At 62.2% G+C, this 55,301-nt stretch carries 58 protein-coding genes (2 of these 58 cut by a window edge); 24 read left to right on the top strand and 34 right to left on the bottom strand.

All coding sequences use genetic code 11. From position 1 onward, the window contains the following. The 6 genes from C8C92_RS15930 to C8C92_RS15905 all read right to left on the bottom strand — a co-directional run. A protein-coding gene (locus C8C92_RS15930) for a M20/M25/M40 family metallo-hydrolase (RefSeq protein ID WP_165829458.1) crosses the window boundary here: on the bottom strand, positions 1-1,034 show its 5' portion. The gene continues 1,309 nt to the left of window position 1, outside the view; 1,034 of the gene's 2,343 nt are visible here — the first part of the coding sequence; the start codon lies at positions 1,032-1,034; its stop codon lies beyond the left edge, outside the window. A gap of 185 nt (positions 1,035-1,219) precedes the next feature. Next, positions 1,220-4,081: a pitrilysin family protein gene (locus C8C92_RS15925; RefSeq protein WP_116744542.1), complete on the bottom strand. Its 2,862-nt coding sequence runs from the start codon at positions 4,079-4,081 to the stop codon at positions 1,220-1,222. Positions 4,082-4,174: 93 nt separating this feature from the next. After that, positions 4,175-4,507 (bottom strand): type II toxin-antitoxin system RelE/ParE family toxin, encoded by a 333-nt coding sequence (locus tag C8C92_RS15920; protein ID WP_116744541.1) that lies wholly within the window; start codon positions 4,505-4,507, stop codon positions 4,175-4,177. Position 4,508: 1 nt separating this feature from the next. Next, on the bottom strand, positions 4,509-4,796 hold the full coding sequence (locus C8C92_RS15915; RefSeq protein WP_096235600.1) for a type II toxin-antitoxin system Phd/YefM family antitoxin: 288 nt from the start codon (positions 4,794-4,796) through the stop codon (positions 4,509-4,511). A gap of 70 nt (positions 4,797-4,866) precedes the next feature. After that, positions 4,867-5,853 carry a diguanylate cyclase gene (locus C8C92_RS15910; protein ID WP_243420239.1) on the bottom strand — a complete coding sequence of 329 codons (987 nt, stop codon included), beginning with the start codon at positions 5,851-5,853 and terminating at the stop codon, positions 4,867-4,869. 93 nt (positions 5,854-5,946) lie between these two features. Next, positions 5,947-6,849: a sensor histidine kinase gene (locus tag C8C92_RS15905; protein WP_116744540.1), complete on the bottom strand. Its 903-nt coding sequence runs from the start codon at positions 6,847-6,849 to the stop codon at positions 5,947-5,949. 289 nt (positions 6,850-7,138) lie between these two features. Between C8C92_RS15905 and queE the strand changes: the two genes are divergently transcribed. From queE to C8C92_RS15860, 9 genes are all read left to right on the top strand, one after another. After that, complete coding sequence (gene queE / locus C8C92_RS15900) at positions 7,139-7,774, top strand: 7-carboxy-7-deazaguanine synthase (RefSeq protein WP_099763645.1); 636 nt, start codon at positions 7,139-7,141, stop codon at positions 7,772-7,774. Positions 7,775-7,783: 9 nt separating this feature from the next. After that, positions 7,784-8,230, top strand: coding sequence for a 6-carboxytetrahydropterin synthase QueD (gene queD, locus C8C92_RS15895; RefSeq protein WP_035819191.1), 447 nt, complete (start codon positions 7,784-7,786; stop codon positions 8,228-8,230). Further along, positions 8,223-8,735 carry a tRNA adenosine(34) deaminase TadA gene (gene tadA, locus C8C92_RS15890; protein ID WP_099763646.1) on the top strand — a complete coding sequence of 171 codons (513 nt, stop codon included), beginning with the start codon at positions 8,223-8,225 and terminating at the stop codon, positions 8,733-8,735. The genes queD and tadA overlap by 8 nt, the downstream gene beginning before the upstream one ends. Before the next feature lie 200 nt (positions 8,736-8,935). Further along, positions 8,936-11,299, top strand: a complete 2,364-nt coding sequence (locus C8C92_RS15885) for a TonB-dependent hemoglobin/transferrin/lactoferrin family receptor (protein ID WP_116744539.1) — start codon at positions 8,936-8,938, stop codon at positions 11,297-11,299. Between the two features lie 61 nt (positions 11,300-11,360). Further along, on the top strand, positions 11,361-12,515 hold the full coding sequence (locus tag C8C92_RS15880; RefSeq protein WP_116744538.1) for a ChuX/HutX family heme-like substrate-binding protein: 1,155 nt from the start codon (positions 11,361-11,363) through the stop codon (positions 12,513-12,515). A gap of 151 nt (positions 12,516-12,666) precedes the next feature. Continuing rightward, positions 12,667-13,584, top strand: a complete 918-nt coding sequence (locus C8C92_RS15875; protein ID WP_116744537.1) for an alpha/beta hydrolase — start codon at positions 12,667-12,669, stop codon at positions 13,582-13,584. Between the two features lie 43 nt (positions 13,585-13,627). Next, positions 13,628-14,545: a muramoyltetrapeptide carboxypeptidase gene (ldcA, locus tag C8C92_RS15870; protein ID WP_116744536.1), complete on the top strand. Its 918-nt coding sequence runs from the start codon at positions 13,628-13,630 to the stop codon at positions 14,543-14,545. 41 nt (positions 14,546-14,586) lie between these two features. Further along, complete coding sequence (locus C8C92_RS15865; protein ID WP_243420238.1) at positions 14,587-15,729, top strand: DUF418 domain-containing protein; 1,143 nt, start codon at positions 14,587-14,589, stop codon at positions 15,727-15,729. Between the two features lie 154 nt (positions 15,730-15,883). After that, positions 15,884-17,215: an IS4 family transposase gene (locus tag C8C92_RS15860; RefSeq protein WP_099764462.1), complete on the top strand. Its 1,332-nt coding sequence runs from the start codon at positions 15,884-15,886 to the stop codon at positions 17,213-17,215. 11 nt (positions 17,216-17,226) lie between these two features. Here C8C92_RS15860 and C8C92_RS15855 read toward each other — a convergent pair whose 3' ends face one another. After that, on the bottom strand, positions 17,227-17,943 hold the full coding sequence (locus C8C92_RS15855; protein ID WP_116744534.1) for an SOS response-associated peptidase family protein: 717 nt from the start codon (positions 17,941-17,943) through the stop codon (positions 17,227-17,229). A 135-nt stretch (positions 17,944-18,078) separates the two neighbouring features. Here C8C92_RS15855 and C8C92_RS15850 point away from each other — a divergent pair, with 135 nt between their 5' ends. After that, positions 18,079-18,300, top strand: a complete 222-nt coding sequence (locus C8C92_RS15850) for a hypothetical protein (RefSeq protein ID WP_096235591.1) — start codon at positions 18,079-18,081, stop codon at positions 18,298-18,300. Positions 18,301-18,313: 13 nt separating this feature from the next. Here C8C92_RS15850 and C8C92_RS15845 read toward each other — a convergent pair whose 3' ends face one another. From C8C92_RS15845 to C8C92_RS15795, 11 genes are all read right to left on the bottom strand, one after another. After that, on the bottom strand, positions 18,314-18,559 hold the full coding sequence (locus C8C92_RS15845) for a hypothetical protein (protein WP_099763652.1): 246 nt from the start codon (positions 18,557-18,559) through the stop codon (positions 18,314-18,316). Between the two features lie 73 nt (positions 18,560-18,632). Next, on the bottom strand, positions 18,633-18,938 hold the full coding sequence (locus C8C92_RS15840; protein WP_099763653.1) for a hypothetical protein: 306 nt from the start codon (positions 18,936-18,938) through the stop codon (positions 18,633-18,635). Between the two features lie 233 nt (positions 18,939-19,171). Then, on the bottom strand, positions 19,172-19,378 hold the full coding sequence (locus C8C92_RS15835) for a hypothetical protein (RefSeq protein ID WP_096235588.1): 207 nt from the start codon (positions 19,376-19,378) through the stop codon (positions 19,172-19,174). 106 nt (positions 19,379-19,484) lie between these two features. Continuing rightward, entirely contained in the window at positions 19,485-20,054 is a 570-nt protein-coding gene (gene mntP / locus C8C92_RS15830; RefSeq protein WP_099763654.1) for a manganese efflux pump MntP, read from the bottom strand. Between the two features lie 182 nt (positions 20,055-20,236). Then, positions 20,237-21,091 (bottom strand): undecaprenyl-diphosphate phosphatase, encoded by an 855-nt coding sequence (locus C8C92_RS15825; protein ID WP_116744533.1) that lies wholly within the window; start codon positions 21,089-21,091, stop codon positions 20,237-20,239. Positions 21,092-21,185: 94 nt separating this feature from the next. Beyond that, the gene (locus C8C92_RS15820; RefSeq protein WP_116744532.1) at positions 21,186-22,052 is read right to left on the bottom strand and encodes an alpha/beta hydrolase-fold protein; all 867 of its coding nucleotides are present in this window, start codon (positions 22,050-22,052) and stop codon (positions 21,186-21,188) included. 94 nt (positions 22,053-22,146) lie between these two features. Further along, positions 22,147-22,794 carry a hypothetical protein gene (locus C8C92_RS15815; protein ID WP_116744531.1) on the bottom strand — a complete coding sequence of 216 codons (648 nt, stop codon included), beginning with the start codon at positions 22,792-22,794 and terminating at the stop codon, positions 22,147-22,149. 84 nt (positions 22,795-22,878) lie between these two features. Continuing rightward, positions 22,879-23,205 carry a hypothetical protein gene (locus tag C8C92_RS15810; RefSeq protein ID WP_116744530.1) on the bottom strand — a complete coding sequence of 109 codons (327 nt, stop codon included), beginning with the start codon at positions 23,203-23,205 and terminating at the stop codon, positions 22,879-22,881. A 25-nt stretch (positions 23,206-23,230) separates the two neighbouring features. Then, positions 23,231-23,917: a hypothetical protein gene (locus tag C8C92_RS15805; protein WP_116744529.1), complete on the bottom strand. Its 687-nt coding sequence runs from the start codon at positions 23,915-23,917 to the stop codon at positions 23,231-23,233. A 111-nt stretch (positions 23,918-24,028) separates the two neighbouring features. Further along, positions 24,029-25,699 (bottom strand): DUF6138 family protein, encoded by a 1,671-nt coding sequence (locus tag C8C92_RS15800; RefSeq protein WP_099763660.1) that lies wholly within the window; start codon positions 25,697-25,699, stop codon positions 24,029-24,031. Positions 25,700-25,816: 117 nt separating this feature from the next. After that, complete coding sequence (locus C8C92_RS15795) at positions 25,817-26,134, bottom strand: hypothetical protein (RefSeq protein ID WP_099763661.1); 318 nt, start codon at positions 26,132-26,134, stop codon at positions 25,817-25,819. Between the two features lie 277 nt (positions 26,135-26,411). On the opposite strand from C8C92_RS15795, the gene C8C92_RS15790 reads away from it, so the two are divergent. After that, positions 26,412-26,669: a DUF1488 family protein gene (locus C8C92_RS15790; RefSeq protein WP_133250769.1), complete on the top strand. Its 258-nt coding sequence runs from the start codon at positions 26,412-26,414 to the stop codon at positions 26,667-26,669. Here C8C92_RS15790 and C8C92_RS15785 read toward each other — a convergent pair. Then, positions 26,666-27,484 carry an AraC family transcriptional regulator gene (locus C8C92_RS15785; protein WP_165829457.1) on the bottom strand — a complete coding sequence of 273 codons (819 nt, stop codon included), beginning with the start codon at positions 27,482-27,484 and terminating at the stop codon, positions 26,666-26,668. The genes C8C92_RS15790 and C8C92_RS15785 overlap by 4 nt on opposite strands. A 110-nt stretch (positions 27,485-27,594) precedes the next feature. Here C8C92_RS15785 and C8C92_RS15780 point away from each other — a divergent pair, with 110 nt between their 5' ends. Together C8C92_RS15780 and C8C92_RS15775 are read left to right on the top strand one after the other, a co-directional pair. After that, complete coding sequence (locus C8C92_RS15780) at positions 27,595-29,220, top strand: methyl-accepting chemotaxis protein (protein WP_116744527.1); 1,626 nt, start codon at positions 27,595-27,597, stop codon at positions 29,218-29,220. A 301-nt stretch (positions 29,221-29,521) separates the two neighbouring features. Beyond that, complete coding sequence (locus tag C8C92_RS15775; RefSeq protein ID WP_099763664.1) at positions 29,522-30,214, top strand: DUF3334 family protein; 693 nt, start codon at positions 29,522-29,524, stop codon at positions 30,212-30,214. A gap of 94 nt (positions 30,215-30,308) precedes the next feature. Here C8C92_RS15775 and C8C92_RS15770 read toward each other — a convergent pair whose 3' ends face one another. Both C8C92_RS15770 and C8C92_RS15765 read right to left on the bottom strand, forming a co-directional pair. Next, positions 30,309-30,977, bottom strand: coding sequence for a hypothetical protein (locus tag C8C92_RS15770; RefSeq protein ID WP_116744526.1), 669 nt, complete (start codon positions 30,975-30,977; stop codon positions 30,309-30,311). A gap of 70 nt (positions 30,978-31,047) precedes the next feature. Beyond that, positions 31,048-31,590: a DUF2939 domain-containing protein gene (locus C8C92_RS15765; RefSeq protein WP_165829456.1), complete on the bottom strand. Its 543-nt coding sequence runs from the start codon at positions 31,588-31,590 to the stop codon at positions 31,048-31,050. Positions 31,591-31,813: 223 nt separating this feature from the next. Between C8C92_RS15765 and C8C92_RS15760 the strand changes: the two genes are divergently transcribed. The 4 genes from C8C92_RS15760 (at position 31,814) to C8C92_RS15745 (ending at position 36,415) form a co-directional block, all read left to right on the top strand. Beyond that, positions 31,814-33,412 carry an ABC-F family ATPase gene (locus C8C92_RS15760; protein WP_099763667.1) on the top strand — a complete coding sequence of 533 codons (1,599 nt, stop codon included), beginning with the start codon at positions 31,814-31,816 and terminating at the stop codon, positions 33,410-33,412. Between the two features lie 242 nt (positions 33,413-33,654). Further along, on the top strand, positions 33,655-34,788 hold the full coding sequence (nadA, locus tag C8C92_RS15755; protein WP_116744524.1) for a quinolinate synthase NadA: 1,134 nt from the start codon (positions 33,655-33,657) through the stop codon (positions 34,786-34,788). Then, the gene (gene nadC, locus C8C92_RS15750; protein ID WP_099763669.1) at positions 34,785-35,651 is read left to right on the top strand and encodes a carboxylating nicotinate-nucleotide diphosphorylase; all 867 of its coding nucleotides are present in this window, start codon (positions 34,785-34,787) and stop codon (positions 35,649-35,651) included. Before nadA ends, nadC begins: the two co-directional genes overlap by 4 nt. Then, positions 35,651-36,415 (top strand): transporter substrate-binding domain-containing protein, encoded by a 765-nt coding sequence (locus C8C92_RS15745; protein WP_116744523.1) that lies wholly within the window; start codon positions 35,651-35,653, stop codon positions 36,413-36,415. Before nadC ends, C8C92_RS15745 begins: the two co-directional genes overlap by 1 nt. Before the next feature lie 42 nt (positions 36,416-36,457). Here the strand turns inward: C8C92_RS15745 and C8C92_RS15740 are convergent, their stop codons facing one another. Then, positions 36,458-37,351 (bottom strand): neutral zinc metallopeptidase, encoded by an 894-nt coding sequence (locus C8C92_RS15740; protein WP_116744522.1) that lies wholly within the window; start codon positions 37,349-37,351, stop codon positions 36,458-36,460. Positions 37,352-37,503: 152 nt separating this feature from the next. Here C8C92_RS15740 and C8C92_RS27770 point away from each other — a divergent pair, with 152 nt between their 5' ends. Further along, complete coding sequence (locus C8C92_RS27770; RefSeq protein ID WP_243420237.1) at positions 37,504-38,397, top strand: GNAT family N-acetyltransferase; 894 nt, start codon at positions 37,504-37,506, stop codon at positions 38,395-38,397. Positions 38,398-38,403: 6 nt separating this feature from the next. Here the strand turns inward: C8C92_RS27770 and C8C92_RS15730 are convergent, their stop codons facing one another. Then, complete coding sequence (locus C8C92_RS15730) at positions 38,404-39,102, bottom strand: hydrolase (protein WP_116744520.1); 699 nt, start codon at positions 39,100-39,102, stop codon at positions 38,404-38,406. Between the two features lie 108 nt (positions 39,103-39,210). Here C8C92_RS15730 and C8C92_RS15725 point away from each other — a divergent pair, with 108 nt between their 5' ends. Next, positions 39,211-39,906, top strand: coding sequence for a TetR/AcrR family transcriptional regulator (locus C8C92_RS15725; RefSeq protein WP_116744519.1), 696 nt, complete (start codon positions 39,211-39,213; stop codon positions 39,904-39,906). On the opposite strand, the gene C8C92_RS15720 is transcribed toward C8C92_RS15725, so the two are convergent. The 7 genes from C8C92_RS15720 to C8C92_RS15690 all read right to left on the bottom strand — a co-directional run bounded on the left by C8C92_RS15720 (position 39,869) and on the right by C8C92_RS15690 (position 45,379). Continuing rightward, positions 39,869-40,483 carry a DNA alkylation repair protein gene (locus C8C92_RS15720; RefSeq protein WP_243420236.1) on the bottom strand — a complete coding sequence of 205 codons (615 nt, stop codon included), beginning with the start codon at positions 40,481-40,483 and terminating at the stop codon, positions 39,869-39,871. The genes C8C92_RS15725 and C8C92_RS15720 overlap by 38 nt on opposite strands. Positions 40,484-40,734: 251 nt before the next feature. Next, positions 40,735-41,511, bottom strand: coding sequence for a peptidylprolyl isomerase (locus tag C8C92_RS15715; RefSeq protein ID WP_099763676.1), 777 nt, complete (start codon positions 41,509-41,511; stop codon positions 40,735-40,737). A 116-nt stretch (positions 41,512-41,627) separates the two neighbouring features. Then, a complete protein-coding gene (locus C8C92_RS15710; RefSeq protein ID WP_071077227.1) occupies positions 41,628-42,407 on the bottom strand; it encodes a peptidyl-prolyl cis-trans isomerase in 780 nt (259 codons plus the stop codon). An 84-nt stretch (positions 42,408-42,491) separates the two neighbouring features. Further along, a complete protein-coding gene (locus C8C92_RS15705) occupies positions 42,492-42,779 on the bottom strand; it encodes a BolA family protein (RefSeq protein ID WP_116744517.1) in 288 nt (95 codons plus the stop codon). Continuing rightward, a complete protein-coding gene (locus tag C8C92_RS15700; RefSeq protein WP_099763679.1) occupies positions 42,776-43,405 on the bottom strand; it encodes a septation protein A in 630 nt (209 codons plus the stop codon). Before C8C92_RS15700 ends, C8C92_RS15705 begins: the two co-directional genes overlap by 4 nt. An 84-nt stretch (positions 43,406-43,489) precedes the next feature. Next, positions 43,490-43,891, bottom strand: coding sequence for a peptide-methionine (R)-S-oxide reductase MsrB (msrB, locus tag C8C92_RS15695; protein ID WP_099763680.1), 402 nt, complete (start codon positions 43,889-43,891; stop codon positions 43,490-43,492). 9 nt (positions 43,892-43,900) lie between these two features. After that, positions 43,901-45,379 carry a protein adenylyltransferase SelO gene (locus C8C92_RS15690; protein WP_116744516.1) on the bottom strand — a complete coding sequence of 493 codons (1,479 nt, stop codon included), beginning with the start codon at positions 45,377-45,379 and terminating at the stop codon, positions 43,901-43,903. Between the two features lie 213 nt (positions 45,380-45,592). On the opposite strand from C8C92_RS15690, the gene C8C92_RS15685 reads away from it, so the two are divergent. After that, positions 45,593-47,245 carry a 3-(methylthio)propionyl-CoA ligase gene (locus C8C92_RS15685; protein WP_099763682.1) on the top strand — a complete coding sequence of 551 codons (1,653 nt, stop codon included), beginning with the start codon at positions 45,593-45,595 and terminating at the stop codon, positions 47,243-47,245. Between the two features lie 175 nt (positions 47,246-47,420). Beyond that, positions 47,421-49,508, top strand: coding sequence for a 3-hydroxyacyl-CoA dehydrogenase NAD-binding domain-containing protein (locus tag C8C92_RS15680; RefSeq protein ID WP_116744515.1), 2,088 nt, complete (start codon positions 47,421-47,423; stop codon positions 49,506-49,508). Positions 49,509-49,631: 123 nt separating this feature from the next. Here C8C92_RS15680 and C8C92_RS15675 read toward each other — a convergent pair whose 3' ends face one another. The 3 genes from C8C92_RS15675 to C8C92_RS15665 form a co-directional block, all read right to left on the bottom strand. Next, positions 49,632-50,468, bottom strand: a complete 837-nt coding sequence (locus tag C8C92_RS15675) for an alpha/beta hydrolase (protein ID WP_099763684.1) — start codon at positions 50,466-50,468, stop codon at positions 49,632-49,634. Between the two features lie 100 nt (positions 50,469-50,568). Then, a complete protein-coding gene (locus C8C92_RS15670; protein ID WP_207781011.1) occupies positions 50,569-50,973 on the bottom strand; it encodes a VOC family protein in 405 nt (134 codons plus the stop codon). A gap of 95 nt (positions 50,974-51,068) precedes the next feature. Beyond that, positions 51,069-51,308, bottom strand: coding sequence for a DUF2798 domain-containing protein (locus C8C92_RS15665; RefSeq protein WP_071077234.1), 240 nt, complete (start codon positions 51,306-51,308; stop codon positions 51,069-51,071). A 97-nt stretch (positions 51,309-51,405) separates the two neighbouring features. On the opposite strand from C8C92_RS15665, the gene C8C92_RS15660 reads away from it, so the two are divergent. Both C8C92_RS15660 and C8C92_RS15655 read left to right on the top strand, forming a co-directional pair. Beyond that, entirely contained in the window at positions 51,406-52,329 is a 924-nt protein-coding gene (locus tag C8C92_RS15660) for a LysR family transcriptional regulator (protein WP_099763686.1), read from the top strand. A 131-nt stretch (positions 52,330-52,460) separates the two neighbouring features. Beyond that, on the top strand, positions 52,461-52,658 hold the full coding sequence (locus tag C8C92_RS15655) for a hypothetical protein (RefSeq protein WP_099763687.1): 198 nt from the start codon (positions 52,461-52,463) through the stop codon (positions 52,656-52,658). A 97-nt stretch (positions 52,659-52,755) separates the two neighbouring features. Here C8C92_RS15655 and C8C92_RS15650 read toward each other — a convergent pair whose 3' ends face one another. After that, positions 52,756-54,456 (bottom strand): MFS transporter, encoded by a 1,701-nt coding sequence (locus C8C92_RS15650; RefSeq protein ID WP_099763688.1) that lies wholly within the window; start codon positions 54,454-54,456, stop codon positions 52,756-52,758. A 233-nt stretch (positions 54,457-54,689) separates the two neighbouring features. Between C8C92_RS15650 and C8C92_RS15645 the strand changes: the two genes are divergently transcribed. Then, positions 54,690-55,301: the 5' portion of an acetyl-CoA C-acyltransferase gene (locus C8C92_RS15645; RefSeq protein WP_116744514.1), read on the top strand. The gene runs 567 nt beyond the window's last position; only the first 612 of its 1,179 coding nucleotides appear in the window; its start codon is at positions 54,690-54,692; its stop codon lies off the right edge, out of view.

The following is a 55,301-nucleotide window of genomic DNA, read 5'->3' as shown; positions in this document are numbered from 1 at the left end:
TCCATGGCGCGCGGCTCGCTCGTGCCCAGCGCCACGATCCGGCGCGCCGTGGCGTCGCCAGATGGTGATGGCGTGGCCTCGATGCTGGCATCCCTGCCGGACAGCGTCGCCAGGAAGGCGGGCAGCCTGTCTTGCTGGCGCGCCGCCAGCGCCGCGTCCAGTTTTGCGGAACGGTTCAGCTTATCCTGGCGCAGCAGTGTTTCATAGGCGCGCAGCACGCCCTGCATGCCCGCCAGGTCGCGGTTCCCTTGCTGCCGGGCCTGTTCCGGGTGATCGATCTGGAAGGCCATCACGCTGGCCAGGTACTGGAAGCGCAGCGCCTCGCGCGTGGCCGGCGTGGGGGCGGTGCTCAGCCAGTCATCGGGCATGCTGGCGCCAAACGTGAGGTCGGGAATGGCATCGATCCATGCGCTGAGCCAGGCGCCATCGCGCTGCTGCAGCGCCAGAGGATCGTGCTGCGCCGCTTGCGCCATCTGCACCACGCGCGCGCGTTCGGCCGGGGTAGACGGGCCGCGTGCGGTGGCGCTTGCCGCAGTTCCCGGCAGCGCGGCCTGCATCACCGGCGGCACATAGCGCTCCCTGAGCCGCGTTCCCGTCACCGGCTTGGGTTCGTTCTCATCGGTTTCGACCAGGCGTTCGCCGCTCAGCACGTTGCCTTTGGCTTGCAAAGTCCAGCGGATCGTTACGTCGGTGCTCACTTCCTTGCCGCTTCTCCCCGTGCTGACGCGCTTGCCGCCGTGCCGGAAGATGGTGCCGGCCGGGCTGGCCATGCCATGCACCGTGCGCGGCGGCGTGAGCTGGCCCCGTTCGTCGAGCCAGGATATCGTCGCGCGCAAGCTGCCCTGGTCTTCGGTTATGTCGAGTATGCCCGTGTCGATCAGGTCGACTTCGACGCCATTCGCCGTGGTCGTGCCCGTCGCCGTCTGGAATTGCCACTGTCCGGCGAGGGCCGGCACTTGCGCGTACAGGGCACCAGGCAGGGTAGCGGCGGCGAGGACGCACGTGGCGTAAAGGTGGGGAGGGAACAGCTGCATGGTTATCCTTGTCATGGTTTTCACTCGGGAAGAGTCGAAAAACAGTATGCAGATAACCAGATTGCCAAGATGATACTTTGCGACCAAGGCCGGGATTTGCGGCTTGAAGGCGCGTTTGGCCGTGCCGAATACTAGGTCAACCTCGTCCGGCAAGCTGCATCGGACGAGGTTGCTCTGGCACAAACTTACTTGGCGAACGCCTGCGCCGCTGGCGTGACGGTGACGGCTTCCGGCTTGATGCCCAGTTTCATCGCGCCGATGACCTTGTCTTCATCGAGCAGCGCCTGCGGCTTGTTGCCGTCGTACTTGATGGGCGAAAACGCGTCGCTGACGAGCTTTTCCTTCAGGCCGGCCGCATCCTTGGCGACGATCACCACGGACAGGTTCTTCGCCGACAGATGCTGTTTGATGGCGCGGTTGACGTCAAGCACCGTCAGTTTCGACAGGCCATCACGCATCAGCTTGGTAAATTCCGGCGTACTATACCATTGCGAGTCGAGCGCATAACCGAGTTGCTGGTCTTGCGTCGAGGTCATGACGAAGACGTTCTTCATCAGGTAGTCGCGCGTAGTGGCGAAGTCGTCCTGCGTCAGGCCGTTGTCGATGAGCTTGCCCAATTCCGTCAGGGCCACGCGTAGGGCGAAGTGGGCGTTGTCCGGCGCCACAGGGCGGATCCAGATCTCGAACAGCTGCGCCTTGCGGCCCAGGTTCGGGTTCGGGAAGAACTGGACCATGCCGCGCGGGAAGGCTTCAATGTACGCGTAATCGCCATAGTTCATGCCGCGGATTTCACGGATGCGCTGGTACAGGTAGGAATTCGAGGCGCGGTGTTCGCCCAGCCAGGTTTTCGCCAGCCACAGGGCGGGGAAGTCCGGGTGCGTGCGCGTCACTTCCAAAGGCAAGCCGAAGGAAATGGCCGTGGCGCGCGTGTTTTTCTCGATGATTTCCACTTCCAGGCCCTGTGCCTTGCGGCCCGCGGGTTTGACGGTGGCCGGCAAGCCTGGGCCGGCCGGCAGTTTGCCGAGTGCCTGTGTCAGTGTCGCCGTCATGGCGTCGGATACATCGCCGGAAATGCCCACCTTGACGGCACCTTGCGCATACGCGCTCTTCCAGAACTGTTTGACGTCGTCGAGGGTGATGGCATCGATGCCGGCGACCGTGCCCAGCACCGGGTGGCCATATGGCGTGCCTGCATATACATTCGTTTGCAAGCGTTCCTTGGCGAATTCCTCTTCGTTATTGTCCTTCAGGTCCAGCAGCAGCGCGTTCTTTTGTGCATCCTTCAGGCGGCGGAAGTCGTCTTCGCGGAAACCCGGCGAGAGCAGCAGGGGCAGGGCGATGGCGTTGAACTGCGTCCAGTTATCCCTATGGATGGAGCCCGTAAACGTCGTCATTTCCTTGTCCGTCTGCTGGCTGAAACTGCCGGCCAGCGGGAACAGGGCCTGGTTGACTTCGTCGATCTTGCGTTCGGACGAGCCACCGGACGCCACCATGGCAGCCGTCAGCGCGGCCAGGCCTTCCTTGCCTTGCGGGTCTTGCGCGGAACCGGCCATAAACAGCAGCTTGTAGCGGATCTGTGGCAGCGCAGACTTTTGCACCAAGACGTCAAATTTTGCGTTCGAGGCGGCCGGCAGCAGGCTGGCCAGCTTCGGCGTGGTGGCGATGGCGGCTGCCATCGGCTGGTTCGACAGGGTGGTCACCACCAGGCCGTCGTCCGTCAGGTATTTGCGCGCGGCCGCCTGCAAGTCGGCTGGCGTGAGCGTGTCGATCAGGCGGTAGTACTGGTTGATGGTGGCGTAGGAACGGTCGAAATGCACGAAGGAGGCCAGGGTGCCGGCGATCTGCTCCGTGTTGTCGAGCGAGCGGATCAAGCCATATTTTTCGGCCGACTTGGCGTCCGCCAGGTCTTTTTCGCTCACGGGCGTGTCGCGCAGCTGCGCCACGGTGGCCAATATTGCGTCGCGCACGTAGACGGCGTCATCGATGTTTTTCACGCGTGCGCCCAGCACGGCCAGCGTCGGGTCGACCCGGTCCGGCGTCATCTCGAACAACTGGTCGACCTTTTGTTCGTTTTGCACCAAACGTTTATACAGCGGCGAAGTGCGGCCGAACGACAGCGACAGCAACGTTGCCAGCGCGGCCTGGTCCTTGTCCTTCACGGAAAACGCGGGCGCGTGGAAACCCACGGCCACCCATGGCAGGGTCGGCGTGGGCCAGGCCACGTGCTTGTAGACGGGGCCATGCGGTGCGGGCTCCACGGGCACGGCCGCCTGCTGCTTGCCACGCTGCCAACTACTCCAGTACTTTTCCACCAGCGCGATGGCTTGCTGCGGCTCGACGTCGCCGGCGATGATGATGGTGGTGCGCTCGGGACGGTACCAGCGGTCGAAGAAGAGCTTCGAATACGCGTACTGGTTCGGCATGTCTTCGATGTCCTGGATAAAACCCATCGTCGTGTGCTTGTAGGTATGCGTGGTGTAGGCGCTGTCGCGCATCACTTCGAACAGTTTCGAGACGGGATTGGCGCTGTTCTTGTTGTATTCGCCCAGCACGGCCCGCGATTCCGTCTTGAACGCGTCTTCCGCGTAGTCGAGGTGCTGGAAGCGGTCCGCCTCCACCTTCAGCACGGTTTCCAGGTCTTGCTTGGCAAACGTCGTGTGGTAATTGGTCAGGTCGTCGCTGGTATACGCGTTCTGGCGCGCGCCGGCGCGGGTGATGACTTCCTGGTATTTTTCGGGCGGATACGCCTTGGTGCCGCGGAACATCATGTGTTCAAAAAAATGCGCGAAACCGGACTTGCCCGGCTCGACTTCATTGCGCGAGCCCGTCTGCACGGGAATCTGCAGCGAGACCAGGTTCGGAAAACCGGTCGGCACGATGATGATTTTTAGTCCATTGGCCAGGTTTTTTTCGGTGGCCTTGAATGGCAGCAGATCGGCCTTGCTGGCGGCGCTGTGGGCCGCTGCCGGTTTGACGGGCGCGGCGCCCAGGTTCGACGCGGCCATGGCCGACAGCGCCAGGGCGAAAGCAGGTAATACATTGGACATGATTCTTGACACGGGGGCTCCTTCTTTTTTGGATGTTATGAAAGTGCAACGCCGCAGCATAGAATATTCATGCCGCCGTGCATAGGGGCGAGATTAAAAGTCGGGCCGCAGGATGCGTGCCGTCAGATGGCTGAGGAAGTCGCGCCGGGTCGGCAGGAACATGCGGATATATACAATGCCGTGCGCACGATCATGGTGGTACACGACGCGGATGTCGGGGCACAGGCGCTGCCGCACGTCCAGGCCGAGGTCGCGGGCCGCTTCGATGGGCGCGCCGCTGTCGGGATAGGTCTTCAGATCGGCAAAGAGTTGGCGAAAGTCCGAGGTGAACTGCTCGCATTGCGCTGCCGCATGGCGCGCCTGGAAGTCGCTGCGCAATTCCCTGAAATCGGCTGCGGCGCTTTTCAGCACGACGAGGCGCGCCATCTCAAGCCTGGTCGAGGCTGGCTAGGAAGTCTTCTTCGGACACCACGTCGCCGCGCGCGATGTCCTGGTTGCCCATGGCGATCAGCTTCATGAACGCATGTTGTTCCTGCATCTGCTGCGCCTGCCGTTTGCCTTCCTGGTAGGCGTGCATCGATAGCACGACCATCTTCGCTTCGCCATTTTGCGTGATGATGATGGGCTCATCCTGGCCCGCGTCAAAGCTGTTGACGATCTCGGTCGTATTGGCCTTGAGATAGGAGATCGGCTTGATGCGTTCCTTGAGGTTCATGGCGGCTCCGAATGAGATAAATTGCGACAGGACCAAATATACACCAAATTTGGTCGTGCCTCCTCGTTGCTTACGTGAGCGTGGTTTCCGGCAGGCTGATGCGGTTGCGGCCCAGGTGCTTGGCGCGGTACAGGGCGCAATCGGCCGTGTGGATCAGCTGTCCCGGTTGCGTACCGGGGCCGGGCAGGGCCGTGGCGGCGCCGATGCTGACGGTGACGCAGGCGCCGTCGGAGCGCTTGCGCGGCAGTTGCAGCCGCTCCACGCGCTGGCGGATGCGTTCGGCCACGATGGCCGCGCCCTTGAGCGACTGGTTCGGCAGGATGACGGCAAATTCCTCGCCGCCATAGCGGGCCACCAGGTCGTTCGAGCGCATTTCGCTGGCCACGGCGCCGGCCACCTTGCGCAGGCACAGGTCGCCGCCCTGGTGGCCGTGGCTGTCGTTGTATTCCTTGAAATTATCGACATCGACCATCAGCAGCGACAGGGGCTGGCCCTGCCGCTGGGCGCGCTGCCATTCGGCCAGGATGGTGTCGTCGAAGCAGCGCCGGTTCGCCAGCCCCGTCAAGCCATCGCGCGTGGCCAGGCGTTGCAGTTCCACCTGCGCACGTTTTTCCTCCGTCATGTCGCGCAGGGTTTCCACCACGGCGATCAGTTCGCCGTGATTGCCATAGATGGGACTGGCATCGACGGCCAGGTAGCGGCGCCGCCCCGTGCGAGGCATGTCGCACCAGTTTTCCGCACACAGATTGCTGCCCGTGCTGCTGCGGTATTGCTGCTGTGCATGCAGTGCGCGCATGTCGCCGCCGCGTCCGGCCAGCAGCAGGTCGGCCAGGGTGGGGCGCTCGTCGTTGTAAAAGCAGCGGCCCGGCTCGCACGTGCCCAGTACTTCGGCCGCCGGCACGCCCGTCAGCTGCTCGCAGGCGCGGTTCCAGATCATCACCCGCCCATGCACATCGAGGACAAAGGTGGGCACCACCAGCAATTCCATCATCTTGACGGCGAAACCCTGGGCTTCGCCATACGGCGATACGCTGGCATGTGCGTGACTATCCGGCATGAATGCATCCTTCCTGGGCGTGAATGGGGGGAGCTGGTTCCTTGGCCATGATGCAGCGTGGAGTAGCGATGGTGTTGATGTAGAGCAATATTTTCAGTGATGGGCTATTGCTTCATCGTGGCGGCAGCCTGGCAGGGGCAGCGACAGGTGCAAGGTGGTGCCGGCGCCGCTGTGGCTGGCGATGTGCAGGCTGCCGCCGGCGGCGGCCACGCGCTCATGCATGCCGGACAGGCCGCAACCGAGGCGCGGCGGCGAACCGGTCAGTCCGACGCCGTCGTCGCTGATGCGGCAGGCGAGGGTGTCGCCCGTTTGTTGCAGGCACAGCTGGACATGCGTGGCGCGCGCATGGCGGGCGATATTGGCCAGCGCTTCCTGCAGCGCGTGGTAGAGCAGGGGGCCGTGCGCGCTGCCGGCGGCCGCGTCGAGCCGGTAATCGCAGCTGCAATCGATGCCCGTGCTGCGCTGGAAGTCTTCCAGCAAGCCGTCGCACGCCGCTTGCAAGCCGGCATCGAGGGCGGGCGGGCGCAGGTCGTGGATGACGCGGCGCAGCGCCGCGATGCTGAGGTCGACATTGCGCGCCATCACGGCCAGCTGCCGCGCCAGCTGGGGCGTCGCGCCATGCGTGCTGGCCTGCAGCATGGACAGGTCGATTTTCAGGGTTAGCAAATGCTGGCCCAGGTCGTCGTGGATATCGCGCCCGATGCGCAGGCGTTCCTGTTCACGCGCCTTGCGCTGCGCGCTGGCCAGGCGCGTCTGCTCGGCGTCGGCGCGCAGCTGTTCCAGCGCCCGCTGGCGCTGGAACAGCCGGTGCTGGCGCCACAGCAGCAGCGCCAGCGCAACGAGCAGGAGGGCGCAGACCACCAGCAGAGGGGAGGGGCGGCTGGCTTGCGGCATCGTCCCGGCCGCGTATCCGGCGTGCATGGCGGCGAGTGCGGCGGCCGTCAGGCAGGCCAGAATGCTCAGGCGGTACGGCAGGCGTATCCAGCGTTGCAGCATGTCCTTGCTCCCTAAATGTTTTCCAACGGGCAATGTTATTACAGAAAATATATTAACTTTGGGTTATTTATATTGTCTAAACGCAAAAGCTACGCAGTTATGCCTGCCCCTGTGGCTTTCTTGCCCGCTGGCACCGCGGCGCCAGGTGGCGGCCACGGCATTTGCACGGGAAGTATCGCGGCGGCATATAATAGAGGGTTGTCAATCGGCATTTGCGGTTCCGGCGCTGTGCGCGGGCATCGCTGCGGTCGCCTTGCGCGATGACGCCAGCCAGCTCTTAGGAAATACAGTGACTTATAGCATCAAAGAGATTTTTTATACCCTGCAGGGCGAAGGTGCGCACGCGGGCCGTCCGGCCGTGTTTTGCCGCTTTTCCGGCTGCAACCTGTGGACGGGCCGCGAAAGCGACCGCGCCACGGCCGTGTGCCAGTTCTGCGACACGGATTTCGTCGGCACCGATGGCGAACTGGGCGGCAAGTTCAAGACGCCCGAGGAACTGGCCGCGCTGATCGACAGCCTGTGGCCGGCCAGCTACGCGCCGAGCAAATACGTGGTATTTACGGGCGGCGAGCCGCTGCTGCAACTGGACACGGCCCTGATCGACGCCATGCATGCGGTGGGCTTTACCATCGCCATCGAAACCAACGGCACCTTGCCCGTGCCGCCCGGCGTGGACTGGATCTGCGTCAGCCCGAAGATGGGTTCGACACTGGTCGTACACAAAGGCAATGAAATCAAGGTGGTCATTCCCCAGTTCCAGCAAGACCTGGCCGGCTACGAACAATTGGACTTCGAGAACTTCTTCGTGCAGGCGATGGACGGCCCCCTGGCCGCGCACAACATGCAACTGGCCATCGAGACGTGCAAAAGCAACCCGAAGTGGAAGCTGAGCCTGCAAACCCATAAACTCCTGCAAATCCCTTAACAAAACAATATGCTGACTATCACACGCAAGCTCGAATTCGACGCGGGCCACCGCATTCCCGACCACAAAAGCCAGTGCCGCAACCTGCACGGCCACCGCTACACGGTGGAAATCACGCTGGTCGGCAAGGTCATCGAAGCGGAAGGCAATTCCGACAACGGCATGATCATGGACTTTTCCGACGTGAAAACCCTGGCCAAGCAGCACCTGGTCGATGTCTGGGACCACGCCTTCCTCGTGTATGAAAAGGATACGGCCGTGCGCGACTTCCTGGCCAGCCTGCCCGACCATAAAACCGTCGTCATCGACCGCATCCCGACCGTGGAAAACCTGGCGCGCATCGCCTTCGAGATCCTGAAAGCGGCGTTTACCGACCACTTCGGCACCGGCTTGCACCTGCATAAACTGGTGCTGCATGAAACGCCGAATTGCTGGGCAGAAGTGACCGATGACTGAAGTGCGGGATAGCGCGCAGGACGCGCGCTACATGCAGCTGGCCCTGGAGCAGGCCCAGCACGCGTGGGACCTGGGTGAAGTGCCCGTCGGCGCCGTCGTCGTCAAGGATGGCGAAGTCATCGCCGTGGGCTACAACCAGCCCATCGGCCGTCACGACCCCACGGCACACGCGGAAGTGATGGCCTTGCGCGCGGCCGCTGAAAAGCTGGGCAACTACCGCTTGCCCGGCTGCGAACTGTACGTGACCCTGGAACCGTGCGTGATGTGCTCGGGCGCCATGCTGCATGCGCGCCTGGCGCGCGTGGTGTATGGCGCGGGCGACCCGAAGACGGGCGCCTGCGGTTCCGTGCTGAATCTGTTCGAGCAGCCGGCGCTGAATCACCAGACGGCGATCGTCGGCGGTGTGCTGGCCGACGAGTGCGGTGCCTTCCTCAAGCGTTTCTTTGTCGAGCGCCGCCGCGCGCAGTCGGAAGCGCGCAAACTGGCCAATCCGCCGGCCTGTTAGCCTGGTCTTGCCAGCCCTCCCGGCTGGCATTTTTACAACTGTTGCGAAATAACATCTGTCTAGACCACTTCGTCACTCTCAAATGAGAATGATTCGTGTTACAGTATTGTTTTCGCCAGCAAACTTCCCTTATGCATCGTTAACACTATCGTTATCGATCCGGGTTCAAGAGCCAGCCTTTACTCTTCGACCGGATCATCATGACTACAGTGCTTCTGCAGCGCTCCGCTGCCCCCGTTGTTCCTGCCACCCAACTGCCTGCCCGCCGCCACAACCTGGTGCTGCGTGCCGCCTTGCTGGGCCTGTTCGCCGCACCGCTGCTGCCTGTCATGGCGCAAACGGCCGCTGTCAACGCGGGCACGGCCGCCCAAGAACCGGCCAAGCTGCCTGTCTTCCCGGAAATCGTCGTGAATGCCAAGCAGGACTATGAACGCCGCGCCGGCACGAAGACGGTCGTCACGGCGGACGACCTGGAGCGCCGCAATGTCACGGAAATGGGCGGCATCGTGCGCTACCTGCCGTTGATTACCGCGCCAGCGGCGGCCTCGGGCAGCGGCAGCGTGTGGGATGGTTCGGGCAATACCGGTTACAACATCCGCGGCCTGGAAGGCAACCGGGTCAGCCTGGAGCTCGACGGCATTGCGCTGCCCGACGCGGCACCCAAGCCTGACGGTAATACCCTCAACGCTTTCGCCACGGGCCGTGATTACTTTGACCCGGAAACGTTCCGCGAAGTGCGCATCGATTCGGGCACGACGGCCGCCAGCGGTGCCAATCCAGGCCTGGGCGGCGGCGTGGCCTTCATCACCAAGTCGCCCGAGGATTACCTGGGCGAGGGACGGGATCATTATGTCGCCTATAAATACGGCCGCGCCACGGCCGATCGCAGCAATGCGCACACCCTGACGGGCGCCGCCAGGATGGGCACCAATCTGCAGGGCCTGGCCGTGTACGTGCACCGCGATGGCGAGCAGCTCGATAGCCGTGGCAGCACGCCGTCCAACCCCGATGACTGGCATTCGAATGCCTTGCTGTCGAAGCTGGTATGGGCCTTGCCGGGCGAACAAAAGCTGGACTTGACGGTCGACATGTTCGAGCGCAAGAACAAGCGCGATCTGCGCAGCAAGGTCAGCACGTATTATCCGACGGGCGTGCAGCAGGATTCCACCACCAGGCGCACGCGCGTCAGCCTGGGCCACGACGTGGCGCTCAAGGATTTCGCCCTGTTCGACCGCCTGACGTCGAAAGTCTATCTGCAGAATGCGAACACCGATGACAAGACGCAAGGCGTCTACACCTTTGGCAGCCCGGCGCAGCGTTCCATTGACACCAGCTTCAAGAATGACAGCATTGGCGCCACATCCGAAGCGTTCAAGCAGCTCAACGCCGACAACGCGCTGTTGTACGGCGTGCAACTGGAACAGCTGAAAACGCGCCGTCCGTGGCGTGAAGACCGTCTCATCATCGCCACGGGCCAGCATCAGATCACCAACAAGAACCGCATGGCCGACATGGATACGACCAAGCTGGCCCTGTATGTGCGCGATGACCTCAGCTTTGATATCGCTGGCAAGAAAGCCGTGCTTACGCCTGGCTTGCGTGCCGATTACCGCAAGGACGCGCCGAAAAACCTGCAACGCTACGCCATCGGCGTGCCGGGCGCAGCCAAGGAAGTGCGCAAGCAGAGCGACACGTATTTCACGCCCAGCCTGAGCCTGTCCGTGGAAGTCTTGCCGCAAATGAACGCCTACGCCACCGTGACGCGCGGCACGCGCCTGCCGACGGCGGCCGAACGCACGGGTACCTATGATTCCATCAGCTATACGGGCACGGGCAGAGGTTATGCCGTGCTGGGCAATGCAAATTTGCGCAAGGAAACCAGCCAGGCCTACGAGCTGGGCTTGAAGGGCGACGTCGTCAAGGGCTTGAGCATGCACGCGTCCGTCTACCAGACGGAATACAAAAACATGATCGAGTATGTGATGCAGGAAGATGACCCGGTCAACTATCCCACCATCACTCAGGGCCTGTTCCGTCCGGAAAACATCGGCAATGCGCGCACCTGGGGTGCCGAGCTGACCCTGCGCGCGGAGCTGGGCGCCTGGGCGCCAGCCATGCAGGGTTACCACGTCGACTTGGCGACGGGCGTGGCCAAGGGCCGCTCCTTCAATACCCTGACTGGCGACAGCGGCGGCCTGGCCTCGGTGGCGCCTGCCAAGACGGCGCTGAGCGTCGGCTACGACCATGCAAACGAGCTGTTCGGCCTGGCCCTGACGGCCGTGCATGCGGGCGACAAACAGGCGCCGAACGACTTGCTGACGGGCACGACCGCGCCGCGCTTCAAGGTGCCGTCGTACACGATCTTTGACTTGTCGACCTACTGGAACGTGCACAAGAACGCGAAGATCATCGTCGGCGTGTACAACTTGACGGACCGCAAGTACTGGGATTACGCCGCCGCGCGCAGCCTGTCCGCCGGCACCACGGCCGCCAATCGCGCCGAGATCGAGCGCTACGCCAAGCCGGGCCGCAACGTCGCCGCCAGCCTCAGCGTCAACTATTGATTTTTACCGGGGAGGGGCGCTTGTCCCTCTTTTTTTCCATGTTTGATTGAATGGTCTCTCTATGAAGTTATCCAAACTCGTTCTATCCCTGCTAGGCAGCCTGCTGATTGCAAACGCAACCGCGGCCCCAGCCACCCTGGCGGAACGCTGGTCCACCTTGCGCACCGAGCAGCCCAAGCTGCAGATCCGCGACGCGGCGCGCGCGCTGGGTGTGTCTGAAGCGCAATTGCTGGCAACCAACATCGGCAAGGGCGTCACGCGCCTGCAGGCCGACGGCAACCAGCCGCGCGAAATCATGCGCGCGGCGCTGGACTTGGGGCTGGTGCAGGCGATCACGCGCAATGAAAACGGCGTCATCGAAACGACGGGCGTCGCCAGCAAATTCAAGCAGGCGGGCGACAAGTCCGAGCAGGCCGACGCCAAGGACCCGGAAACGGAAGCGCGCCAGCGTAATATCGCCGGCGGCTACCTGGGCGGCCAGATCGACCTGCGTTTCCACTTTGAAAATTGGAAATATGCATTTGCTGTGGAGCAAGCGGGCCGCGACGGCAAGCCCACGCGCAGCCTGCAATTTTTTGATGCCAACGGCACGGCCGTGCACAAGATTTATGTGCGCAACGAGCCGGGCGTGGCCGTCTACGATAAATTGGTGGCGACCTTCCGCCTGCCCCAGCAAAGCGCCGAGCTGAACGTGCTGGCCGTGGCGCCAAAGGCGGCGGAAAAGCCGGACAGCGAAATCGATGTCAAGGAGTTCCAGCTGGCCTGGAAAGACATGACGGACGTACACCAGTTTGCGCAAATCATGCGCGAATTTCACCTGACGCGCGAACAGGCGCTACGCCTGGCGCCGGCCGGCGTGGTCGAGCGCGTGACGCCGCAAGCGCTGCGCACCTTGCTGGAAATCGCGGCGAAGGACAAGGTCGCCATCATGGTGTTCCTGGGTAATGAAGGCTTGACGCAGATCTATAGCGGCAAGATCGAAAAAACCATGGCCGCCGGCGGCTTCTTCAACGTGCTGGACCCGGATTTTAACCTGCACATCCGCGACACGGCCCTGCGCAGCGGCTGGGTCGTCAAGCGCGGCGGCGTCACCTCGGTCGAGTTCTTCGACAACGATGGCACGCAAGTGGTCTCCTTTTTCGGCGTGCGCGAACGGGGCAAACCGCAGCCGCAAAGCTGGGTTGATTTGGCCGATTCCTTGCCAAAGGCCAAGTAGGTTGAAGTAATGTTGCCGCGCGCCGTATCGGCGCGGCAACACTTCAGTTCGACTTCCGCATGAGTCACGATGGTACTATCACAATAGTGGTATGCTGATTCCAAGGCCGCAGCGATCGTGCCTGCGTGCTGGTTCCTGAAGAGAGGCAATCATGGCAACCATCATGGCGAACGGCCTCAACATAGCTTATGAAAGCCACGGCGACCCCAACGATCCGTGCGTGCTGCTGGTCATGGGCCTGGGCATGCAACTGATCGCCTGGCCGGCGGACTTCGTCGAAGGCATCGTCGAGCAAGGTTTTCGGGTTGTGCGTTTCGACAACCGCGACAGCGGCCTGTCGAGCAAGATGGCGCTGGCGGGCAAACCGTATCTGCCGCTGGCCTACGTGAAAAACCTCATCGGCTGGCCCCTGAAGACTTCCTACACCCTCGATGACATGGCGGACGATGCGCTGGGCTTGCTGACGGCCCTGCGTATTGGCCAGGCGCATGTGATCGGCGTGTCGATGGGCGGCATGATCGCGCAAGTGATGGCGGCGCGCGCGCAGCAGCAGGTGCTCAGCCTGACTTCCATCATGTCGAGCAGCGGCCGGCGCGGCTTGCCTGGCCCCACGCGGGCGGCGCGCAATGCCTTGTTGCAACGTCCGAAACGCAATGCCAGCCGCGCCGAACTGATGGCGCACATGGCGGCCACCGTGCGCGTCATCGGCAGTCCCGCCTATCCCGTCTCGGAAAGACTGCTGTACCAGCGCATCGAAGCGACGTTGCAGCGGGGCAGTTGCCCCGAAGGCGTGGCGCGACAAATGGTGGCCATTGCCGCCTCGGGCGAACGCACGGCGCTGTTGCCAAGCATCAGCTGTCCGGCGCTGGTGATCCATGGCGCGGCCGACCCCTTGATCCCTGTCGCCTGCGGCATCGATACGGCGGCGCTGATTCCGGGCGCCCGGCTGGAAGTGATCGAAGGCATGGGACACGACATGCCGCCCCAGCTGATCGAGCGCCTGCTCGCCTTGATCGATGTGCATCTGCAAGGTAAGATGGTGCCCCAGATGCGCTCCCAGCCAGCTTGAAAAGTTACTTGGCGCGCCGACCATTTTTGAAGGCACGGGCATTTTGAAAACACCTGAGATTGGCATCGCCATCGTGGCGCCGGGCGGTTGCGCGCCCGATGACGCGGCCGTGGCGCGCGGCATCGCCCGCTTGCAGGCGCAAGGCGCCACCGTCCACAATTACTACGATCCCGAGCACACCTTCCAGCGCTTCGGCGGCACGGATGCGGGCCGCCTGGCGCAGCTGAACGCGGCGGCGGCCGACCCGGACGTGCAAGTCGTGCTCGCCTTGCGCGGCAGCTACGGCCTCAGCCGCATCCTGCCCGACATCGACTTTACCGCCATGGCGGCCAGCCGCAAACTGTTTGTCGGCTACAGCGACTTCACGGCCTTCCACATGGGCTTGCTGGCCAAGACGGGCCGCGCCAGCTTTGCCGGCCCCATGCTCTGCGACGATTTTACGCGCGACGAAACGGAACAGTTTACGCTCGACCAGCTGTGGTCATGCCTGGCGGGACCCACGCATCAGGTAGAGGGCAGGGCGGCGGGCAATCCGCAGGTCGAGTTGACGGGCACCTTGTGGGGCGGCAACCTGGCCATGCTGGTTCACTTGCTGGGCACGCCATATTTCCCGGAAATCGATGGCGGCATTTTGTTCCTGGAAGACGTCAACGAACACCCGTACCGGGTCGAGCGCATGCTGCTGCAATTGCTGTACGCGGGTGTGCTCCAGCGCCAGAACGCGATCGTGCTCGGTGATTTTTCCAGCTATAAACTGAGTCCCATGGACAAGGGCTACGATTTCGATGCCATGCTGGCGTATGTGCGCCAGCGCTTGCCCGTGCCCGTGCTGACGGGGCTGGAATTCGGCCACATCCGCCGCCGTGTCACCTTGCCGTTCGGCGGCCAGGCGCGCCTGCAATCGGATGCGTCCGGCTTCAGCCTGCAGATCACCGATTACCCGACTCTGGCGCGGCCCTGAACTCACTGAGCGCCAAGCCCGGCAGGCTGCTGCAGCTCGACGTGCTGCGCGGCAGCGCCGTGTTTGGCATCTTGCTGGTGAATATCTGGGGCTTTGCCTGGGGCACGCTTTCCTTGCGTTACGGCACCTTGCCGGCGCAGCCGCCCGTGCTGGACCAGCTGGTCATTTTTTTGGTCGCGGCGCTGGCGCAATTCAAGTTCTATCCCATCTTTGCGTTTCTGTTTGGCGCCGGCTTTGCCTTGCAGACACGTTCCCTGCAGCGCCAGCTGGGCAGCTGGGAGCAGGCGCAAGCGGCCTACCGGCGCCGCCTGCGCTGGCTGCTGGTGTTTGGCCTGTTGCACGGTTTCCTCATCTGGAGCGGCGACGTGCTGACCTCGTATGCGGTGGCCGGCATGCTGGTCCTGCCGCTGGCGTCGGCCAGGCTCAGCCGCGTGCGCAACCGCGCCTGGCTGGTGGCGGCCGGCTTCCTGCTGTTCATGTGCCTCTTGATTCCCGTGGGCCAGCACGGCGGCGCGCCGGACATCGCGCGCGACCTGCACAGTTTTGCGGAGCGTTACGCCAGCTACACGCAAGGCGGCGCGTGGGATGTGGCCAGGCTGCGCGCCAACGATTTTCTCGTCTCGCTGCTGTATGCCATCGTCATGCTGCCGCATATCATCGTGCTGTTTTTGCTGGGCATCTTGTCCGTGCGCTGCGGCTGGCTGACGCAGCCGCGGCGCCACCAGCGGCTGTGGCGGCGCGTGTGCGCCGTAGGGCTGGGCCTGGGCTTGCCATTCAACCTGCTGGCGGCGGGCGCCATCGCGTGGGAGGTTGCTGATCCGTATCAAACCGTGCTGGACGCGGCCCTGTTCGAAGTGGGCCTGTTCGCCGGCGGCCCCGTGCTGGCAGCCGGCTACGTGGCCTCGCTGATGCTGGCCGGCCCGTTCATGCTGCGCTGGCTGGGCGCCTGGCTGGCGCCCGTGGGACGCATGGCGCTGAGCAATTATCTGCTGCAATCCTTGATCGGCACCTGGCTGCTGCAGGGGCCGGGCCTGGGCTGGGGCGCAACCCTGCGTCCGGTCGAGATGCTGGGCCTGGCGCTAGCGATCATGGCGGGGCAGGTGCTATGGAGCCGTTACTGGCTGCGCCATTTCAGGCAAGGTCCCATGGAGGCGCTATGGCGCCGCCTGGCGCGCCTGGGATAGGCTCTTAATCCCACCCCTTTAAAGGTGCGTCGTCACAGATGAGATAAAACCTGCACTCTTTGTCGCAAACATCATCTAACTGGGATAGGAGGAAACTGCCATGATGATGAATGCTGTGGTATCGCACTGCGCAAAAATCAGCCCGCTGACTGTAATGGCAAGGCTGGCGCTGCAACGTGCCCTCGACCCTGCTTGGGTCGATGCACTTTTCGAGCGTGAACGTGGCGCCCAATACCAGAGGGAGCTACTGTTCTCGACGACAGTCGAACTGATGTCCGTGGTCGCAGTTGGGCTGCGGCCATCGCTTCACGCTGCAGCGCAGGCTTACCCTGATTTGCCTGTTTCGGTGCAAGCTTTATATGACAAGGTCAAGCATACCGAGCCGAACCTGGTACGGGCTCTGGTCACCGGCAGCGTCGAGCGCCTTGGAGATGTGATCACGCCATTTTTGCAGGGGAATGCACCGCTGGTTCCGGGTTACCGCACCCGAATCGTGGACGGTAACCATTTGCCTGCAAGCGAAAAGCGGTTGAAGCCTTTACGCGCCTTTCGCGGCGCCGCATTGCCTGGCCAGTCCCTTGTGGTGTATGACCCTGATTCGGGCCTGGTCGTCGATATGGAGCCTTGCGAAGATGCACACTCGCAGGAACGCGCCGTGATGCCGCCGCTACTAGAGCGTTCGCATCCGGGCGACCTGTGGATTGCTGATCGCAACTTCAGCACGCGCATGATCCTGTCCGAATGGGATCGCCGTGGGTGTGCCTTCATCGTGCGTGAGCACGGTCGTACGCCCAATCCGGCACCGCTCGACGAGCTGACATATCGAGGGAGAATCGCGACCGGCGCCGTCTTTGAACAGTGCGTTGCCATCCCTGGAGCTACAGGACAGAAGGTAGCATTACGTCGTATTGAACTGCAACTTTACAAGCCCACTGACGATGGCGAAATGATGCTCCGATTACTGACGAATCTACCAAAAGAGCATTTCAGCGCACGTGCCATTGCTCGCCTATACAGCAAGCGCTGGCGGATCGAGACAATGTTCCAGCGGCTCGAATCGGTCTTGCACAGTGAAGTCAAGACTCTCGGACACCCGCGCGCAGCCCTGTTCGCGTTCGGCACCGCGATCCTGGCCTATAACGTGCTGACTGTCTTGCAGCGCGCGGTAAGCACCGCGCATGACTTGGTTGCCAGCGGCATTGAGCTATCGCCGTTTTATGTGGCCGTGGAGGTACGAGCGCACTATGCCGGCATGGTGATGGCTGTGCCAACCAAAGCATGGCGGCGCTACGACGCCATGTGTGCATCAGAGCTGAGCAAATTACTGCTTCAGATTGCCGCTTACGCCAAACCAAAAACGCTGCGCAAACACCCTCGCGGCCCGAAAAAAACAGCGAAAAAAGGCTACGTGGCCGGTGCTGTTGCCAGACGCCACGTATCAACGGCACGGGTATTAAAAGACGGGGCTGTCAATGTACACCTTTAAAGGGGTGGCTCTTAATCCGTTCCCCAGTCAAACGCGCCTTGCGCCGGAGGCGGTGAGGCTGCCTTAGGTTTGGCAGAGGGCACGAGCGGGTTGTCGACGGCATGCCATTCGAACAGTTCCACGTCGAGCATGCAGCTGCGCGCCAGGTGCAGTGCTTGCTCGGGGGGAAGCTCGGGGGCCAGCCAGCGCTGCGCGTCTTCCAGGCCGACGGCCACGGGGCGGCGGTCGTGGATGTCGACCATGCCACCGAGGCTGTCGGCCGTCACCAGCACGAAACCCGCTTCTTCGCGGTTGTGCTTGTAGGGGCCGAACTGGGCCAGCGCCAGCAGGAACAGGGGCGTGCGGTCGCGGCGGTGGATGTGCCACGGCTGCTTCGTGCCTTTTTCTCCCGTCCATTCATACCAGCCGGACACGCAGACGATGCCGCGCCCAGCGCGCAGCAAGGGTTTCCAGTAGGCGCCAGCGAGTTTTTCCAGGCGCGCATTGATGGCGATGGGGATTTTCTTCTTGCCGGGCGCGGGCACGGCCTGTGCGGCCCAGGCAGGACGGTAACCCCAGAACACATCGTCGACCCGGCGCACGCCGTCCTCGATATGCAGCACGGGCCGGTAGGTGCCGGGCGAGACGTTCAGGTGCGGTTCGGCCTCGCTGTCGAACACCGCGTCGGTCCAGCCGAAGGACGACGCCAGCACGCGCGCCGTGTCATTTTGATCGAATCGTCCACACATGGCGAAATCATACCTGATCGCCCGGGCCGGCGCATGCGTGCTTCCTGTGTGTGATCAAACGTACAGACTACCAGCGGCGCGTGGCGCACAGTAGGCACCAGTCAGCTTCCTGACGCTTCTTGCCCCGGAGGAAATATGTCGTTTGAAAATCCCACCATCCACAAAGGTTTTACCATCAGCGCCACGGCTTGCCAGCGCCGCGATGGCCGGTGGGTGGGCTCGTATGTCAGCCAGAACCAGGCGCGCGGCGCGTATGCGGATACCTGCGACTACGACGATTGCAGCAATGAAAAAGAGGCGCAGCAACTGGCGCTGTCCGTCGGCTGGCGCCTGGCCGATGGCATGCAGGCACGTTGAGCTGCGCGCCGCGTCAGCGTTGGCGCCGCAAGGCCAGCAGCAGGCCTGCGCACGGGAACAGCAGGGCCGTGCCCAGACGCACGGAGGTCAGCGAAGCGGCCTGTGCGCCCAGAACATGCGGCAAGGCCAGCAGTAACAGCGGCGGCGGCACGGCGATGGCAAAGAAAAACAGGTACCACGAGTAGCCATTCTTCTTGGCCAGCAAGGCAATCAGCGCGCAGCCGATCAGGAAGACCAGCGGTAGATTCACAAGTTCCATGGTGTTGAGTTTTCATGCGGGAAAGCGCGTCATTATACGCGCCGCCCTCGGTGAGCGGATGGGCGTGCCAGCGTCAGTTGCCGACGCAATCCGGCGGCTGCGGCGCCTGCCTGTTCTCCGCCGGCGCATCGGCCGGCAGCAGCGCCTTGATGGCGCCGTTATAGATAAGTTCCTGCGCGTACGCCGATGCCTCGATCAAGGCCGCATGCGCGGACTTGAAGCTGCTGGGCGTTTCTATCAGTACGGGCTTGGCATACACCTGCTGTGTATCGCCGCGCTTGCTGATCAAAATCATGCCCCGATAGCGGCCATCCTTCTCCAGCGCCCCCGTCACATGAAATTCATAACCTCTGATCTGGTGCTTTTGTTGCTGATCCATGTCTCCCGCCTCCAGACCTGATTGTCCCGGCTTTGGACCATCAATTCGATTGGAATAGCTGAGTGTTTGATCTAAGTCAATACGTTCACTGAAGAGCTTAACGAATGTATCGACGCTTGCTGCAAGCGTAGCCAGCGGAGGGGATGTGCGGCTAAGAAGCGCAACCGTACATGAGTACGGTGAGCATCGCAGGCCGCAAAGCCCCCCCGCGCAGTAGCTTGCGGCAGCCGTCATCACCCCGCGCGAATGGCGCGGATCTGCTGGGCCGTTTCTTCGATCTCCCGATACGCTTCCTGGACATAGCCATTGATCGGGTGCCCGTCCATCCACTCGAAATACGCGCGCTCGTCGTGTTTGATGGCAAAGGGGACATGGTGGTCGCGGATCGACACGGCCGTTTCGCGCACCAGCGCGGCAAAAAGCAGCTCCAGAGTTTCCATGGTGTTCACCTTGCGAGACAGGAATGCAGAGCATTCAATGTAGCACAAAGCGCGCCGCCGGCCACGCCGGCGGCTGTGGCGTGCGCGCACTTTGGTCGGCCCATCGTCAGGCCGGATGGCCGATATGCTCGTATAAAATCACGCAGCCGATGATGATCAGCACCAGGCCGCCCACCAGTTCGGCGCGCCGGCCCGCCACCGTGCCCAGCACGCGGCCCAGCATCACGCCCAGGGTCACCATGACGAAGGTGGAAAAGCCGATGGCGGCGGCCGTGACGACGATGTTGGCGCCCAGCAAGGCCAGGCCCGCGCCCACCACCATGGCGTCGATGCTGGTGGCCAGGCCCGTGACGGCCAGCACCCAGAACGAGTGCGACTGGGCCGGCGCTTCGTCCTCGTCGGCGTCGGACAGGGCATTGCGTATCATCAACAGGCCGATGATGCCCAGCAGGCTGAAGGCGATCCAGTGGTCCCACGCTTCCACGTAGGGCGCGGCCACGCTGCCCAGGGCCCAGCCGATGATGGGCGTGATGGCTTCGATGACGCCAAAGATCAGGCCCGTGCGCAGCGCCTCGCGCCATTGCGGCTTGTGCAGGGCGGCGCCCTTGCCCACGGCGGCCGCGAAGGCATCGGTGGACATGGCAAGGGAGAGGGCGGCGGTGGCGGCGAAATTCATCGTTGGCTTTCTGTAAAACCTGGCTGGATGATAGTTAACTCAAGAACGCCTAAGAAAACCGTAGCGAGCGGAAGGGAGTTGCGGCCGAGAAGCGCAACTGTACGAAGGTACAGTGAGCATCGCAGGCCGTAAATCACGACGCGCAGTAGGTTTTATAGGTGTTCAACGTAAACCCGGCGATTTTACCCCAGGTACAGCACCACCAAGGAGGCCAGCAGGCAATACGCGCCAAAGAAATGCCAGCGCCCCTGTTCCAGCCAGCGCGACAGCCAGCGCAGGGCCAGCAAGCCGGCCAGGAACGAGAGCAGCATGCCCAGCAGGCTGGGACCGAGCAGGTGCAGCAGGCTGTTGCCGTGTTCCAGATGGTCCAGGCTGCCATTTGCCACGGCCTGGTAAAAGCGCCAGCCTTCCTTGGCCAGCACGGCCGGCGTCAGCACCACGGCCAGGGCAAAGCTGAATTCTTCCGCGCGGCGTTGCGGCACGCCCATGGCGATACCTGCCGAAATGGTGGCGCCCGAGCGGGAAAAACCCCGGAAGGGCAGGCACAGGCCTTGCACGGCGCCGATCACCATCGCCTTGCCGATGGACAAGGTGCCATGCTGGCGCGCTTGCAGGCGCGACGACACGATGATCAGCACGCCAGCGGCGGCCAGCGCGGCGGCCATCAGTTTCGCGTTGCCGAACAGGTGCTCGATTTCAAAGCCGGGCGCATCCTTGTTCATGACGTGCGTAATCGCTTTCAGCAAGCCGAAGCCGACGATGCCCGTCAGCGCCGTGGCGGCCGCGAGCAGCAGCACATTGCTGCGCAAGGCGCTGGCCGAACTGAAATACGTGGCGCGCCAGGATGCCCCAAAATACACGATGACGGCGAACATGGTGCCGGTGTGCAGCATCACCAGCAGCATGGTCAGCTCGGGCGACGTGGGGTCCAGGCCCATCCATTTTTCCGCCATGATGACGTGGGCGGAGCTGGACACGGGCAGCAGTTCGGCGAAGCCCTGGACGATGGAAAGAATCAATAATTGCAGAAAACTCATGGGGACGGGACTTGGGCGGGGGAAGATGGGCCGCCGATTTTACCCGCCAGTGGCGGCGGGCACGCCCCGCGCCAGATTACAGTTTGTCCATGTTTCATTGGCTGACCGGCAACTGTGGCTTGAACACGGCGCGGAACGCCTTCAAGGCGGCCGGGTGATAGATGGTGCCATGGGTTTCTTCCGGCATCTTTTCCAGATGCCATTGCAAGCCCGGCGGCGCCTGTTTTTCCAGCACCTGGGACAGGCGCTGCACTTCGACGGCGATGCCCGCTTCGCTGCTGGACGCCAGGTACAGGCTGCGCTTGCCCGGCTTGCCCTTGGCCAGCAGGGTTGCCGCCTGGCGCGGCAGGGCGCCATGGTTCCACCACAAGCTGGGGTCGAACGCCAGGTAATGGTCGAACATCTGCGGTTCCAGCAGATACGTTTCCACCACGAACAGGCCCGCCAGCGATTCGCCAACGATGGCCGTTTCGCCTGTCGTGCGGTAGCGCCGTCTGACTTCCGGCATCAGTTCATCGCGGATGAAGGCCCGGTAGGCTGGCGAGCCGCCCACCACGGGGGCGATCTTGCGGTCATCCGCGCTCTGCGTCGGGCCCGTCAAGTCGCGCCGGCGCTGCGTGTTTTGCATGCCGACCAGCATGAAGGGGCGCATCGTGCCATTCGCTACCGACACTTGCAGCAAGCCCGCCACGTGCAAAAAATCTTCCGCCACTCCGCCGTCCGGCATGTACAGCACGGGCAGCGGCGCATCGGGCGGCGTATCCCAGGCGCGCGCCTGGTAGACATTAATATGGCGCTGTTCCTGCAGCGCCTGCGAATCGATACTGAAACTTTCGCCGATGACCAGCGGGGTGGCCGCGCTGGAAGTAGCCGTAGCGGCGGGCGTGGCATGGGCGAGGTGGAAGGGGCTGGACAGCAGCAGGGCGGCGGTGAGGTGCAGGGCAAGGCAAGAGCGGCGCATGTTTTTCCGTGATAAAGGATAAGTAAGTCGGATCGATGGCAGGTACGTGTATGGACATGCCATCAAACAATTTTATCTTATCCTTGATGCAGTCTTATTTGATCGTCAAGAGTTCCCGTTCAAGCACGACGCCCGCCTTGTCGAGCGTGTAGGTGACCAGCAGGGCGCCATCGTCGGCGCAGGCATGGCAGCTCTTCAGGGGCGTGGAAAACAGCAGGCGCTGGCCGCCGTCGGCGGTGGCCGTGCTGCCAATAAAGTCGGCGGGGGCAAACGGCACGGCGTCCGGGTGGGCGGCGGCAAACGCGCGCCAGGCCACAGTGGCGCGGTCTTCCTCGCGCACGGAACCTTCGTCGACGTCGATGGCCGCGCCATCGCTGCCGATCAGCAAGCTGCCTTCATTCGTGTTGGCGCGAAACGGATAGGTGACGGTGGCCAGGGCCGCCTTGCCCAGCGGGCGCCAGGCGGAGATGAAGCCCGCCTTGTTGGCCTTGACCAGCATCCTGGCGGCGGCGATGGCTTGCGGGCGCGCACCGGAGCGCTCCATGGTACGCAGCAGGCAGACATCGGGCGCAGTTTGGGATTGTTCGCTGCGGCAAGCTGAGAGCGAGCGTTCCTGCCACACGGCGCGCGCGTCGATGGGGCCTGTCGGCTGGGATTGGGCGTGGGCCGCCTGCATGCTGGCCAGAGCGCAGAAGGCGAGTACGGCGCAGCCGGCTACGTGGCGGGAAAAGCGTGTGGGCATGGGGAGTCCTTTGAGTGCGGGAAACAATGTATCGTCACCGATTATAGAAGGAGGGCCGTGTCCGCCTGCGCACCGCAGACCCGTTCAGCGCTTCTTTGCCGCCGCCTGGCGCAGGGCCTTCGCTTCCAGCTTGTTGGGCAGGTGCGGGCGCGTGGCCAGCTCCGCCTTGACGGCGGCGATGGCGGCGCCGAACTGCTGTTCGGCCTGCGCCGGGCTGGCACCCGCATAATCCTGCTGATTGGATTGCGCGGCACGCAGTCGGCGCAGCAGCGCCAGCAATTGCCTGCCGTGCAGGGCAGGCAAGTCTTGCGCCAGCGCTTGCTTGACCACCGCGCCTTCCACATGGTCGGGGTCGAGCAGGCGCAGCAAGGCCAGGCCTGCGGGCTGTGGTACCGGAGTCAATTTGTTCATCCGGCCATTTTAAACGACGCCAGGATTACAGGTAATCCCAGATTTCATCGAAGGTTTCGCGCGCGAAATCGTTGCGCCAGGCTTCCGAATTCGTTTCGCGGCTGACGGCAAACACGGCGCGCCACGTCTGCTTCGGCGAGCTGGTATAGGTGGCGGCGATCTTTTGCAGGTCGGCCTTGCATTGTTCGACCTTGCAGCCGCTCTTCGCCAGTTGCTGGGCAGCCGCCGCCCATGCCACGGGCACCTTGACGACCTGGCATTCGAAGCTGACGGCAGTCGTCTGCATGCCGTTTTCCACGGTGACCGGGTCCGCCTTGGTGGCTTGGCAGGCGGCGCCATTCTTCGCAGCGATGACGTTGGCGGCCAGCAATTCGGCGGCCGGCGTCAAGGCCGCACGCATGGGGGCCGGGAACAGGTCGGCGATCAGCTTGCCCGTTTCCGTTGGAAACTTGGCGTCCGCTTCCTTCAAGCCGCTGTACGACGCGTATTCGGCACTTTGATGCCCAGCCAGGCGCGTGGGGCGCAGGTAGGCGTTGAGTTTGGCGACGCTGGCTTCATCCTGGTTGATGATGGTCTTGATGTACAGATTGGCGACGTCCAGCGGCGCCAGTTCCACGGCGTCGGCGGCAATGGCGGGCTGCGCCAGCGCCACGGCGGCGGCAAAGGCGGCTGCCAGCAGGGCAGCGCGTGATGTTGCTTGTGTTTGGTGCATGTGTTTTCTCCACGATTCAATGTCAGGCGCCAAAAGATGCTTTATAGAAACTATGGCGCCCGCATTATAAATGGTGAAAGTCATAACGTTGCGCACGGAACGTTGCACACCTCACGCGTCGGTCTTGCTCGCCGCTGCCAGCAAGGCCAGCAGCAGCTCCTTGCGCCGTCCGTCCGCCTTGCGCGCCAGGGTGGCCAGTTTTTCCAGTTTGCCCCAGACCGGATACAGCATGTGCTCGATCAGATAGCCTTCCAGCCCTTGCAGTTGCTGGCAGAACAGTTCCAGCTTCTCCACCTCGTCCAGTTCCGCCTGGATTTTCACCTTGGCGTTATCCGTGCAGGCGCGCAGACATGCGGCCAGCACGGGGGCGGATTCGCGCGTCACGCCATGCTTTTCAGCAAAAGCCGCCGTGAACTGGTCCTGCACGCACTGGTGTTCCTCGTCGACGTTGGCCATGTAGTGCTGCACCAGGGGGAAGTAGCGCGCATCGAGCAAACCCAGGCCGAACGTGGCATAGCTGCCGGGCATGCAATTTTTTTCGCCTTCCGTGTCGGCATAGAATTCGAATTGCTCGATGGCGGCGCGCGCATACGCTTCCAGTTGCGGCTGCAGGGCGGGATAGGCGAGGGCGTTGGCGAAGAAACGGTGCGTGTCGGATTTCGCCAGTCCCTTGATGGGCAGATATTCCTTGGTCTTGGCCTTGAGCTTGATCTGGTAGCTTTTCGGAAAACCGTTTTGCAGCAAATGCGTGACGAACGCCAGCGCCTGCGCATACGCGTCTGGCTCTTCCCGGGCAATCGTGATGCTGATCGTGGCAAACACATCGTTGGCGCGGCATTCCAGCAGCGCATTTTTCAGGTGGATGTCGGCATCGGGGAAGGTGCCGCTGCCTTCCTGCAGCATGCGCACGGCCCGTTCGCTGCCCAGTTCGCGCGCGATTTCCAGGAATTTCAAGCCCTTGGATTTGGCGTAGCTGGCGTCGTGGCGCAAGATCATCACGGCGCCATACAGCAGCAGGTCGATCGGCTGCAGTGTCTGTGCATCGGGCGCCGCGCCCGCTTTCAGCGTGTATTCGGTGGCGCGGTAGGCAGACAGCGCGCGGTCATAAAATTGCGGCAGGAAAACGTTCTCCGCCCATTGCGTGATGGCGCGGATGATGTCGGCGCGGTGCTTGGCCAAGGCCTCCGGCTGGCTCTTGTTCAAGGCCTGGATACGTTCGTATTGCGCGATGCTCCAGGCCACGTCGAGTTGCGGGAACAGCTGCGGGTCGAGCAGGTGGCGTGCCAGGAAGAACGTTTCCAGCGGTTTCGTCGGATGCTTGCCATGCGTGAGCTTTTGTCCGATGTACGCGTGTATGTTTTCCAGCAAGGCCTGGCGTTTATCCTCGTTGACGTAGTCCAGCAACGTCAGGTGCAGTTTGCCCTGCGCCGTCTGGAACTTGCCACGGCAGGTGAAGCGGTAGTCGATCATCGGCGTGTCCACCAGCGGCGCCAGGCGGGCCTGTACCACGGCCGTCAGTTGTGGCACGACACCCTCGCGCATTTGCGCATCGTCAAGGCGCTCCGCCGTGCTGGGGCGCGCGTCGTCGTCGAAGCCCAGGTCGAGATCGTCGGCGATCGCGCGCCCTGGCTTGTAGTCGAGCAGCAAGTCATTGAAGATACCCGCTTGCAAGGTCGTGCGCTTGACGGATTGCTCCAGATCCGTGCGCTGCAGGCGCTCATCGAACCAGGCGTGGATGGCCGCCGTCATTTCCTGTGTTACCAGCTCTACCAGAGTACTCATCAGTGTCGTCGTCTTTCCTTGCGCGTGACAGCGCCACCGGCTGCCGTCACGGTCATGTTTAATGTAAGGCGCTATTTTAGGTGGCCGGGCCGGGCTGCAACAAGAGCCGCACGGGCGTCAGGACGGGGCAGTGAGAAAGCGCACGTCGATATCCTCTGATTGCGGCCCCACGGTAATCGTGGTGTGCCAGCCTGACGGCTTGTCGTTGCCATCAAACAAGGCGATGCGCGTGTGGATGAACAGCACGGAATACACGCCCGATTTCATATCGCGGTTCAAGTCCCAGTGCATCAGTTCGATTGCTTCGCCCATGCGCGGCAGATGGGCACCCGTCGGCAGCAGGATGTTCTGGTTGATGAATTCCCGACTCGGGCCCGGTTCCTTGTGGCGCGGATCGATGTAGCGGAACGAAACACTGGTAACGATGTTTGGCATCTGGGGCACCTGCTTAGGTTATGTATGCGGTGACAATAGCACAGGGGGATGACCGATGCGTGTGCGCAAGTAAGTGTGTGTGTACGGTAGCAGACGGTGTTTGACGGGTCACCACGCTAGGCTGGCTTGTTCCTAATCTTTGAGATTGCCGAAAACGCCATGATGCATTTCTTCCTCGCGGAAAATCGCGCCTGTCCATGGCTGCGTCTTCATCATCGACTTGCCACGGCATGCCGCTGCTGCGGCCACCTTCGCCACATGAACAGGGGTGGCGGCGATGCCCTATGACATCCTGCGCGACAGTATCGCCCTCGAACCGGCGGGCGACGCCATCCGCTTTCATCTGACCGTCTTCGGCGTGGAAAAGACTTGCCGTATCAGCGTGACGGCATTGCGCAGCCTGGACCAGGGCCAGGGCGGCGACTGGCTGCTCATCTTTGACACCCACCGCCTGCGCATCGGCCAGCGCGCCTTCGCTTATCTGAGCCGCGATCTGCTGGTCAGTAGCGTGGTCTTGCGGGCGCTCGATTTTTAGCTGTTGCCCCGTGCCAGCCAGTCGCGCGGCGACAGCCTGGTGCTGGCGCGGAATGCGCGGGTGAAAGCCGGCTGGCTGGCATAGCCCACCTCCAGCGCGACATCCTGCACCAGCCAGCCGTGCTGGAGCAGCGCCTGGGCGCGCAGCATACGCTGGCCCGTCAGGTATTCGGCCGGCGGGCAACCGATGACCGCGTGGAACTGGCGCGCGAAGCGGCTGCGCGACATGCTGCACAGGGTCGCCAGCGATGCCACCGTCCAGTGGTGCCCGGGATGGTCGCGCATGGCCGTGATGGCGTTGGCGAGCGCGGCATCGGACGGGTCGAGCAGGCATGCGGCCGACATGAGATGGTTGGCCAGCGCATGGCGCAGCAGCTGGACGATCAGCACGTCGCACAGGCGGTTGAGCACCAGTTTCTGCCCCAGCCCGCCATGCTGCGCCTCGTCGGACAGCAGCTCGAGCAGGCCAGCCATCGCCGGCAGTTGTGCCAGCGGCACCTGCAGGCAGGCCGGCAGACTGTCGATCGCGGCCTCGCTGTCGCCCGCCAGATGCACGCTGGCGCATAACAGCTGCGCCGTGCCGGCGCCCGTATCCAGGCCATGCGTCTGCGGGCGCGGGTAGAGAATCAGCGTGGGCGCATCGACGTGCAGCCGGATGCCGTCTGCGTGGACGAAGGTCACCGGCCCTTTGCGCACCAGGTGCAGATGGCCCCTTCCCGGCTGCGCGGGAAAGTGGTTGTTGCCGCAAAACGTTCCCTGGAAGAAGGTGTCGGCTGAGAATCCAAAGCGCAGCAACAGGGCAGACAAGCGATCCATGGAAATTATAAAAAGACGATAAGATATAAATTGTATCCCATCAGCAACAAATGTTTCCTTTTTTATCGCTATGATGGCGCCTTGATGTTTGTTCATACTGGAGTACGAAAATGGCATTGTCCAACTTGAAGATCGGCACCCGCCTGTATCTGGCCTTCGGCGCCGTCGTCGCCTTGCTGGCGATACTGGTCGCATCAGCGCAAGCGAATTTTTCCCGCTTGAGTGAAGCCAATGGACTGAATATCCATACGTACGAGGTCATGGGCGAGGCCAATGCCTTGCTCGAAAGTCTGATCAACATCGAGACCGGCGAGCGCGGCTTTGCCCTGACCGGCAAGGATGGCTCGCTGGAGCCGCTGGCAAGTGGCCAGCGCGGCTTTGCCGAGCACTTGCAAAAGATCCGCGCCTTGACTGCCGACAACCCTGCCCAGCTGGAGCGGCTGAAGGCATTGGAAGGTGCTCAACAGCAATGGCTGGCGACGGCCATCGATCCCGTGATCGCCTTGCGCCGCGCGGCGGCCGTCGACGGCAGCCTCGACGCCGTGGTGGCGGCGGAGCAGGCCGGCAAGGGCAAGGCAGCCATGGATGCGATGCGTATCTTGCTCGCCGACATAGGCAAGACGGAAAGTATGTTATTAGGGCAACGCAGCCAGGAAGCGGCTGCCTTGCAGTCGCGCACGACGTGGGTCTTGCTGGGCGGCGGGGCCATCGCCGCGCTGCTGGCGTGCATGCTGGCGATCTTGCTGACACGTAACATCACGCGCCCGCTGGTCGAGGCGGTGGCGGTGGCCCAGCGCGTGGCGCAGGGCGACCTGAGCAGCGATATCGTCGTGCGTTCGCACGATGAAACGGGCCAGCTGATGGCCGCCCTGCGCGACATGAACACGGCGCTGGTTGGCATCGTGGGCGAAGTGCGCGGCGGTACCGATACCATTGCCACTGCTTCAGCGCAGATCGCCGTCGGGACCATGGACTTGTCATCGCGCACGGAACAGCAGGCCAGTTCGCTGGAAGAAACGGCATCGTCGATGGAAGAGCTGACTGCGGCCGTCAAGCAGAATGCAGACAATGCGCTGGCGGCGCGCTCGCTGGCGTCGGCGGCGTCTGCCGTGGCCGTCAAGGGCGGCGCGGTGGTATCCGAGGTGGTGCAGACCATGGGTTCGATCAATGATTCCTCGCGCAAGATTGCCGACATCATCGGCGTGATCGACGGCATCGCCTTCCAGACGAATATCCTGGCCCTGAATGCCGCCGTGGAGGCTGCCCGCGCGGGCGAACAGGGACGCGGTTTTGCCGTGGTGGCCACGGAAGTGCGCAACCTGGCCCAGCGTTCGGCCAGCGCCGCCAAGGAAATCAAGGGCTTGATCGATGATTCGGTGGAGAAGGTGGGCGCGGGCAGCAAGCTGGTCGATCAGGCCGGTACCACCATGCGGGACGTGGTTGATAGCGTTCAGCGTCTGAGTGCCATCATCGGCGAGATCACGGATGCGAGCGAAGAGCAGCGCCTCGGCATCGAGCAGGTGAATGAAGCCATCAGCCAGATGGACCAGGTGACGCAGCAAAATGCGGCCCTGGTCGAAGAGGCGGCGGCAGCGGCCAATGCCATGCAGGATCAGGCGGCGCAGCTGTCGCACGCGGTGCAAGTGTTTCGCCTGAAGGACGCGCCACCGGCCACGCAGACCGGCGCGGCACGGCTTGCCGGGCATCGGCCCCTGGCCTTGAGCATGCGCGGCTAGGCACCCGTAGCGTGGCGCCGCAGGCGGCGGCGCATGACATTTCCGCACAGATCGTCAAGTAAATGCAGGTATGGCTGGACGGAAATGTTACATCTGGGTATTCTGCGCATCTGATACTTATTTCTATACAGAAAAAAGTAAGAGGGCGGTTCGTGCTGGCGGCAATGCGGCTCGCACGGTCAGGCAAGGTCAGGCATGCAAAGGTGAAGTCGCCCGCTTGCTGAGCGAAACGATCGTGTTTCGGCTCGCGACGGGCAGGGAAACAGTGCTGTCATCTTTAAAATAGTAGGAGAGGTTGCTCATGGATGCAGAAAAGGATGTTGTGTACGGTACAGAAGATTTGTTGATGAGTTTGTGCAACTCGGTGGTTCGGGTGCTCAACGTTGCAACGCAAAGCAGAGTCAATTACTCAGGCATGGTACAGCGCATCACGAAGACCGGCCTGAAGCCGGACATCGGTTGCTTCGTGATGTTCGATGGTGGTTTCACGGGCCTGGTGGTGCTCAATTTTGCCGCCGATACGGCGATGGAAATCTACGAGCGCTACATGTTGCACATGGGTATGCCGAAGTCGGAACTGGCCAATTTCTACACATCGGATGAAGTGTCGAACATCATGGGCGAGCTGATGAACCAGATCGTGGGCGACTTCACGGGCAAGGTGCGCCGCGAATTGCAAACGAATATCACCCAGAGCCAGCCGAAGATGCTGGTGCTGAACAAGCAGGTGATGCTCAGTGTAGACACGCCGCTGGACCGCCCGGAAATGCGTCGCGTCACCTTCTACACGGAAAAGAACAACATTTTCTATCTGGAATTGGCGATCGACCGTACCGAGTTCATCAAGCTGCACGATTTCGATTCGCGCGAAGTCGATGCCGACTCGCTGATGGATACGGAATACGCGAACCGCGAACGCGGCGCTGCCCCGGCGCCTGCAGTGGAACCGGAAGACGACGACAACGCCGACCTGCTCAAGTCGCTGGGCATGTAAGCAGCGGTGTCTGAACGTGGCCGGCGGCAGGTTTGCCGCCGGCCACTGCCGTTTACAGCCGACAAGGCTTTGCTCCGGGCTCGTCCCTGCAAGATCACTTTCCCTGTTGTTGTGGCAACGTCAATGTTTCCATGCGGCGCCTGCCGATCATGCCGCTCTGCTGGCTGTCATCGAGCGACCAGTACTCAAGCGCATACACATAACTGCCATCGATGATGGTCAGCGTTTCCTTCTGGCGGCCGTTGGGCGCCTTGTAATACAGGCGCCGCGCGGGCTTGCCATCCACGGTCTGCTTGAATGACTGCGGCGAAATCGCGACGCGACTGCCTGTCTTGCCCGCCATCGACATCGCCGTGATCGTTACGTAGGCCCTGTCCGGGCAGCGCGCCAGCAAGTGCGCGCCGCTCAGTACGGTAGGGTGCGCCCGATCCAGCGGAAAGCCATAGGCTTGCACGCCGACGATATCCATGCATTCCATCTGCTGCGCCAGGGCCGTCAGCGCGGCCGGGACGAGCGCGCTGGTGTAGTGTTTTTCGGCGGCCTGCGCCTGTCCCAGTGCCCAGCGGCGCTCCAGTTCGGTCAGCGAAATGTCGCTCGGCACGGGCAGCGGCGCCGGAGCGTCCGGGTCGGCGGCGCTGGACGTTTCCGCTTGCATGCGCGAGGCAACAGAGTGGTTGCTCCCCGCTGTGCCATCGAGGGCGTGGGCGAATGCTGCGGCGCTGGCGAGGGCCATGGCCAGCGATAAGGCCGCGTGTTTCAGCATGAAATCTCCTGCAATTTGCTACAAGTGACAGGCATTGTGTCCCAGATTGCTTGCGCATGCGCGCACCTTGCTACCGTGCAGCCATTGCCGACGCAATCTCGATCGAACTCAGTTTCCAGCCCCACACGCCATGGCGCAGCAGGACCAGTGCACCTTCCTGCGCATTGCCATCTTTGGCGCGCACGACGAAGGTGTTCACGCCGGCATAGCCTGCCGAATAGTCGGCCTTCTTCCGTGCGCCATCGGCCGGCGCATCTGTCGTGTCGCTTGCTTGCGGGCTGAGGGCGCTCTTGTTGACCAGCGCCACCACGCCTGCGGGCGAGACCATGGTGTCGACCATCTTGCCCAGCATGGCGCTGGCGATCGACTGACCCAGGGCGGCCAGCGGGTTGCCGCTGCCGGCTGTCGCCTCGATGCTGCGCGCCATGCTGGCCTCCAGCTGCGTCTTGACGCTGGCGCGCAGGGCGGGGAAGTCCACGTGTTCGGCCAGCGCGTCGGCATTGCGCTCGGCCAGGGCAGCCTTGATCTGGTGCAAGGCGTAATACGGCGAAGCATAGGCGGTGGCGGCGATGGCGATGGCGGCCACGGCGGCGGCGATGGTGATTTTTCTCAAGGGATGCCTGCGAGGTAAAGAGTGGAAAACGGATGCCACGCAGGGTATCCGCAAAATGGAACTGCGGCAATGGTATTTTCTTGCCATCATCTGCCGCCTGTATTTCTCCGCATTTGCTCAGAGTGCGCTCGCCGGGCGACTATAGAGTGATCAGGGTGGGTGCTGTATAATGAGAGAAAAGTACTTAACTAGCTGTTTTAACTGAATAAAGACCCAATATCACATGCTATCTACAGCAAATATTACGATGCAGTTTGGCGCCAAGCCATTGTTTGAGAATATCTCCGTCAAGTTCGGCGACGGCAACCGCTATGGCTTGATCGGCGCCAACGGCTGCGGCAAGTCGACGTTCATGAAGATCCTGGGCGGCGACCTGGACCCATCGGGCGGCAACGTCATGCTCGACACCAACGAGCGCCTGGGCAAGCTGCGCCAGGATCAGTTCGCGTTTGAAGACATGCGCGTGCTCGACGTGGTCATGATGGGCCACACGGAAATGTGGGCCGCCATCCAGCAACGCGACGCGATCTACGCGAACCCGGAAGCGACCGACGACGACTACATGCAGGCGGCCGATCTGGAAGGCAAAGTGTCCGAATACGACGGCTACACGGCCGAATCGCGCGCGGGCGAACTGCTGCTGGGCGCAGGTGTCGCCATCGAGCTGCATCAAGGCCCGATGAGCAATGTCTCGCCAGGCTGGAAGCTGCGCGTGCTGCTGGCGCAGGCGCTGTTCTCGAATCCGGACATCCTGCTGCTCGACGAGCCGACGAATAACCTGGACATCAACACGATTCGCTGGCTGGAAGACGTGCTCAACGAGCGCAATTCCACCATGATCATCATTTCCCATGATCGCCACTTCCTGAACCAGGTCTGCACCCACGTGGCCGACATGGACTACGGCACCCTGAAGATTTACCCGGGCAACTACGACGAATACATGTTCGCCTCGACCCAGGCGCGCAACCAGCAACTGGCCAACAATGCGAAAGCGAAAGACAAGGTTGCCGAGCTGCAGGAATTCGTGCGCCGCTTTGCCGCCAACAAGTCGAAGGCGCGCCAGGCGACGTCGCGTGCCAAGCAGATCGAAAAAATCAAGGTCGACGACATCAAGCCATCGTCGCGCGCCTATCCGTTCGTGCGTTTCGACGGCGAAAAGAAATTGCACCGCCTGGCCGTGGAAGTCGAGAATATCTCGAAAGGCTTTGACCGCCAGCTGTTCAAGAATTTCAGCATCATGGTCGAAGCGGGCGAGCGCATCGCCATCATCGGCGCCAACGGCGCCGGCAAGACCACCATGCTGCGTTGCATCGCGGGCGACATCGCCGGCCTGCAGCCGGACCAGGGCCGCGTGAAGTGGGCGGAAAACGCCAACGTCGGCTACATGCCGCAAGATCCGACGGAAGATTTCGCCAAGGACACGAACCTGACCGACTGGATCGGCCAGTGGACGAAAGAGGGCGACGATGACCAGGCCGTGCGCTCCATCCTGGGCCGCCTGCTGTTCGGCGGCGACGATGTGAAAAAGGCCGTCAAGGTACTGTCCGGTGGTGAAAAGGGCCGCATGATGTACGGCAAGCTGATGCTGGGCCGCCACAACGTGCTGATGCTCGATGAGCCGACCAACCACATGGACATGGAATCGATCGAATCGCTGAACATCGCGCTGGAAAAATACGCCGGCACCCTGATCTTCGTCTCGCATGACCGCGAATTCGTGTCCTCGCTGGCCAACCGCATCATCGAGATCAAGGAAGACGGCATTGTCGATTACAACGGCAATTATGAAGATTACTTGAAGAGCCAGGGTATCGATTAATTTATAGGCTAACGTTGCGTCGGATTACGCGCTGTGCGCTAATCCGACCTACGTCAGGGTGAGTTGCCCCGGTAGGTCGCGTAGGTCGGATTAGCGGGGCCGCCGAGGCGCAGCGTAATCCGACACTGCAAGCCAGCGTTGCCAGCCACCAGCCCCACACCGACGCGCCGCGGTCCTTTCGTTCCGGCGCACCAGCTTCATTGCGTTCGTGCCGGTCTATCCCGTTTTCGTTTGACACAGCCATGCAAACTTTAGCCATCAAATCCGTCGAGTATGAACATCCACAAGACGGCGCCAGCTGCACTGCCCACGCCTGGGCACGCACGCCAGCGACGCCTTCCCCGGCTGAAAAAGCCGAACTGATCACGCGCATCAAGCGCTTGCTGATCGAGCGCGAAGCCGTGCTCGTTGCCCACTATTACGTTGATGCTGACCTGCAAGACCTGGCCGAAGCCACGGGCGGCTGCGTCTCCGACTCGCTGGAGATGGCCCGTTTCGGGCGCGACCATCCGGCCAAGACCCTGGTCGTGGCCGGCGTGCGCTTCATGGGCGAAACGGCGAAGATTCTCAGTCCCGAGAAAACCGTATTAATGCCCGATCTCGACGCGACCTGTTCGCTCGACCTCGGTTGCCCGGTCGATGAATTCACGGCCTTCTGCGATGCCCATCCGGGCCGCACGGTCGTCGTCTACGCCAACACCAGCGCGGCCGTCAAAGCGCGCGCGGACTGGATGGTGACGTCGTCGATCGGCCTCGACATCGTTGCTCACCTGCATGCGCAGGGCAAGAAAATCCTATGGGCACCGGACAAGCATCTGGGCGGGTATATTCAAAAGGAAACGGGCGCCGACATGCTGCTGTGGCAGGGTAGTTGCCTCGTGCATGACGAATTCAAGGGCATCGAACTCGATTTGCTCAAGGAAGAGTATCCGCAAGCCAAGGTGCTCGTGCATCCGGAGTCACCCGCGAACGTGGTGGCGCTGGCCGACATGGTCGGTTCCACGTCGCAAATGATTGCGGCAGCGCAAACCATGGACACGGACACGTTTATTGTCGCCACCGACAACGGCATCCTGCACAAGATGCGCGCGGCTGCACCGGGCAAGCGCTTCATCGAAGCGCCCACGGCCGGCAACAGCGCCACCTGCAAGAGCTGCGCGCACTGCCCGTGGATGGCCATGAACGGCTTGCTGAACCTGGCGCAAACGCTGGAAAACATGCACAACGAAATCCACGTCGATCCTGCCGTCGGCCAGTTGGCCGTGCGTTCGATCAATCGCATGCTCGACTTCGCCGCCGCCAAGAAGGCGGGCCTCAAGCCGGGCGCGGACCTGGCAAAAGAAACCACATTGTTCCAAGGAATCGGTCCAGCATGAGTACCCTCGTAAATTCTTTCGCTCCCTTTGACCCCGCCCTGGCGCGCGCGTTCGAAGGCAATTTGCTGGCCGCCTTGCTGGAAGACGTGGGCCAGTGCGACCTGACGGGCGAACTGGTGCCGCCCGACCACATCGTCACGGCGCGCGTCATCGTGCGCGAAGCGGCCGTGCTGTGCGGCGCGCCGTGGTTCGAAGGCATCATGAAGAGCCTGGACCGCAGCATCGATATCGTTTGGCATTACGCCGAAGGCGACATGATGACGGCCGACAGCGTCGTCTGCACGATACAGGCGCCGGCGCGCGCCTTGCTCACGGCCGAGCGCAGCGCCCTCAATTTCCTGCAACTGCTATCGGCGGTGGCCACGGCCACGCGCCGGTATGTCGATGTGGTGGCGGGCACCAAGGCGTCCATTTTAGATACGCGCAAGACCTTGCCGGGCCTGCGCCTGGCGCAAAAGTATGCGGTACGGGTCGGTGGCGGCAAGAACCAGCGCCTGGCCCTGTACGACGGTATCTTGATCAAGGAAAACCATATCGCGGCTGCGGGTGGCGTCAGCCAGGCCCTGGAAAACGCGCGCAACCTCGATGCGGGCGTGCCCGTGCAGATCGAGGTGGAAACCCTGGCGCAATTGCGCGAAGCGCTCGATGCGGGCGCCGTCTCGGTGCTGCTGGATAACTTCAGCAACGACATGCTGCGCGATGCCGTGGCCCTCACCAATGGCCGCGCCTTGCTCGAGGCGTCGGGTGGCATCCATGCCGACACCGTGCGGGCGATTGCCGAAACGGGCGTGGACCGCATCTCGATCGGCAGCTTGACCAAGGATGTGCGGGCCACCGATTACTCCTTGCGCATCGTCGGCTGATGCGAAAAACCGGGCCGCGCCTGCTGGCCCTGGCGCTGCTGTGGCCCGTGCTGCTTGTGCCATCGCAGGCGCCAGCCCGGGAACTGCTGGCCGTGGGCGCACCGTTCGAGCGCGTGTTCGAGTACCAGGAGAGCGGCGAATATGGCGGACTGGGCGCCGAACTGCTGCGCCTGATGGCGGCGCGCACGGGTAACACCGTGCGTTTTCGCATGGTGCCGTGGGCGCGCGCGCAAGCCATGCTGGTGCAGGGCCAGGCCGATATCCTGATCGGCCCGTACAAGACGCCCGAGCGCATCGCCAGCATGGGGTTTTCCGACAAGCCGTTTTACCAGGACCAGATGGTCTTTTATACGCGCCAGGACGCCAGCTTCGGCTGGGATGGCGACTACGCGGTGCTGAAGAACCGCAGGGTGGTGCTGCTCAACGGCTGGGCGTATGGCGCGGAATGGGAGCGCGTGCGGCCCGGCTTGCAGGTCAGCGTGGCTAACAATGTGGAAAATGGCTTGAAGATGCTGGTGCACAATCACGTCGATGTGTTCGTCAGCAACCGCCGCAATACCGACCCCGTGATCGCCCGCCTTGGCTATGGACGCCAAGTGAAACCTTTGCCCAAGGTCATCGAAGTACAGAATGGCTATTTCGCCTTTCCCCGCTCACCGACTTTCGACAAGCTGCGCCTGCAGTTCGATCAGGAATTGAATAACCTGATCGATACGGGCGAGTTGAAACGGCTGGGCAAGCGCTACGACGTCGGCGTGCCCTGAGCGCATGCCGCCAGACCAGGCGGCATGCTGGCTTTGCCTGCATTACAGCTGGCGCGCCTCAAACGTGTTGCACTGGGACATCTGGCCGCTCGCTATGCCCTTGCTGAACCAGCGCACGCGCTGTTCCGAAGTGCCGTGCGTAAATGAGTCGGGCACGACATGGCCTTGCGACTGGCGCTGCAGCGCATCGTCGCCGATGGCCGTGGCCGCTTTCAGTGCCGCTTCCACATCGCCTTGTTCCAGGATCTTGCGGTCGGCGTTGGCGTGGAATGCCCATACGCCGGCAAAGCAGTCGGCTTGCAATTCCAGGCGCACGGACATGGCGTTGGCCTGGCGCTCCGATTGCGTGCGGCGCGCCTTGTCGACCTTTTCGGACAAGCCCAGCAGGTTTTGCACGTGGTGGCCCACTTCATGCGCGATCACATACGCTTGCGCAAATTCGCCCGAGACATTGAAGCGCTGCTGCATCAGATTGAAGAAATCGAGGTCCAGGTAGACTTTCTGGTCGCCGGGGCAATAGAAGGGGCCGCTGGCGCTCTGGCCCGTGCCGCAGGCTGTGGGGATGCTGCCCGAAAACAGCGCCAGCTTGGGTTGCACATAGGTGCCCCCTTCGGCCTTGAACAGGGCGCCCCACGTGTCTTCCGTATCGGCCAGCACGGTTTTCACGAAGCGGGCCATGTCGTCCGATTCGGGCGGCTGGCGTGCTGGCGACTGGCTTTGCTGGGTGCTGACCTGGCCGCCACCGCCGCTGAGCAGATTCAGCAAGGTCAGGGGATTGACGCCCAGCACATACGAGCCGACGAGGGCGATGACGATGGTGCCGATGCCGATCGAGCGCCCGCCAAAGCCGAAACCGCCGCCACCGCTTCCACCACTGCCTCCTTCGCCACGGTGGTCTTCCACATTGTCGCTTTCGCGATTGCCTTCCCATTTCATGATCTTTACTCCTGCTGCGATTGTGCGATTGATTGTGACGCCTCAACATGCTGCTTGAGGCGAATCTTGTTATTATCGCAGTAAACCGCGCCGCGACAGGAGCGACAGTGTTACGCTTTGCAACTTTCCAACCACATCACAACAGGTGCACCATGGTGCTTGTCAACGATACACGCATTTCGCCCACGGCGGTGGTTCAGGCCCAACTGGACGCCTACAACGCCCACGACGTGCCCGCCCTGCTGGCCATCTACGCCGATGATGCGCAGCAATTCCTGCACCCGGACACCTTGCTGGCCACGGGCAGTGCACAGATCGGCCCCCGCTTCACGGCGCGTTTCGCCGCCAGCCGGCCACAGGCGCAGTTGCTTAACCGCATCGCTTGCGGCAAGCTGGTGATCGACCACGAGATCGTGCATGGCGACACGCCGGACGGTGTTTCCGCGCAAGAACTGGTGGCGACGTACGAGGTGGAGCGGGGCCGCATCAGCCGCGCCTGGTTCAGCTTTGGCACTTTGACCAGCTTGCGCGTGGCGCTGCCGGCCGATGTGCCGCAAATGAATGCACTGATCGCCCGTTCCGGCGTGGCATTGAGCGCGGGCTTTTACACGCAGGAACAGGCGCAGGCCGTGACGCGCCACGTGTTCGGCGTCGATACGCAGCTCGTTGCCGACCGGACGTATTTCGTCATCGAGCGCGACGGCGCCATGCTGGCCTGCGGCGGCTGGAGCCAGCGCGCCACCCTGTATGGCGCCGACCGCGCGAAGAGCGGGCCGGACCCGCTGCTCGACCCGGCCAGCCAGCCGGGCCGCATCCGCGCCTTTTTTGTCGAACCTACAGCCGCACGCCAGGGTCTGGGCAGCATGCTGATGCGCCATTGCGAACGCCAGGCGCTGGCCGCCGGTTTTACGGCACTGGAACTGGCTGCCACCTTGCCCGGCGTGCCGCTGTACCTGGCCAGCGGTTTTGCCGTCACGGAAGATTTTCACCTGGACTTGCCCGATGACATCAAACTGCCGCTGGCGCGCATGCACAAGCGGCTGTAAGGCTGCTTACCAGGGCAACGGCGCCTGCTCTCCATTGGCATGCTCGCCGTAGTACAAGGACGGCAGGAAACGCGACAGATAGGTAAATTCGCTGTAGCAATGGCGCAGCAGGTTCAGGCCCAGCACGTCGGGCACGTCGCGCACGGGATCGAGGCTGTTGCGTCCCAGCAGGAAGCGGCTGCGCAGCACGCAGCCTGTGGGCGTGTCGCGTGTCAGGTGCAGCATTTCGCCGTCGAGCGGATCGCCGTGCGGGTCCAGTTGCACGTGCTCGCCAAAGCCGATGCGCGCGCAGATGGCGGCCGACAGGGCGCCGCTGTCCTTGGCCCGTTGCAGTTGCGCCGGGTCAAACACTTCTTTCGGATCATGGAACTTCAGCTTGGCTTTCACGGGTGGAATGTCGCCCAAGGACTCCACCGCCTCGATCGAAGCGCCGTAATAACTTTCTCCCTTTTTCCATGCGCTGTTCCAGCCGTGATGGGTCACATGATCGTGCGGGTGCCACCACTTGATGTGCTGCGTCGTCTCGAAAAACGTAAACCACCAGTCCAGCATGCGGCCACTGCAGCCGTGCAGCTCCGTGCGCGCCGCCACCAGCAGGCAACCGTCGTCCAGGCGCGTAACGCCCGTTTCCAGGTGCAGGGGAAACGGGTCGAGCAAGTCGCCCGTGTTGGTGATGCTCCATGGGAATTCAATAGGCTGCGTCATGTCGTTCTCCTTTGTTGGGGGTGAGACAATTATATATTAAAGAAACGTCGAACGTTTCCAAAATATGTTTCAGTGTAGAATTGCCCATCGATCAAGACGGGAGTCGGCATGCTGGATGAAGAAAGCAATACAGAGAGCAAGGCTGTGCGTGGACGGGGCCGTCCGGCGCGTCCGCCCGAGGAAGCGCGCGAGGCGGCCGTGCAGGCGGCCACCTGGCTGCTGCTGCACGAAGGCTATGCGGCCACGACCATGGAAGCGGTGGCGCGCCACGCGGGCATGGCCAAGAAGTCGCTGTATCAATATGCGGCCAACCGCGAGGAACTGGTGGCCCTGGTGGTGCGCGGCTGGACGGATGCCTTCCTGCCAGCCATGGCGCACGATGCGGCCGCGCCCGGCGAAGTGCTGCCCTTATTGAAGGAGATCTTGCAGGCGATGGTGGCGCGCGTGCTGACGGCGGACGCCGTCGGCCTGTTCCGTTTGCTGTGCACGGAGTTTCCCGCGCGCGCGGAGTTACTGGCTGTATATCAACGCAACGGCATCGAGCGGGGCACGGCCTTGCTGGCCGAGTGGTTGCAGCGCCAGGCGGCGCGCGGCCATCTGGTGCTGCAGGATGGGCACGATGGGCACGAACTGGCAGGCTTGCTGCTGGCCATGGTGATCGCCGAGCCGCTGCGGCAGATGGCGCTGGGGCAGCTGGCGCCCGTGCCGGCCTGGGATGCCGCTTCCCGCATCGACGCGGCGCTGCGATTGCTGGGCGGATCGTCGTTCAGCTTGGCTGGTGCTTCAGCGCTTCGCGGTAGCTGAGCGGCGATAGTTGCTGGCGGTGCTGCGTAGCAAAAGTTTGCACTTCTGCCGGCGCATGGCGCGCGTAATCGCGCAGGGCCCAGCCGATGGCCTTGCGGATGAAAAACGCGTCTTCATGCGCCAGCGCCAGGGCCGCGTCGAACAGCCACCCGGCATCCGTGTCGGCGCGCCAGCCCAGCTGGTGCAGCATGGCGATGCGGCGCAGCCAGAAGTCTTCGTGCTGCAAGGCCGTGAGCATATGCGCATGGCCGTCGCCGCCGCGCCGCAGTTCCGCTTGCAGCACGTCGCCGACGATGCCCGCCATGCCGTCCACGCTATCCCACCAGGCGCGCTGACGCGCCAGGCCGAGCAGGGCGGGGAGGTGTTCGACGCGCAGCTGGCGCCTGTGCAGGGCCAGCATGTCGAGCGCCACGTGCTGGTATTCGCGCTGCGGCTGCTGCCACAGCAGTTGCGCATGTTCCAGCAGCACATCGGCAGCTATGCCTTTCAAGCCCGACAGCAAGCCCCTGGCGGCCAGGCGCCGCTGCGGCGCCGCCACGCCCAGGAACACGAACTGGTCGCGCATATAGGCTTGCATGGGCGCTGCACGGGTGGCGTTGGCGACTGTTTCGAGTGCTATCCTTAATTCTTCATGTAGATTCATCGCATCTCGCTTTTTTCTGGCGTAAAAAAAGCGCCCCCAGGGAGCGCTCTTGTCCAGCCATCCAAACGGCTGATAGAAGCGTAGCGAGCGGCAGCGATTTGTGGCCGAGACGCGCAACCGTACGAAGGTACGGTGAGCATCGTAGGCCGCAAAGCGCGACGCGCAGTAGCTTATATCAGGCGTTTTTACTGGACTTTTGCCTTCTTCATCAGTTCGTCGCGGTAGGCGGCGAGTTTCTTCTGTTGCAGCGACTCGGCCACTTGACCCTTGACTTCTTCCAGTGACGGCAGCTTCGTCGGACGGGTTTCTTCCAGCTTGATCACGTGGAAGCCGAATTGCGATTGCACCGGCGTTTGCGTGACCTGGCCTGGTTTCAGGGCCACCATGGCGTCGGAGAATGGCTTCACGTACGAAGCTGGGCTAGCCCAGTCCAGGTCGCCGCCATTGGCCGCGGAACCGTCTTTCGATACTTTCGCCAGTTCTTCGAACTTGGCGCCGCCTTTCAGCTTGGCGATGATGTCTTTCGCTTCCGCTTCGGTGGCCACCAGGATGTGGCGTGCATGGTATTCCTTGTCGCCAGCTTGTGCCTTGAACTTGTCGTACTCGGCCTTGATTTCAGCGTCCTTGACAGGGTTCTTCTTGACGTAGTCGGCCAGCAGGGCATTGATGATGATGCTTTGACGGGCATTGTCGATCTGCGACTTGACTTCCGCACGCGTGCCGTAGCCTTGCTTGTCGGCTTCCTGGATCAGCACTTCACGGCCGATCAGGTCTTTTTTGATGGCTTCGCGCAATTGCGGCGAATCGGCTTGCTTGCCTTGGGCGACGACTTGCTTGACGACCTGGTCAACGCGCGACGATGGGATGGCCTTGCCATTTACGGTGGCGACGTTTTGCGCGAAGGCAGGGATCGCGACGACGGCGACCAGGGCTAAGATCAGGCGGGCTGGCTTCAAAATCATGTTTATTCCTAATAAGTATACAAAAACCGGTACAAAAGATCGCGACTGTCGCGCAGTGCGCATTCAGGCGCAGAATACACGACCGGCGCCGAAAAGGGCGCCGGGGAGGTCAGTTCTTACTGAACTTTCGCTTTTTTGATCATTTCTTCCTGATACGCTTGCAGTTTCTTTTGCTGCAGCGCTTCGGCGATCTGTGGCTTGACTTCTTCCAGGGTCGGCAGCTTGGCCGCGCGGGTGTCGTCCAGCTTGATCACGTGAAAACCGTTAGGCGTTTGCACCGCGGTGTCGGTGACCTGGCCTTTTTGCAGTTTCACGAAGGCGTCGGAGAACACTTTCGGGAACGACGATGGGGCTGCCCAGTCCAGGTCGCCGCCATTGTCGGCCGAACCGGCATCTTTCGATTGCTTGGCCAGGTCTTCGAACTTGGCGCCGCCTTTCAGCTTGGCGATGATGTCTTTCGCTTCCGCTTCGGTGGCCACCAGGATGTGGCGCACGTGGTATTCCTTGTCGCCCGTCTGGGCTACGAACTTGTCGTATTCTGCCTTGATTTCAGCGTCGTTGACGGGGTTCTTTTTCAGGTAGTCGCCGACCAGGGCGTTGATGACGATAGCCTGGCGTGCGTTCTCGATTTGCTGCTTGACGGCTGCATCTTTACCGAAACCTTTGTTTTCCGCTTCTTGCATCAGCACTTCACGGCCGATCAAGTCCTTCTTGATCATTTCGCGCAATTGCGGCGAATCCGGTTGCTGGCCTTGGGCGACGACTTGCTTGACGACTGCATCAACGCGCGACGATGGGATAGGCTTGCCATTAACAACGGCAACATTTTGCGCAAAAACAGGTACCGCGACAACGGCGAGTAGTGCGATCAGCAAGCGGGCTGGCTTAAAAGTCATTATTAAATCCTGTTAGGGAAAGTTTCGTAAAAAACGCATGGAAAGAAATTGATAACATGGCTCGGGTACACCAAAACACCATCCTTACACTACTTCGGACGGCGCCAGGGCCACAATCGCCAATGCATGTATCTCATTATGCATCATATCGTGCACGGAATCATACACCAGTCGATGGCGCATGACGAGCCTGAGCCCTTCAAATTGACTAGAAATAATGCGTAGATTGTAATGGCCTCCGCCCGAGGCGGCGCCCGCATGGCCCCGGTGGCGCGCCGAGTCGTCTTCCAGCACGCATTCCAGAGGGGAAAGTGCCGTTGCCAGGCGGGTACGAATGCGCTGCATGCGCGTTGTCGTGTCGTTCGTCATCATGCGTCTTCCTTGATATGTTTGGCGAGGAACAGGGTTTGCAGCACGATGAAGGCAAAGAATATGCCCGTCGCGCCAAACGCTTTAAAACTGACCCAGGCGGCCATGTCGCCCTTGTACAGCACGAAGGCGACGAACAAATTCAGTGCGCCGATGGCGCCAAAGAAAATGATCCATGCCGCCAGCAACTGGTTCCAGACGGCATCAGGCAATTGCACTTGTGCTTCCATGGTCTTGCGGATCAGGTTTTTCTTGAAGCCCACATGGGCGATCAGCAGGGCCAGGCCGGACAGCCAGTAGATCAGGGTCGGCTTCCATTTCAGAAAGAAATCGTCATGCAGGTAAATGCTGGCGCCGCCGAACACGACAAAGATGAACAGCGACAGCCACAGCATGCCGTCCACCTTGCGCCCGCGCAGCAGCAGATAGCTGACCTGGCAGGCGGTGGCGACGATGCCGACCAGGGTGGCGAGTATCCATGGCGCCTGGTCAGCCTTGATCAGGCCGCCAGACACGAAGCCGGACAAATATTGCTGCACGAAATCGTGCGTAGCCGCTTCATACATGCCGCCCAGTTTGAAGGCGGCGAAGAAGGCGATCAGGGGGAATAGGTCGAATAGAAATTTCATGGCGAGACTTTACACTGGTCTTATTAAAATCATCTTAGGAATGGCTTAGGAGCAACCGTGGCGCTCCCAAGCTATACCGGTGTCTCAAGGCTGCGGATCGAAGCGCAAGGAAGCCGAATTGATGCAATAGCGCAAGCCGGTCGGCGGCGGGCCGTCCGGGAAGACGTGGCCCAGGTGGGCGTCGCAAACGGCGCAGACGATTTCCGTGCGCAGCATGCCGTGGGTACGGTCGACAATCTCCGTCACGTTGGCCGGGTCCAGCGCCTGGAAATAGCTGGGCCAGCCGCAGCCGGAATCGAACTTCGTGTCCGAGGCAAATAACGGCGTGTTGCAGCAGACGCAGGTGTAGACACCGTGTTCGTGGTGGTCCCAGAACTTGCCCGTGAAGGCCCGTTCCGTGGCCGCGTGGCGCGTGACTTCGTATTGCATGGAATCGAGCATGGCGCGCCATTCGGCGTCGGTTTTCTTGACTTTATTGGTGGTCATAATGACTCCTCAGGATGAGCAACTGACTTCAAGGTGGCTGGCCCAGTCGGGCGGCAGGGCCGCATAGTGCTGGTGTTCGGGCTGTTCGTCAAATGGCTTTTGCAGTATTTCCAGCAATTTCGCCACTTCCGTGTAGTCCTGCTGCTGGGCTTTTTCGATGGCCACTTGCGCCAGGTAGTTGCGCAGCACGTATTTCGGGTTGACGCCGTTCATGGCCGCTTGCCGTTCGGCATCGACGCTGTGCTCCTGCGACAGGCGCGCACGGTATTGCGCCGCCCACGTATCGAAGGCGGGGCGGTCGATGAACAGGTCGCGCAGCGCCGTGTCGTGCTCTGGGGCGGCCACCTGCAGTGTCGCCAGGGCGCGGAAAAAGTTGGTGAAATCGACGTGATTGGCTTGCATCAGCGCAAACATGCTGTCGAATAGCGCCGTATCGTCGTCCTGGATGGTCTGTAAACCCAGCTTGGCGCGCAGCAAGGCATTCATCTTCTCCGCAAAGGCGGGTTGGTAGCTGTCCAGCGCCGCCTGCGCCAGTTCCACTTCGCCGATCAGCGGCAGCAGGGCCTGGCCCAGCGCATAGCAATTCCAGTGGCCCACCTGCGGCTGGTTGGCGTAGGAATAGCGGCCCTGCTGGTCCGTATGGTTGCAGATGTGTTCCGTGTCAAACGCTTCCATGAAGCCGAACGGGCCGTAATCGAGGGTCAGGCCCAGGATCGACATATTGTCCGTATTCATCACGCCATGCATGAAGCCCACGGCTTGCCAGTGCGCGATCATGTGCGCCGTGCGCACGCACACTTCGGCCAGCAAGGCTTGATACGGATTTGCCGCAGCGCGCAACTGGGGGTAGAAGCTGTCAATGACGTAATCGGCAAGGATTTTCAGCTCGTCCGGCTTCTTGCGGTAAAACCAGTGCTCGAACGAGCCGAAGCGCACGAAACTGGGCGCCATGCGCGTGACGACAGCGGCCGTCTCGACCGTTTCGCGCATGATGCCTTGCTGCGACCCCATGATGGACAGCGCGCGCGAGGTGGGAATGCCCAGCGCCGCCATGGCTTCCGAGCACAGGAATTCGCGGATGGACGAGCGCAGCACGGCGCGTCCGTCGCCCATGCGCGAATACGGCGTGGCGCCGGCGCCTTTCAGCTGCAGCTCCATCGGGCCGTGTTCGGTGGCGATATCGCCCAGCAAGATGGCGCGGCCATCGCCCAGCTGGCCGGCCCAGACGCCGAACTGGTGGCCCGAATACACGGCCGACAGGGGCAGCGAGCGCTCGGCGACGGTATTGCCGATCAGCAGCTCCACATAATCGGCTTGCGCCAGGCGCGCGGCATCGAGTCCGATCAGGCTTGCCGCCGGCGCGCTGGCGGCGACAAAGTAGGGCGCGGGCAGGGGCGTGGGCATCAGCCGCGTATAGAACGCGGGCGGCAATGTCGCAAAGGCATTGTCCAGTGGTAAGGTATGAGCGGTGATGGCGATTCCATTCAAGTAGATGCGCCGGCAAGGTGCGCCAGGCTGGAACACGATTTTACCGCACGGCGCGAAGGTCCGTACCGGACGCCGGCACTGCAAAAAACGGAATCGAAAATTCCATGCTGCATTGCAATATCGAAATGCGTTGACGATTTCCGCACGACCGTACGAAACTAAGGAAAATCTTTAAATTCCTACAATAACCGAGTAGCCAGCCCAGGAGACACGATGTCGGCATTTCCCTTGAGTCCAGTGATGGGCCAGATGATGAATCAGCCCCTGCTGATTTCCAGCATTATCGAGTTTGCAGCGCGTCATTATGCAGGCAGCGAAATCATTTCGCGGCGGGTGGAGGGCGATATGCACCGCTACACCTACCGCGATTGCCACCAGCGCGCGCGCCGCCTGGCCAATGCCCTGCATGGCCTCGGCGTCGGCATGGGCGACCGGGTTGCCACGCTGGCCTGGAATGGCTACCGCCACCTGGAAGCCTACTATGCCGTGTCCGGCTCGGGTGCCGTGCTGCACACCATCAATCCGCGCCTGTTTCCCGACCAGATCGCCTATATCTCGAATCACGCGGAAGATCAGGTCTTGCTGTTCGATTTAACTTTCCTGCCCGTGGTGGAGAAAATCGCCGCCGACTGCACCTTCGTGCGCCATTTTGTGCTGATGTGCGACCGCGAGCGCATGCCGGCCAGCAGCAGCATCCCCGACCTGCTGTGCTATGAAGACTTGATCGCCACGCATTCCGACGATTACACCTGGCCCCTGTTCGATGAAAACGCGGCCGCCACCCTGTGTTACACCTCGGGCACGACGGGCAACCCCAAGGGCGCCCTGTATTCGCACCGCTCCACCGTGCTGCACGCGTATGCCTCGGCCATGCCCAGCGGCCTGAACGTGCGCGCCTCCGACACGGTGCTGCCCGTCGTGCCCATGTTCCACGTGAATGCCTGGGGCTTGCCGTATTCCGTGCCCCTGTCCGGCGCGCGCATGGTCTTTCCCGGCGCGGCGCTCGATGGCAAGTCGCTGTACGAGCTGTTCGAGGCGGAAAAAGTAACGTTCTCGGCCGGCGTGCCCACCGTCTGGCTGGGGCTGCTGAATCACGCCTTGCAGAACAACTTGAAATTTTCCACTTTCCGCCGCACGGTGATCGGCGGCGCGGCTTGCCCGCCGGCCATGATGGATACCCTGATCGACAAGTTCGACGTGGAAGTCATCCACGCCTGGGGCATGACGGAAATGTCGCCGCTGGGCACGGCGGGAGGCTTGCAGACCAAGCACCTGGACTTGCCGAAGGACGAACAGCGCAAGATCCTGCAAAAGCAGGGCCATGCGATCTACGGCGTGGACATGAAGATCGTCGACGACGACGGCAAGGAATTGCCGTGGGATGGCGTCGCCTATGGCCATTTGCTGGTGAAAGGGCCGTGGATCATCTCGTCGTACTACAAGAACGAGGGCGGCGACGTGCTGCAGGATGGCTGGTTCCCCACGGGCGATGTGGCCACCATCGACGCGGATGGCTACATGCAGATCACCGACCGCAGCAAGGACGTGATCAAGTCGGGCGGCGAGTGGATCGGCACCATCGACCTGGAAAACCTGGCCATGGCCCATCCGGCCGTGCTGCAAGCGGCCTGCATCGGCGTATTCCACCCGAAATGGGATGAGCGGCCCGTGCTGGTGGTGGTGCTACGTCCCGGCATGACGGTCACGCGCGAGGTTTTGTTGCAGTTCTTCGAGGGCAAGATCGCCAAGTGGTGGACGCCGGACGACGTGCTGTTCATCGACGCCTTGCCCATGGGCGCCACGGGCAAGATCCAGAAGAACAAGCTGCGCGAGCAGTTCAAGGGCCACCAGTTGCCCGGCATGTAATCGAGGTGGCGCGCAAGGAGGGGGGGGGGCGCTGTTGTACCATGATGGCCGGTACCGTCACTGCGCGCCGCGACAAAAAATAATACGATCGTTCTTTTATGCGGTATAGTGAAGCTTCATCCCTTGCAACTACTTCATCGCCAAGTAAACACCAATACACCAGTAAGGAAGAGACATGAGTGCTGAATATCAAGTGAACGGCGCCGTTGCCGTCATTACCCTCGCCAATCCGCCCGTCAATGGACTGGGCCTGGCTACGCGCACGGCCGCCGTGGCCGGCATCCGCCAGGCGCTGGCGGACGAGGCCGTCAAAGCAATCGTCATCGCGGGCGCCGGCAAGGCCTTTTCGGGCGGCGCCGACATCAAGGAATTCAATTCGCCCAAGGCGCTCACGGAACCGACCCTGCACACCCTGATCAACGTCGTCGAGCAATCGACCAAGCCGGTGGTGGCGGCAATCCACAGCGTTTGCATGGGCGGTGGCCTGGAGCTGGCGCTGGGCTGCAACTACCGCGTGGCCGCGCCGGGCGCGCAGATGGCCTTGCCGGAAGTCAAACTCGGCATCTTGCCGGGCGCGGGCGGCACACAGCGCCTGCCGCGCGTGCTGGGCCTGGAAATGGCCCTCAACATGATCGTCTCGGGCACGCCCGTGGCGTCAGAGAAATTGGCCGGCACGGCCCTGTTCGACGAAGTCATCGCCCCCGGCGCCGACTTGTTGCAAGCCGCCGTGGCCTTCGCCACGAAAGTGGCCGATGTGCGCCCGTTGCCGAAAGTGCGCGAGCGCAAGGTCGACTACCCGAACCATGAAGCGTTCCTGCAGTTTTCGCGCAATACGGTCAAAGCCATGTCCGGCCCGTTCCCTGCACCGCTGAAATGCGTCGATGCCGTAGCGGCCGCCGTGACGATGAAGTTCGACGAGGGCTTGAAGTACGAGCGCGAGCTGTTCATGCAGCTGGTGCAGTCGCCCGAGTCGAAAGCCTTGCGCCACGCCTTCTTTGCCGAACGCATCGCCAGCAAGGTGCCTGACGTGCCGTCCGATACCCCCGTGCGCACGATCGCCAGCGCAGCCATCGTGGGCGCCGGCACCATGGGCGGCGGCATCGCCATGAACTTCGCCAACGCGGGCATCCCCGTGATGCTGCTGGAAACAAAACAGGAAGCGCTGGACAAGGGCCTGGCCACCATCCGCAAGAATTACGAAAATACGGTGAAAAAAGGCAAGCTCACGCAAGAAAAGGCCGAGCAGCGCATCGCTCTGGTCAGCGGCACGCTGGCGTATGCCGACATTGCCCAGGCTGACATCGTCATCGAAGCCGTCTTTGAAGAGCTGGGCGTGAAGGAAACCGTGTTCAGGCAGCTCGATGCCGTCATGAAACCGGGCGCCATCCTCGCCTCGAACACGTCCACGTTGGACCTGGACAAGATCGCCGCGTTCACCCAGCGCCCGCAAGACGTGATCGGCACGCATTTTTTCAGCCCGGCGAACGTCATGAAACTGCTGGAAATCGTCCGTGGCAAGGAAACGGGAAAGGATGTGCTGGCCACGGCGCTGGCGCTGTCGAAAAAACTGAAAAAGACGGGCGTCGTCTCGGGCGTGTGCGACGGTTTCATCGGCAACCGCATGATCGAGCAATACAGCCGGCAAGCCGGTTTCCTGCTGGAAGAAGGTTGCTTGCCGGAGCAAGTCGACAAGGCTGTGGAGAAATTCGGCTTCGCCATGGGCCCGTTCCGCATGGGCGACCTGGCCGGCAATGACATCGGCTGGGCCATCCGCAAGCGCCGCGCTGTGGAAAAACCGGAAGTGACGTATTCGAAGACGGCCGATTTGCTGTGCGAACTCGGTCGCTACGGCCAGAAGACAGGCGCCGGCTGGTATGACTACAAGGCGGGCGACCGCAAGGCGTATCCGTCCGAGCAGGTGAACGCCATGATAGTGCAGCACTGCGCCGACATCGGCGTGGCGCGGCGCAAGATCAGCGACCAGGAAATCGTCGAACGGCTCGTGTATGCGCTGGTCAACGAGGGCGCGCGCATCCTCGAAGAGGGCATCGCCCTGCGCGCGTCGGATATCGACATGGTGTATCTGACGGGCTACGGCTTCCCGCTGTTCCGTGGCGGCCCCATGTTCTATGCCGATACGGTCGGCTTGCCGAACGTGCTCGATTCGATTGCCGGCTACGCGAAAGGCCGCCACGGCGAAGCGTGGACGCCGGCGCCGCTGCTGGTGAAACTGGCGGGCGAGGGCAAGGGTTTCAATAGCTAATCCGGCGCTACCGTTGACGCCCGATGTTGTCGGATTACGCGCGGCTTCGCCACGCTAATCCGACCTACTGAGTAAGTCGGCGTAGGTCGGATTAGCGGCGGTACGCCGCGTAATCCGACGCCACTACTTCTTCTTCGCCACCATCTTGACCGCCTCGTTGACGATGACGGGGTTGTCTTTCTGGATGTAGTAGCCGGCGCCCGTGATGCGCTCGATGGCTGGCGCGCCGGACAGGCGCTGCCAGTCCTTTTCCTGGGCCCGCACCACGTTTTCAAACGAGCCCATTTCCTCGATGCCGAACTTGTCGCGCACCAGCAGCATGGCGGGCACGCGCAGGGGGCTGCGCATGTCGACGTGCTGCAGGCATTGCGTCTGGGCATCGAATTCGGCCGATTCCGTACTGTTGAACATGAGTTTGCGCCGCGTCTTCACGAGCATGGCGTAGGTGGACGCGTCCGTTTGCAGGCGGTTCCATTGCTGCGGGTGCGTGGGGTCGAGCAAGACCAGGCCGGCCACGTCCTGCGGGTACAGCCTGGCATACACATACTGGTACAGCCCGCCCAAACCATGACCGACCAGCACATACGGCGGTTTCAGACCCGCTTGCGTCAGCAGGGCGCGCTGCTGGGCTGCGATGGTGCACGGGTCGCGCGGCGTGGTGGTTTTTTTGCTGTCGCCGTAGCCGGGACGGTCGTAGACGAGCACGCGGTGCTGCCTGGCCACTTCGGGCACCACCTTGGCCCACACATCCTTGCCGTCGCCCATGCCGGACTGGAACACCACGGGCAAGCCGCCCTGGCCACTCAAGGCATAGGCGATGCTGGCGTCGGGCAGGGCGGCCGTGGCGGGCACGCCCGGCGTGACCGGGGTCGATGGCAACAGAGAGCAGCCTGCCAGCAGCAAGCCGGCGCTGGAGAGGAGCATGGTGCGCGCGGGGCGGCCGACGAATAGATGATGCATGAATCTCCTTCTTGATGCAGGGACCGGTATGGCGTGCCAGCCATTATAGGCAAATCGCAAGGAAGTGGAAACGTTGAACAGAGGCCGATTTCCCGTGCTGTCAGCCGGCGTCGGCGCGATGGCAGACGGCTTCGATGCGGTTGCCGTCCGGATCGAACAGGAAGGCCGCGTAATAGCTGGCGTGATAGTGGCGCAGGCCGGGCGCGCCCAGGTCGATGCCGCCGTGCGCCAGGCCCGCATGCCAGAACGCTTCCACGGCCGCGCGCGAGGCGGCCTTGAAGCAGCAGTGGCGGCGCGGTGCGTCGTCGGGCCTGGGGCCCAGGCGCACGGAAAAATAGCTGCGTTCGGGGTGCTCGGCATCGCTGCGCTCGCCGTAGCCTATCCAGGCATGGGCATGGTCGCTGCCCACCTTGGGCACGCCCAGCGCGGCGAAGATGGCATCGTAGAAGCGCTCGGCGCGCTCCAGGTCGGCAACGGTAAGGGAAACGTGATCGAGCATGGGCATTCCACTGTAAAAACAAGGACCGCCATAGCATAGCCCGGATCAGGATGGCCGTGGGCCGAAGTAACCGAGTGACACCGGCGGTGGCCGACTGCCGGTTAAGGCCGGCTGGCGAGCCGGGCGACGATACTGCGGCTCATCAGCTGCACGCGGGGCGCGAACAGCATCACGGCGCAGAAGGCCACGGGCCAGGCGGCAAAAAACGCATGGCGCCAGCGGGGCAGGAAGTCCGCCTGCAGGCCGATATTGAGCCAGGTGACCCAAGCGCTCATCAGCAGGGTCATCACCAGCGACATCAGGAAGGCAAACGTGCAGCGCAGGCGCAGGGCATCGGACATGGCGTGCTTTCAACAGAGTGGAAAGATGCCAGCGTAACGACTTGCAGCAATCTATACTAGAGCCATATTTTTAATTTCAAATTCCAAAAATGCAATCATGCTTGATGATTTAGCCTTATTTGTCGCCATCGTCGAGGCGGGCAGCCTGCATGCGGCGGCCGTCAAGGAAGACTTGCCCGCCGCTACCGTCACGCGCCGGCTGCAAAAGCTGGAAAGCCAGCTCGGCTACCGCTTGCTCAACCGCAGCGCGCGCCGCTTGCAGCCGACGGCGGAAGGCTGGCAATACTACGAGCAGTGCCGTCCCCTGGTGCACGCCTTGCGGCAAGCGACGCAGCAGCTCGACGCCAGCCTGTCGGCCGTCTCGGGCAGTATCCGCGTGCTGGCGCCCGTGAATTTCGCCAGCGGCTTGCTGACGCCCGCCTGGGTCAGCTTCATGCAGCAATACCCGGATATCCGCCTGGAGCTGGAACTGTCGAACCTGCTGCAAGACCTGGTGGGAAGCGGCGCCGACCTGGCCATCCGCGTGGGCGCGCTAGACGATTCTTCGCTGATGCAGCGCCGGCTGGGCAGCGCCGCGCTGGTGATGGTGGCGGCGCCCGCCTACCTGGCGCGCGCCGGCGTGCCACGCGACTTGCAGGAGCTGGAAAAGCACGAGCTGATCGTGGCCGAACCGCTGCGCAGCTGGCGTTTGCGGCGTCCCGGCGATGGCGCCGAAATGCTGATCGAACCGCAGGCGCGCCTGCGCGTCAATGAAATGCGCCTGGCCGTGGAGATGGCCGACGCGGGCATCGGCATCTTGCTGTGTCCGCTGCTGCAGTGCCGCGACGAAGTGGCGCGTGGTTCGCTGGTGCGCGTGCTGCCCGACTGGATGCCGCAGCCGCGCCATGTGTACGCCGTCTGGACGCAGCGGCGCTATCTGCCGGCCCGCGTGCGCGTGCTGCTGGAGCACCTGGCGGCGTTTGCGGCGGGCAATCCGCTGTTGAACGACGCGTTGGACGGGCAGGGCGCCACACTGCCCTGATCCTTTCTACTCAGTAATACCGAGCGCTTGTACTTTTCGTCAAGATCGCGTTAAGATAAAGCTTGCTCGCTTATCCAGTGGGCAATCTGGTGTTTTTGTGCGCAATTTCGTCCCTATCCATGAGAGTAGCAATGAAATATCTGATCGTTCCCTTCTTGCTGGCCATGAGTGGCTGTGAAGTCTTGTATGACGCGAACCGGGACAAGATCGGTGAGTATTGCAATAGCCTCAATAATTTTGACGACCGCAATGCCTGCCGCAAGCGCAACCAGACCAGCTACCAGGAATATGTGCAGCAGCGCGACCAAGTGAAACAGGGCACCAAGTAAGCTCGCCGCCTACGCCGTATAAAAAACAAACGCCGCTGACCAGTCAGCGGCGTTTTGCATTGCAGGCCCCGGCATTGCGGCCGGGGATTGCACCGGATCAGTCGTCAGCGTAGATATTGTTATCTTTCGTTTCCTTGACGAACAGGGTGCCGATCACGACAGTCGCCAGGGCGACAACGATCGGATACCACAGGCCGTAATAGATGTCGCCCTTGAAGGCCACCAGCGCGAAGGCCGTGGTCGGCAGCAAGCCGCCGAACCAGCCGTTACCGATGTGGTAAGGCAGGGACATCGAGGTGTAACGGATACGCGTCGGGAACATTTCCACCAGCATGGCGGCGATCGGGCCATACACCATGGTCACATACAGCACCAGGATGAACAGCAGCAAGACCACCATCGGCTTGTTGATCTGGTCCGGATCGGCTTTCGCAGGGTAGCCCGCTTCCTTGATGCCGGCGCCGATTTCTTTCTTCAGCGCCGCTTCGCGGGTCTTGCTTTCGGCATCGAAGTTCAGGCCGTCGGCCGTCATGACTGCGTTAAACGAGGAAAACTCCTTCGTGCCGATGCGCACCTTGGCGATTGAGCCGGCCGGTGCATCTTCCTTCGTGTAGTTCACCGAGCTGTTCGACAGGAAGCCCGTGGCGATGTCGCACGACGATGGGAACTTCTTGGTGCCGGTCATGTTGAACTGGAAGTGGCAGGAAGCCGGATCGGCCACCACCACCACTGGCGAGTTCTTCAGTGCAGCTTCCAGCGCCGGGTTGGCGAAGTGGGTCAGGCCGCTGAAGATCGGGAAGTAGGTCAGGGCGGCGATCAGGCAGCCGCCGAGGATGATGTACTTGCGGCCGATGCGGTCCGACAGGCTGCCGAAGAAGAGGAAGAATGGCGTGGCCAGCAGGAGGGCGACGGCGACCAGCACGTTGGCCGTTGCCAGGTCCACTTTCAGGGTCTGGATCATGAAGAACAGGGCGTAGAACTGGCCCGTGTACCAGACGACGGCCTGGCCGGCGGTCAGGCCGATCAGGGCCAGGATGACGATCTTCAGGTTTTTCCACTTGCCGAACGCTTCCGTCAGCGGCGCTTTCGAGGTCTTGCCCTCGGCTTTCATCTTGGAAAACGCAGGCGATTCGTTCATGGCCAGGCGGATCCAGACGGAAATACCCAGCAGGATGACGGAGACCAGGAAGGGAATGCGCCAGCCCCAGGCCTCGAAATCCTTCTCGCCGGTCGCCAGGCGGGTGCCCAGGATGACCATCAGCGACAGGAAGAAGCCCAGGGTTGCCGTCGTCTGTATCCACGCCGTGAATGCGCCGCGCTTGCCTTCAGGCGCGTGCTCGGCCACATAGGTGGCTGCGCCGCCGTATTCGCCGCCCAGTGCCAGGCCTTGCAGGATGCGCAGGATGACGAGGATGATCGGCGCGGCGATGCCGATGGAGGCATGGCCCGGCAGCAAGCCGACGATGAAGGTGGAGCCGCCCATGATCAAAATCGTGATCAGGAAAGTGTACTTGCGGCCGATCATGTCGCCCAGGCGGCCGAAGACCAGCGCGCCGAACGGACGCACGATGAAGCCGGCGGCAAAGGCCAGCAGCGCGAAGATGAAGGTGGTGGTGGGGTCGCCGATGAAAAATTGCTTGGCGATGATGGAAGCGAGCGAACCGTACAGATAAAAATCGTACCATTCAAAGACGGTGCCGAGCGAGGATGCAAAGATGACCTTGCGTTCCTCAGGTGTAATCGGCGTTCCCTTGGTGGAAAATTTCCGTACGTCGGCCGAGCCGGATGGTGTTGCCATGGTTTGTCTCCCTATGTTTTATAGTGAACCATTGCCGAGGTCTTTTTGACCATTCTTGCAACAGCTGGAGCCGAGTGTGTTCTCCGAACCTTACGTCATGCTTGCTTGAAACTTACACCAGGCTTACAAATTGCCATCCGCCAGAACTTTGCGAACGACCGTACTTAAATGTGCTATTCTCGTTCCGTAGATACCATCATTGACCATATAACATTCCCACAAGGAGACACAGCATGAATGAAGCCGTCATCGTATCGACCGCCCGCACGGGCCTTGCCAAGTCCTGGAAGGGCGCGTTCAACATGACGCACGGCGCCACCCTGGGCGGCCACGTGCTGGCGGCCGCCATCGAGCGCGCGCGCATCGAGGCGGAGGAAGTGGAAGACGTGCTGGTCGGTTGCGCCTTCCCCGAAGGCGCCACGGGCGGCAACATCGCGCGCCAGGTCGCCTTGCGCGCAAGCTGCCCCGTCACGACGGCCGGCATGACCGTCAACCGCTTTTGTTCCTCGGGCTTGCAGGCCATCGCCCTGGCGGCACAACGCATCATCGCCGGAGAAGGCGATATCTATGCGGCGGGCGGCGTGGAATCGATTTCCTGCGTGCAAAATGAAATGAATACACATATGTACCGCGATGTCTGGCTGCAGCAGCACAAGCCGGAAGTGTACTGGCCCATGCTGCAGACGGCTGAAACCGTGGCCAAGCGCTACCAGATTTCGCGCGAGCGCCAGGATGTGTATGGCGCGCAAAGCCAGCAGCGCGCAGCAAGCGCCCAGGCCGCCGGCCTGTTCGACGCGGAAATCGTGCCGATGACCACCATCATGGGCGTGGCCGACAAGGCCAGC

It is taken from the genome of Janthinobacterium sp. 78, assembly GCF_003096775.1.
In the GTDB taxonomy this organism is placed as follows: Bacteria; Pseudomonadota; Gammaproteobacteria; order Burkholderiales; family Burkholderiaceae_D; genus Janthinobacterium; species Janthinobacterium tructae.
Note: the sequence above shows the minus strand (reverse complement) of the source record. Positions and strands in the feature narration are given on the sequence as shown.

Coding starts and splice junctions, on each gene's coding strand:
- C8C92_RS15655 (WP_099763687.1), top strand. CDS start 52,461: ATGAAATATCTGATCGTTCCCTTCTTGCTGGCCATGAGTGGCTGTGAA.
- C8C92_RS15885 (WP_116744539.1), top strand. CDS start 8,936: ATGACTACAGTGCTTCTGCAGCGCTCCGCTGCCCCCGTTGTTCCTGCC.
- C8C92_RS15835 (WP_096235588.1), bottom strand. CDS start 19,378: ATGGAAACTCTGGAGCTGCTTTTTGCCGCGCTGGTGCGCGAAACGGCC.
- C8C92_RS15715 (WP_099763676.1), bottom strand. CDS start 41,511: ATGATTTTGAAGCCAGCCCGCCTGATCTTAGCCCTGGTCGCCGTCGTC.
- C8C92_RS15730 (WP_116744520.1), bottom strand. CDS start 39,102: ATGACGCAGCCTATTGAATTCCCATGGAGCATCACCAACACGGGCGAC.
- C8C92_RS15875 (WP_116744537.1), top strand. CDS start 12,667: ATGGCAACCATCATGGCGAACGGCCTCAACATAGCTTATGAAAGCCAC.
- C8C92_RS15800 (WP_099763660.1), bottom strand. CDS start 25,699: ATGAGTACTCTGGTAGAGCTGGTAACACAGGAAATGACGGCGGCCATC.
- mntP (WP_099763654.1), bottom strand. CDS start 20,054: ATGAATTTCGCCGCCACCGCCGCCCTCTCCCTTGCCATGTCCACCGAT.
- C8C92_RS15725 (WP_116744519.1), top strand. CDS start 39,211: ATGCTGGATGAAGAAAGCAATACAGAGAGCAAGGCTGTGCGTGGACGG.
- C8C92_RS15760 (WP_099763667.1), top strand. CDS start 31,814: ATGCTATCTACAGCAAATATTACGATGCAGTTTGGCGCCAAGCCATTG.
- C8C92_RS15745 (WP_116744523.1), top strand. CDS start 35,651: ATGCGAAAAACCGGGCCGCGCCTGCTGGCCCTGGCGCTGCTGTGGCCC.
- C8C92_RS15685 (WP_099763682.1), top strand. CDS start 45,593: ATGTCGGCATTTCCCTTGAGTCCAGTGATGGGCCAGATGATGAATCAG.
- C8C92_RS15920 (WP_116744541.1), bottom strand. CDS start 4,507: ATGGCGCGCCTCGTCGTGCTGAAAAGCGCCGCAGCCGATTTCAGGGAA.
- C8C92_RS15850 (WP_096235591.1), top strand. CDS start 18,079: ATGTCGTTTGAAAATCCCACCATCCACAAAGGTTTTACCATCAGCGCC.
- C8C92_RS15775 (WP_099763664.1), top strand. CDS start 29,522: ATGGATGCAGAAAAGGATGTTGTGTACGGTACAGAAGATTTGTTGATG.
- C8C92_RS15855 (WP_116744534.1), bottom strand. CDS start 17,943: ATGTGTGGACGATTCGATCAAAATGACACGGCGCGCGTGCTGGCGTCG.
- C8C92_RS15650 (WP_099763688.1), bottom strand. CDS start 54,456: ATGGCAACACCATCCGGCTCGGCCGACGTACGGAAATTTTCCACCAAG.
- C8C92_RS15675 (WP_099763684.1), bottom strand. CDS start 50,468: ATGCATCATCTATTCGTCGGCCGCCCCGCGCGCACCATGCTCCTCTCC.
- C8C92_RS15660 (WP_099763686.1), top strand. CDS start 51,406: ATGCTTGATGATTTAGCCTTATTTGTCGCCATCGTCGAGGCGGGCAGC.
- C8C92_RS15665 (WP_071077234.1), bottom strand. CDS start 51,308: ATGTCCGATGCCCTGCGCCTGCGCTGCACGTTTGCCTTCCTGATGTCG.
- C8C92_RS15915 (WP_096235600.1), bottom strand. CDS start 4,796: ATGAACCTCAAGGAACGCATCAAGCCGATCTCCTATCTCAAGGCCAAT.
- C8C92_RS15825 (WP_116744533.1), bottom strand. CDS start 21,091: ATGAGTTTTCTGCAATTATTGATTCTTTCCATCGTCCAGGGCTTCGCC.
- C8C92_RS15820 (WP_116744532.1), bottom strand. CDS start 22,052: ATGCGCCGCTCTTGCCTTGCCCTGCACCTCACCGCCGCCCTGCTGCTG.
- C8C92_RS15710 (WP_071077227.1), bottom strand. CDS start 42,407: ATGACTTTTAAGCCAGCCCGCTTGCTGATCGCACTACTCGCCGTTGTC.
- C8C92_RS15780 (WP_116744527.1), top strand. CDS start 27,595: ATGGCATTGTCCAACTTGAAGATCGGCACCCGCCTGTATCTGGCCTTC.
- C8C92_RS15740 (WP_116744522.1), bottom strand. CDS start 37,351: ATGAAATGGGAAGGCAATCGCGAAAGCGACAATGTGGAAGACCACCGT.
- C8C92_RS15810 (WP_116744530.1), bottom strand. CDS start 23,205: ATGAACAAATTGACTCCGGTACCACAGCCCGCAGGCCTGGCCTTGCTG.
- C8C92_RS15845 (WP_099763652.1), bottom strand. CDS start 18,559: ATGGAACTTGTGAATCTACCGCTGGTCTTCCTGATCGGCTGCGCGCTG.
- C8C92_RS15860 (WP_099764462.1), top strand. CDS start 15,884: ATGGCAAGGCTGGCGCTGCAACGTGCCCTCGACCCTGCTTGGGTCGAT.
- tadA (WP_099763646.1), top strand. CDS start 8,223: ATGACTGAAGTGCGGGATAGCGCGCAGGACGCGCGCTACATGCAGCTG.
- C8C92_RS15795 (WP_099763661.1), bottom strand. CDS start 26,134: ATGCCAAACATCGTTACCAGTGTTTCGTTCCGCTACATCGATCCGCGC.
- C8C92_RS15790 (WP_133250769.1), top strand. CDS start 26,412: ATGCCCTATGACATCCTGCGCGACAGTATCGCCCTCGAACCGGCGGGC.
- C8C92_RS15680 (WP_116744515.1), top strand. CDS start 47,421: ATGAGTGCTGAATATCAAGTGAACGGCGCCGTTGCCGTCATTACCCTC.
- C8C92_RS15910 (WP_243420239.1), bottom strand. CDS start 5,853: ATGCCGGATAGTCACGCACATGCCAGCGTATCGCCGTATGGCGAAGCC.
- C8C92_RS15905 (WP_116744540.1), bottom strand. CDS start 6,849: ATGCTGCAACGCTGGATACGCCTGCCGTACCGCCTGAGCATTCTGGCC.
- C8C92_RS15770 (WP_116744526.1), bottom strand. CDS start 30,977: ATGCTGAAACACGCGGCCTTATCGCTGGCCATGGCCCTCGCCAGCGCC.
- C8C92_RS15720 (WP_243420236.1), bottom strand. CDS start 40,483: ATGCAAGCCTATATGCGCGACCAGTTCGTGTTCCTGGGCGTGGCGGCG.
- C8C92_RS15785 (WP_165829457.1), bottom strand. CDS start 27,484: ATGGATCGCTTGTCTGCCCTGTTGCTGCGCTTTGGATTCTCAGCCGAC.
- queD (WP_035819191.1), top strand. CDS start 7,784: ATGCTGACTATCACACGCAAGCTCGAATTCGACGCGGGCCACCGCATT.
- C8C92_RS15880 (WP_116744538.1), top strand. CDS start 11,361: ATGAAGTTATCCAAACTCGTTCTATCCCTGCTAGGCAGCCTGCTGATT.
- C8C92_RS15705 (WP_116744517.1), bottom strand. CDS start 42,779: ATGATGACGAACGACACGACAACGCGCATGCAGCGCATTCGTACCCGC.
- C8C92_RS15700 (WP_099763679.1), bottom strand. CDS start 43,405: ATGAAATTTCTATTCGACCTATTCCCCCTGATCGCCTTCTTCGCCGCC.
- nadC (WP_099763669.1), top strand. CDS start 34,785: ATGAGTACCCTCGTAAATTCTTTCGCTCCCTTTGACCCCGCCCTGGCG.
- C8C92_RS15815 (WP_116744531.1), bottom strand. CDS start 22,794: ATGCCCACACGCTTTTCCCGCCACGTAGCCGGCTGCGCCGTACTCGCC.
- C8C92_RS15925 (WP_116744542.1), bottom strand. CDS start 4,081: ATGTCCAATGTATTACCTGCTTTCGCCCTGGCGCTGTCGGCCATGGCC.
- nadA (WP_116744524.1), top strand. CDS start 33,655: ATGCAAACTTTAGCCATCAAATCCGTCGAGTATGAACATCCACAAGAC.
- C8C92_RS27770 (WP_243420237.1), top strand. CDS start 37,504: ATGGTGCTTGTCAACGATACACGCATTTCGCCCACGGCGGTGGTTCAG.
- C8C92_RS15670 (WP_207781011.1), bottom strand. CDS start 50,973: ATGCCCATGCTCGATCACGTTTCCCTTACCGTTGCCGACCTGGAGCGC.
- C8C92_RS15805 (WP_116744529.1), bottom strand. CDS start 23,917: ATGCACCAAACACAAGCAACATCACGCGCTGCCCTGCTGGCAGCCGCC.
- msrB (WP_099763680.1), bottom strand. CDS start 43,891: ATGACCACCAATAAAGTCAAGAAAACCGACGCCGAATGGCGCGCCATG.
- C8C92_RS15840 (WP_099763653.1), bottom strand. CDS start 18,938: ATGGATCAGCAACAAAAGCACCAGATCAGAGGTTATGAATTTCATGTG.